The 46,250-nt window shown below is 36.5% G+C and carries 37 protein-coding genes and 1 tRNA gene; 15 read left to right on the top strand and 23 right to left on the bottom strand.

Annotation, left to right across the window (positions count from 1 at the left end):
- From ACIQ6Z_RS00860 to hpt, 11 genes are all read right to left on the bottom strand, one after another.
- The coding region (locus ACIQ6Z_RS00860) for an ABC transporter permease (protein WP_396209054.1) at positions 1-1,015 on the bottom strand (1,015 nt) is incomplete at its 3' end.
- Positions 1,012-1,641 carry an ABC transporter ATP-binding protein gene (locus ACIQ6Z_RS00855; RefSeq protein WP_396209053.1) on the bottom strand — a complete coding sequence of 210 codons (630 nt, stop codon included), beginning with the start codon at positions 1,639-1,641 and terminating at the stop codon, positions 1,012-1,014. The genes ACIQ6Z_RS00860 and ACIQ6Z_RS00855, both read right to left, overlap by 4 nt.
- Before the next feature lie 53 nt (positions 1,642-1,694).
- A complete protein-coding gene (locus ACIQ6Z_RS00850; protein WP_396209052.1) occupies positions 1,695-2,357 on the bottom strand; it encodes a superoxide dismutase in 663 nt (220 codons plus the stop codon).
- A 167-nt stretch (positions 2,358-2,524) separates the two neighbouring features.
- Entirely contained in the window at positions 2,525-3,208 is a 684-nt protein-coding gene (gene radC, locus ACIQ6Z_RS00845) for a DNA repair protein RadC (RefSeq protein WP_396209051.1), read from the bottom strand.
- A 97-nt stretch (positions 3,209-3,305) separates the two neighbouring features.
- Entirely contained in the window at positions 3,306-4,661 is a 1,356-nt protein-coding gene (murC, locus tag ACIQ6Z_RS00840; protein ID WP_396209050.1) for a UDP-N-acetylmuramate--L-alanine ligase, read from the bottom strand.
- A 67-nt stretch (positions 4,662-4,728) separates the two neighbouring features.
- Complete coding sequence (locus tag ACIQ6Z_RS00835; protein WP_396209049.1) at positions 4,729-5,418, bottom strand: tetratricopeptide repeat protein; 690 nt, start codon at positions 5,416-5,418, stop codon at positions 4,729-4,731.
- A gap of 90 nt (positions 5,419-5,508) precedes the next feature.
- The gene (locus tag ACIQ6Z_RS00830) at positions 5,509-7,656 is read right to left on the bottom strand and encodes a S46 family peptidase (protein ID WP_396209048.1); all 2,148 of its coding nucleotides are present in this window, start codon (positions 7,654-7,656) and stop codon (positions 5,509-5,511) included.
- 177 nt (positions 7,657-7,833) lie between these two features.
- Positions 7,834-8,844, bottom strand: coding sequence for a GTPase ObgE (gene obgE / locus ACIQ6Z_RS00825; RefSeq protein ID WP_396209047.1), 1,011 nt, complete (start codon positions 8,842-8,844; stop codon positions 7,834-7,836).
- A gap of 62 nt (positions 8,845-8,906) precedes the next feature.
- Positions 8,907-10,181 (bottom strand): hemolysin family protein, encoded by a 1,275-nt coding sequence (locus tag ACIQ6Z_RS00820; protein WP_396209046.1) that lies wholly within the window; start codon positions 10,179-10,181, stop codon positions 8,907-8,909.
- 112 nt (positions 10,182-10,293) lie between these two features.
- Positions 10,294-10,875, bottom strand: coding sequence for an adenylate kinase (locus ACIQ6Z_RS00815; RefSeq protein ID WP_396209045.1), 582 nt, complete (start codon positions 10,873-10,875; stop codon positions 10,294-10,296).
- Between the two features lie 30 nt (positions 10,876-10,905).
- Positions 10,906-11,436 (bottom strand): hypoxanthine phosphoribosyltransferase, encoded by a 531-nt coding sequence (gene hpt / locus ACIQ6Z_RS00810; protein ID WP_396209044.1) that lies wholly within the window; start codon positions 11,434-11,436, stop codon positions 10,906-10,908.
- A 96-nt stretch (positions 11,437-11,532) separates the two neighbouring features.
- Between hpt and ACIQ6Z_RS00805 the strand changes: the two genes are divergently transcribed.
- The 4 genes from ACIQ6Z_RS00805 (at position 11,533) to ACIQ6Z_RS00790 (ending at position 16,172) form a co-directional block, all read left to right on the top strand.
- Positions 11,533-12,081, top strand: a complete 549-nt coding sequence (locus ACIQ6Z_RS00805; protein WP_396209043.1) for a hypothetical protein — start codon at positions 11,533-11,535, stop codon at positions 12,079-12,081.
- Between the two features lie 75 nt (positions 12,082-12,156).
- Positions 12,157-13,311, top strand: coding sequence for a 5-(carboxyamino)imidazole ribonucleotide synthase (locus ACIQ6Z_RS00800; protein ID WP_396209042.1), 1,155 nt, complete (start codon positions 12,157-12,159; stop codon positions 13,309-13,311).
- A 208-nt stretch (positions 13,312-13,519) separates the two neighbouring features.
- Complete coding sequence (gene purE / locus ACIQ6Z_RS00795; protein WP_396209041.1) at positions 13,520-14,002, top strand: 5-(carboxyamino)imidazole ribonucleotide mutase; 483 nt, start codon at positions 13,520-13,522, stop codon at positions 14,000-14,002.
- Positions 14,003-14,147: 145 nt separating this feature from the next.
- Complete coding sequence (locus tag ACIQ6Z_RS00790; protein ID WP_396209040.1) at positions 14,148-16,172, top strand: M3 family metallopeptidase; 2,025 nt, start codon at positions 14,148-14,150, stop codon at positions 16,170-16,172.
- Between the two features lie 8 nt (positions 16,173-16,180).
- Here the strand turns inward: ACIQ6Z_RS00790 and ACIQ6Z_RS00785 are convergent, their stop codons facing one another.
- Positions 16,181-17,437: a 3-deoxy-D-manno-octulosonic acid transferase gene (locus ACIQ6Z_RS00785; RefSeq protein WP_396209039.1), complete on the bottom strand. Its 1,257-nt coding sequence runs from the start codon at positions 17,435-17,437 to the stop codon at positions 16,181-16,183.
- Positions 17,438-17,469: 32 nt separating this feature from the next.
- Here ACIQ6Z_RS00785 and ACIQ6Z_RS00780 point away from each other — a divergent pair, with 32 nt between their 5' ends.
- Genes ACIQ6Z_RS00780 through galE form a run of 3 tightly spaced genes read left to right on the top strand, consistent with a single transcriptional unit; the run spans position 17,470 to position 19,888 of the window.
- Entirely contained in the window at positions 17,470-17,661 is a 192-nt protein-coding gene (locus ACIQ6Z_RS00780; RefSeq protein ID WP_396209038.1) for a hypothetical protein, read from the top strand.
- Between the two features lie 27 nt (positions 17,662-17,688).
- Positions 17,689-18,816, top strand: a complete 1,128-nt coding sequence (locus tag ACIQ6Z_RS00775) for a DegT/DnrJ/EryC1/StrS family aminotransferase (protein WP_396209037.1) — start codon at positions 17,689-17,691, stop codon at positions 18,814-18,816.
- Between the two features lie 55 nt (positions 18,817-18,871).
- On the top strand, positions 18,872-19,888 hold the full coding sequence (gene galE, locus ACIQ6Z_RS00770; RefSeq protein ID WP_396209036.1) for a UDP-glucose 4-epimerase GalE: 1,017 nt from the start codon (positions 18,872-18,874) through the stop codon (positions 19,886-19,888).
- Here galE and ACIQ6Z_RS00765 read toward each other — a convergent pair.
- On the bottom strand, positions 19,875-20,687 hold the full coding sequence (locus ACIQ6Z_RS00765) for a hypothetical protein (protein ID WP_396209035.1): 813 nt from the start codon (positions 20,685-20,687) through the stop codon (positions 19,875-19,877). The genes galE and ACIQ6Z_RS00765 overlap by 14 nt on opposite strands.
- Before the next feature lie 151 nt (positions 20,688-20,838).
- Here ACIQ6Z_RS00765 and gcvP point away from each other — a divergent pair, with 151 nt between their 5' ends.
- From gcvP to ACIQ6Z_RS00735, 6 genes are all read left to right on the top strand, one after another.
- A complete protein-coding gene (gene gcvP / locus ACIQ6Z_RS00760; RefSeq protein WP_396209034.1) occupies positions 20,839-23,682 on the top strand; it encodes an aminomethyl-transferring glycine dehydrogenase in 2,844 nt (947 codons plus the stop codon).
- A 246-nt stretch (positions 23,683-23,928) separates the two neighbouring features.
- Positions 23,929-24,987, top strand: coding sequence for a 3-oxoacyl-ACP synthase III family protein (locus ACIQ6Z_RS00755; protein WP_396209033.1), 1,059 nt, complete (start codon positions 23,929-23,931; stop codon positions 24,985-24,987).
- A gap of 65 nt (positions 24,988-25,052) precedes the next feature.
- On the top strand, positions 25,053-25,598 hold the full coding sequence (locus tag ACIQ6Z_RS00750; RefSeq protein ID WP_396209032.1) for a methyltransferase: 546 nt from the start codon (positions 25,053-25,055) through the stop codon (positions 25,596-25,598).
- Positions 25,599-25,618: 20 nt separating this feature from the next.
- Positions 25,619-26,521, top strand: coding sequence for a glycosyltransferase (locus ACIQ6Z_RS00745; RefSeq protein WP_396209031.1), 903 nt, complete (start codon positions 25,619-25,621; stop codon positions 26,519-26,521).
- Between the two features lie 57 nt (positions 26,522-26,578).
- Entirely contained in the window at positions 26,579-27,325 is a 747-nt protein-coding gene (locus ACIQ6Z_RS00740) for an MlaE family ABC transporter permease (RefSeq protein WP_396209055.1), read from the top strand.
- Positions 27,325-28,095, top strand: a complete 771-nt coding sequence (locus tag ACIQ6Z_RS00735) for an ABC transporter ATP-binding protein (protein WP_396209030.1) — start codon at positions 27,325-27,327, stop codon at positions 28,093-28,095. Before ACIQ6Z_RS00740 ends, ACIQ6Z_RS00735 begins: the two co-directional genes overlap by 1 nt.
- 28 nt (positions 28,096-28,123) lie before the next feature.
- Here ACIQ6Z_RS00735 and ACIQ6Z_RS00730 read toward each other — a convergent pair whose 3' ends face one another.
- The 7 genes from ACIQ6Z_RS00730 to porU all read right to left on the bottom strand — a co-directional run bounded on the left by ACIQ6Z_RS00730 (position 28,124) and on the right by porU (position 37,899).
- Complete coding sequence (locus ACIQ6Z_RS00730; RefSeq protein ID WP_396209029.1) at positions 28,124-28,726, bottom strand: SprT-like domain-containing protein; 603 nt, start codon at positions 28,724-28,726, stop codon at positions 28,124-28,126.
- Between the two features lie 4 nt (positions 28,727-28,730).
- Positions 28,731-29,408 (bottom strand): SDR family NAD(P)-dependent oxidoreductase, encoded by a 678-nt coding sequence (locus tag ACIQ6Z_RS00725; RefSeq protein ID WP_396209028.1) that lies wholly within the window; start codon positions 29,406-29,408, stop codon positions 28,731-28,733.
- A gap of 81 nt (positions 29,409-29,489) precedes the next feature.
- The gene (locus tag ACIQ6Z_RS00720; RefSeq protein WP_396209027.1) at positions 29,490-31,085 is read right to left on the bottom strand and encodes a 2-oxo acid dehydrogenase subunit E2; all 1,596 of its coding nucleotides are present in this window, start codon (positions 31,083-31,085) and stop codon (positions 29,490-29,492) included.
- 5 nt (positions 31,086-31,090) lie between these two features.
- Entirely contained in the window at positions 31,091-32,089 is a 999-nt protein-coding gene (gene pdhA, locus ACIQ6Z_RS00715; protein ID WP_396209026.1) for a pyruvate dehydrogenase (acetyl-transferring) E1 component subunit alpha, read from the bottom strand.
- A gap of 154 nt (positions 32,090-32,243) precedes the next feature.
- Positions 32,244-32,723 (bottom strand): cytidine deaminase, encoded by a 480-nt coding sequence (locus tag ACIQ6Z_RS00710; protein ID WP_396209025.1) that lies wholly within the window; start codon positions 32,721-32,723, stop codon positions 32,244-32,246.
- Positions 32,724-32,784: 61 nt separating this feature from the next.
- The gene (gene porV / locus ACIQ6Z_RS00705; RefSeq protein ID WP_396209024.1) at positions 32,785-33,996 is read right to left on the bottom strand and encodes a type IX secretion system outer membrane channel protein PorV; all 1,212 of its coding nucleotides are present in this window, start codon (positions 33,994-33,996) and stop codon (positions 32,785-32,787) included.
- A gap of 39 nt (positions 33,997-34,035) precedes the next feature.
- A complete protein-coding gene (gene porU, locus ACIQ6Z_RS00700) occupies positions 34,036-37,899 on the bottom strand; it encodes a type IX secretion system sortase PorU (RefSeq protein ID WP_396209023.1) in 3,864 nt (1,287 codons plus the stop codon).
- A gap of 207 nt (positions 37,900-38,106) precedes the next feature.
- Here porU and gldJ point away from each other — a divergent pair, with 207 nt between their 5' ends.
- Together gldJ and murF are read left to right on the top strand one after the other, a co-directional pair.
- The gene (gene gldJ, locus ACIQ6Z_RS00695) at positions 38,107-39,822 is read left to right on the top strand and encodes a gliding motility lipoprotein GldJ (protein WP_396209022.1); all 1,716 of its coding nucleotides are present in this window, start codon (positions 38,107-38,109) and stop codon (positions 39,820-39,822) included.
- A 77-nt stretch (positions 39,823-39,899) separates the two neighbouring features.
- Entirely contained in the window at positions 39,900-41,183 is a 1,284-nt protein-coding gene (murF, locus tag ACIQ6Z_RS00690) for a UDP-N-acetylmuramoyl-tripeptide--D-alanyl-D-alanine ligase (RefSeq protein ID WP_396209021.1), read from the top strand.
- A gap of 31 nt (positions 41,184-41,214) precedes the next feature.
- Here murF and ACIQ6Z_RS00685 read toward each other — a convergent pair whose 3' ends face one another.
- The 3 genes from ACIQ6Z_RS00685 to ACIQ6Z_RS00675 form a co-directional block, all read right to left on the bottom strand.
- On the bottom strand, positions 41,215-41,409 hold the full coding sequence (locus tag ACIQ6Z_RS00685; protein WP_396209020.1) for a hypothetical protein: 195 nt from the start codon (positions 41,407-41,409) through the stop codon (positions 41,215-41,217).
- Positions 41,410-41,423: 14 nt separating this feature from the next.
- Positions 41,424-45,656 (bottom strand): GEVED domain-containing protein, encoded by a 4,233-nt coding sequence (locus ACIQ6Z_RS00680; protein ID WP_396209019.1) that lies wholly within the window; start codon positions 45,654-45,656, stop codon positions 41,424-41,426.
- A gap of 496 nt (positions 45,657-46,152) precedes the next feature.
- A tRNA-Lys gene (locus ACIQ6Z_RS00675) sits at positions 46,153-46,223 on the bottom strand.
- Between the last annotated feature and the right edge of the window lie 27 nt (positions 46,224-46,250).

Genomic DNA, 46,250 nt, shown 5'->3' with positions numbered 1-46,250 from the left:
TCAACAATTGAAATCTCCTCGCACCATTCACACGCAACAAGGCAAATTCTGATTCACGCTCTTTTAACGTAGTATAGAGCGCAATAAAAATTGAAATTCCCGAAATCAACATGATCCCATACGCTAAATATTGCAGCGCCGTTACTCCAATTCCAAACAAACCAAACAAACGATTGACTTCAAAAGCAGGAGATACGGCTTGCATTTTTGTATTTTGTGGAATCACGCGCTGCCACGTTAGTTTTGCCATTTGATTGCGAATTTTCAATAAAACTGCGGTAATTTCCATATTGGGTTCATCAATCGTTATGTCTGCTTCTTCATGTTCATGTTCATGTTCGTGTTCGTGTTCACCTTCGACATGAATATGCCCTTCTTCTCCATGGGCTGGATTTTCTTCATGCTCGTGGTGCATTTGCCAAACTGTTGGGATTGTACAAAGGATTAAATTATCTACAACTTTTCCCGTTTTTGATGCAATTCCAACGATTACATAGGCATAATCGTCATGGACTTCACCTTCTTCGGCATCGCCATGAGAACCATAAAATTCATCCCCCACTTTCAAATTTAATTTTTGTGCTATTTCGGCTCCAACAACTACTTCAAAATTCTTTTCAAAGAGAATACCATCCACAACTTTTGCATTATATTTTGCTAAGTAATCGGTGGTTGTACCTAAGATTTTATAGCCTCGATAATTATCACCAAAGGCAAGTGGGATTGCTTTTTCAACAAAGGGATGATTCATCCAAACTTTTGCCGAATCATAGCTAATATTTCCAGTAGGTGAATCCACTTGGTATACCGATGACAAAATTAATTGCAACGGACTTCCTTGAGCGCCCAAAACAAGATCTACATCTTCAATGTTACTTGAAAATTTTTCTTCAAACTGTTTTTCAACCAAGATTAAAGTAGTAATAATTGCGACACTCGATGTTAATAAAATAACACTTAAAACAGTATTCAATGGTTTAAACCAAATGTTTTTCCACGCTAATTTTGCAATCATACCAAAGTAATTTTATTAATGAATTTTTCTTTAATACGGTTATCGTGCGTTACAATAAGTAAAGCTGCATTGTATTCTTTTGATAAAGAAGTTAGCAAATCGATTACTTTTTCAGCATTTTTGTCATCTAAACTTGATGTCGGTTCGTCGGCCAAAAGGACTTTAGGTTCATTCATTAAAGCACGTGCAATAGAAACGCGTTGTTGTTGTCCAATACTCAATTGTGCGGGTAATTTAGTCGCTTGGTTTTCGATACCTAATTGTGTCAATAGTTTTTTGGCACGCTTGGAATGTTTTTTACCGGTGGCCAACCAACTGGACATTTCTAAATTTTCCAACACAGTCAATGCGGCAATGAAATATGATTTTTGAAAAACTAAACCAATATTTTTTCCTCGAAATGCATCGGTTGCCTTTTCTGACAATGAAACCAAATCAGTTTTATTAATTATAATTTGACCTGCTTTTGGTTGCAACAATCCTGCTAAAATATGCAAATAGGTTGTTTTCCCTTTACCCGAATCTCCAGTAATAAGCAAAGTGCTTCCTGCTTCGCAATACAAATCTGGAAAAATAAATTCTTTGTCTTTAGAATACGAAAATCGTAAATTTTTGGTACTTATCATACGTAAATATTCCGCTTAAATTGTGTCGAAAGTTACTAAAAAAATAAATAAAATTATAGTGCCGCTTTATATCTATTGCTTACTTCTGTCCAGTTAACTACATTCCATAAAGCAGCTAAATAATCGGCTCTTTTATTTTGGTATTTCAAATAGTATGCATGTTCCCAAACGTCTATTCCAAAAATGGGAGTTCCCTTAACGTCGGCAACATCCATTAACGGATTGTCTTGATTTGCAGTCGAACTAACCCCTAATTTACCGTCTTTAGTTACTATTAACCAAGCCCAACCCGAACCAAAACGACTTGCTCCAGCTGCGTTTAATTTCTCTTTTAATTTCTCTAAACTACCAAAAGTATCATTAATTGCTTTTTCTAATTCTGTTGACATCTTGGTGCTTTTTTCAGGTGTTAACACCGACCAAAACAACTCATGATTATAATGTCCTCCAGCATTATTCCTAACCACCGTTGGTAATTTTGATACTTTATCAAAAATTTCGTTTAAACTTAACTTTTCATCAGCAGTTCCGATTAAAGCTGCATTTAGATTTTTTACATAAGCCGCATGATGCTTACTGTAATGGATTTCCATTGTTTGAGCATCCACGAATGGCTCTAAAGCATTATAAGCATATGGCAACGCTTTTTGAGTAAACTGAGCAGAGGCTGTAAATGCGACTAAAAATAATGCGACTAAAAGTTTTATGTTTTTCATGATCTCTAAATTTTTTTATAAAATTACGGCTTATCACTTACATAAAAAATTATGCTGTCTTAAAATTTCCATAATTGTTAGTTTAAACGCAAATAATACTGAGATTTTTCGCAAAGTTCGCAACGGAAAATTTGTTGAAAAACTTTGTGACTATGTGTTTCAAAAAATCAAAAAATTCCAGTATCTTGAAAACTCAAATAACCATTTTCGGTAATGATAATATGATCCAATACTTGAATTTCTAGGGTTTGTCCGGCTTGTTTTATTTTTTTTGTAATTTGTATATCGGCATCACTAGCCATGAGTTTTCCCGATGGATGATTGTGTATTAGTAGCACTGCAGTAGCATTTTGTTCCAATGCCATTTTAAACAGCAAACGAAGGTCTACAACAGTTCCTGTAATGCCTCCTTTTGAAAGCTGGGCCTTATAGATGACTTTATTGGAATTATTGAGATACAACACCCAAAACTCTTCGTGAGGCAATTCGCCGATGATGGGTTGCATGATCTCAAAAACGGCTTTGCTTGAGGTAATTTTCTTAAGCTCGATAGCCTCTTCTGCCCTTCGTCTTCTGCCTAATTCTAGTGCAGCGGCGATAGAAATAGCTTTGGCTTCTCCAATTCCTTTGAATTGCGTGAGTTGAGCAACTGACATTTTACCTAAGGTATTCAAATTGTTTTCGGAAGAAGCTAAAATGCGTTGACACAATTGCACCGCACTTTCGTTCCGAGAACCGGAACCAATTAAAATAGCAAGTAATTCGGAATCGGATAAGGCGGCTTTGCCTTTGAGTAGAAATTTTTCACGGGGTCGATCGTCTTCGGCCCACTGATGGATTGGCGTGTACATAACATTAATTTTGGCGTTTATTTGATAAAAATAGAAAAAAATGAGTCAATTTGAAGATTTGAAACAAAATAAATGCTCAAATCTTCAAATTGAATAATTATGAAATTAAGTCTTTCACCTCATCAAAATTTAATCCGCCGTAATTACCTGAACTCATTAATAGTAATGTGGAATTATCTAAATTTTGACTGAATAAAAAGGCTGCAAATTCAGCTGGATTGGTGTAAATAATTAAATCTTCTCTTTGGAACGATTGTGCAATTTGTTCATACGTTACTTCTTCCAAACGTTTGATTTTTACGGCATCGGGTGAATAAAAAACAACCGCAACGTCGGCAGCATCTAAAGCGCCTTCATACTCTTTTAGAAACTCTGCATTCAAACTACTGTAGGTATGCAACTCCAGACAAGCTACTAATTTTCTATCAGGATATTGTGCCTTTACGGCTTTTGTGGTAGCCGAAACTTTACTAGGCGAATGTGCAAAATCTTTATAAGCCACCTTATTTGCGCTTTCGGCAATTTTTTCTAATCGTTTAGAAGCGCCTTTGAAACTGGCGATGGCTTCATAAAATTGGGCTTCGTCTACCCCCATGCATTGGCAGATCCATTTGGCACCCGCTAAATTGCTCAGATTATGTGCTCCAAAAACTTCGATCGGCATCGGACCTTCGGGAGTATCCAACAATGTGGTTCCGTTATCAACGGTATAACTTGGCGTTTGATATGCAATTTTTCGAATGGGATTTTCTGTTCTTTCTGCTACCGATTTTACAGATTCATCTTCTTCGTTGTAGATTAGAATGCCACCTCTTGTAATTTGATTCGCAAAAATTCTAAATTGCTCCACATAATTATCAAACGTTGGAAACACATTGATATGATCCCACGCAATTCCAGATAACAAGGCTATATTGGGTTGATACAAATGGAATTTAGGACGCAAATCGATTGGGGACGTCAAATATTCATCACCTTCCAATACAATAAAATCGTTGCTTTCAGTCAAATGTACCATGGTGTCAAAACCTTCCAATTGGGCACCAACCATGTAATCTACTTCAATAGTATGATAATGCATTACGTGTAAAATCATGGAAGTAATGGTTGTTTTACCGTGCGAACCTCCAATAACTACTCGGGTTTTATTTTTTGATTGTTCGTACAAAAATTCGGGATACGAATAAATTTTCAATCCCAATTCTTGTGCTTTCAATAATTCGGGATTATCGGCTTTGGCATGCATTCCTAAAATAATAGCTTCAATATCAGTTGTGATTTTTTCAGGAAACCAACCTTCTTCTTTTGGCAACAATCCTTTTTTCTCCAAACGCGATCTAGAAGGTTCAAAAATGGCATCATCACTACCCGTTACATGATATCCTTTGTTGTGAAGCGCTAGGGCTAAATTGTGCATGGCTGCTCCGCCGATTGCAATGAAATGTGTTCTCATTTTTTAGGTTGAAGGTTAAATTGTTAATTTGTGGTATCGTTTAAACGATGAAACATTTCACAATCCACTATTTTCTTTCAAATTCGGTTTTTAATTTAGAGGCTTTCACTCTATCTTTTAGTTTGTTCAAATATAAGTCATATAATTTTTCAAAGATAATTTTTGAAGCATCAATTTCAAAGGCTTTTCTATACTGTAATTCTGCTTTCCCATATCGTTTGAAATGCGAATCGATATAACCTTTAGCTAAATATCCTTGCGCATTTGAAATTCGCTGGAGCTCATCGGCATATTTTTGTGCTTTATTTTCGCTGCCTCCAATAATGGAAGGTAATTCGAGGTACAATACAACAAGTGCCCATCGAGATTCAAGGTGTTTTGCATCCAATTTTGCTGCTGTTAAAAAAGCATTTTCAACATCATCTAGCATTCCTAGTGCTTTAAATTTGTTGGACTCTTTAGCCTTCATTCCAAGAGCTCCACCGTACTTGAAACAGTAATTAGCATCTTTTGGATAGCTGTTTTTTAATTTTTTATAATATTCCAAGGCTTGATCCCATTGCTTTTGACTTCCTGCTATATCCCCCAAATATTCTAATGACTTTGCATGATTTGGATGAGACTTGAGGTAGTCTTGAAAAACTTGTTTGGCTTCATTCGATTTTTTTTGCATCCATAGTTTTTCACCTTTCTCAAAACTGGTTTGAGAAAATGCAAAAAGCGAAAAAAAGAATAAGAAAAAAAAGGTGTACTTCATAATTCAAAAATAGTGAAATGAATTGGGATTTTTCATAAAAAAAACGACTTGATAGCTCAAGTCGTTTTTAATCTTATTGTATTTAAACAATTACTTCACAATTGTCATTTCGTCAACAATATGTTTAGCGCCTGAGAAATTCTCTATAACCCACAATACATAACGAATATCAACATTTATTGTTCTTTGTAATTTATTGTCAAAAATAACATCGCCCGCCATGGCTTCAATGTTACCGTCGAATGCTAATCCGATTAATTCTCCTTTTCCATTTAATACTGGAGAACCTGAGTTACCACCGGTAATATCATTATCCGTTAAGAAACAAACGTGTAAAGAACCATCTTTATCGGCATAACGACCGTATTCTTTTTTAGCATTCATTTCCAACACTTTTACTGGTAAATCAAACTCTAAATCACCTTTTTTGTACTTCTTAACTTGACCTGATAATGTAGTGTAGTTGTTAATTTTTGCATCGTTACGTTTGTCTGCTGGTAAAGAACGAACTTTTCCATAGGTTAAACGCAATGTAGAATTGGCATCTGGATACATGATTTCTCCAATTTTAGACTCTCTTAATCCTTCTACTAACAAACGAAAAGACGCTCCAAAATCGTTTTGTGCCTTCATTAACTCTTCGCTTCTTTTACCAAAATGATTGACTAAGTCAGTAGATAATATCTGTAGCGGATCGTTTGCTAATGCCGCTTCGTTTGGAACACCTAAAAATGCTTTGATTTTGTCTTTAGAAGTAAAAATACTTTTATCAAATGCTTCTTTTACAAATTGAGTAAAATCACCCCCATTTGACGCTGCTAATTTTTCAACCATTGGCGCCAATGCATAACCCGCTTTTTTAGCATACAAACTCAATTGAGCCGCTAAAATATCGTTTTCTGCAGGAATATGAAGTTCTCTATACATTTCATCAACCATTTCCATTATAGCCGGTGCCATCTCGGAACGTTTTTGTGCATCTGCTTTGTAATAGGCTTCTAATTGTCTTCCAAGGGATCTATTAATTGTCCCAAAAGCAGAAGTTCTAAATAACTGCTGTAAATAATTATCGTGACGCGATTTTTCATTCGTCATGGCATAATAATTATTGATAGTAGCCACAACATTACCATATTTGGCTTTGTTTTCCGGTTTATTAGCCCATTCATTAAACTTTGCTTCTTGTGCCGCTTTTGTTTTTGCGGTACCAAATTTTGACAAGGCATCAATCATACCTTGACGATTTTTCCAGTAGTTAGCTACTCCTGCAAATTTTGAAGCGTATACAAGATTTAAGGCTTCGCTTTGTACCATGTATTTTTTCATGTTATCCATACCGGTTTTTGAACCTTCAACCCAAGCAGGATAAGCATATTTTACATTTTGTTCAATCCCACCTGCAGGCATCCAACGGTTGGTTCTACCTGGGTAACCTAAGATCATTGCAAAGTCATTCTCATTTACACCGCCTAAATTTACTGGCAAATGGTGTTTTGGTTGAAATGGAACATTGTTTGGGGAATAGTCTGCTGGGTTACCATTAGCATCAGCATATACTCTAAACATAGAGAAGTCAGCGGTGTGACGTGGCCATTCCCAGTTGTCTGTATCTCCTCCAAATTTTCCTAAACTTTCTGGAGGTGTACCAACCAAACGAACGTCTTTATAATCTTGGTAAACGAAATAATAATATTCATTCCCTTGAAAAAACGGACGAACAGAAACCGTATATTTTCCACCTTCGTTGTTTTCTTTTTCAATTTTAGCAATTTCTTGATTGATCGCTTTTTCTCTTTCTGCTTCGCTCATTCCTGGCGTTACAACAGATAAAATTCTTTTTGAACAATCGTCCATACGCACAAAGAAACGCACGAATAAGCTAGATGGTTTTAATTCTTCTTTTCTATTGGCTGCCCAATAACCATCTTTTAAGTAATTTTTTTCGGCAGAAGATAATTCAGCAATAGCGTCATATCCACAGTGGTGATTGGTTAACACTAATCCTTCTTTAGAAATCATTTCAGCGGTACATCCGCCATTAAACTGCACAATAGCGTCTTTTAAACTGTGGTTGTTGATGCTGTAAATTTCTTCGGCTGTTAACTGTAAGCCCATTTTTTGCATGTCGCGATGATTCAAACGTTCAATAAACATTAAAAACCACATTCCTTCATCTGCTTTTACAGATGCAGGAATCAGCATAATAGCTGATACGACAAATAATAATACTTTTTTCATAATAAACAGGTGTCTTTTGATTTGAGTTGCGAATATACTTAAAAATACGATTTTGATAAAATTAACATGAAAAAATCATGTATGATTGTGTCAATTTTAACTTTATTTTAGAAGAACTGGATTAAAAACAAAAAAGCACCTTCAGTAGAAAGTGCTTTTTTATAAACTATTTTGTATTTATTTTTCTTCAACATTTAACATGTGCCACAATTTGTCTTTCAACTCTTGCAAACCTTGTTGCGCAACAGACGAAATAAATAAATACGGTGTTCCTTTGAATGCTGCGTCCAATTGTTTTTTCAGTTCTGCGCGTAATTCATCGTCTAACATATCGCATTTTGAAATCACAATCAAACGGTCTTTGTCTAACATTTCGGGATTGTAACGATGCAATTCGTCCAACAAAATTTCGTATTCTTTCTTGATATCATCGGCATCAGCTGGAACTAAAAACAATAAAGTTGAATTACGTTCAATATGGCGTAAAAAATAATGTCCTAATCCTTTTCCTTCGGCAGCTCCTTCTATAATTCCAGGAATATCTGCCATGACAAACGATTGAAAATCTCGGTAGGCTACTATTCCCAAGTTGGGTTTTAATGTAGTAAACGGATAATCGGCAATTTTTGGTTTAGCCGATGTAAGCACCGAAAGCAAGGTTGATTTTCCAGCATTTGGAAATCCTACCAACCCAACATCTGCCAATACTTTCAATTCTAAAGTAACATCCACTTCTTTGACAGGCATTCCTGGTTGCGCATACCGAGGAGTTTGATTGGTTGCACTTCTAAAATGCCAGTTTCCTAGACCGCCTTTTCCACCTTCGGCTAAAATTTTAACCTCATCATGTTCTGTAATTTCAAATAAAACATCACCAGTTTCTTGATCTTTTACAACAGTTCCCAAAGGGACTTCAATGATTTTATCTTCTCCGTCGTGACCTGTACTTCTTGAACTCCCACCATCACCACCATGACCCGCACGCATGTGTTTCAAAAATTTTAAATGAAATAAAGTCCATAGGTTTTTATTTCCTTTTATATAAACATGACCTCCACGACCTCCATCTCCTCCATCGGGGCCCCCTTTTTCAATAAATTTTTCACGGTGCAAATGCGAAGAGCCTTTCCCTCCTTTGCCGGAAGAAACATATATTTTTACGTAGTCTACGAAATTACCCTCTGTCATTTGAAAGTTAGAAGTTAGAAGTTAGAAGTTAGAAAATTCTAACTATAACTTTATTAATTATTTTATTCTTTGTATTGTTTGATTAAGACTTTGTCGATCTTAGCGCCGTCCATAGCTAAGGCCTCAAGCTCTAATTTATTCCAAATTATTTTCTCACCTTGCGTGGGAATATTCCCAAGTTCGGTGATGAAAAAGCCGCTTACGGTAGTTACTTCATAATCGTTGATCAATTCGTCTAAGTCGAAAAAAGTTAGAAAGTCGTGTAATGAATATTGCCCATCCACCAACCAAGTACCGTCTTCATTGGATACTAATTTGTATTCGTCTTCATCAAAATCAGACGCGTCGCCAACCAAGGCTTCCAAAATATCATTTAAGGTAATTACCCCTTGAAAAATAGCATGTTCATCAACCACAAAAGCATAATGCAATTTTGAAGTTTTGAAATTTTCTAAGGCTTTATAAGCCGATGTTTGTTCGATCAAATAAACAGGTTCTCTCGTAATGGCTTTTAAATCAAATTGCCCCGATTCAAAACTCACAAACAGGTCTTTTAATAAAACCAATCCGATGACATTGTCTAAATTATCTTCACATACCGGGTAAACCGAATGCAGCTCATCAATGACTTTTGCTTTGATTTCTTCTTTAGTATCCTCCAGAGACAAATACACAATATCACTTCGGTGCGTCATTAAGGAATTCACTTTACGATCGCCAATATGAAACACTCGCTCAACTATATCTTGTTCAATTTCTTGTACTTCTCCTACTTCAGTTCCTTCTTTAATGATGGCTTTGATTTCCTCTTCGGTTACTTTTCCATCTGCTGTAGGCTTTATTTGCAACATTTTCAATAAGAAATCGGTAGATGTAGTCAGCAACCAAATAAAAGGCATCGTAACTGTTGAAACAATTTTCATAGGGAAAGCGACTGCTTTTGCAATGCCTTCTGGATAATTAAGTCCGATGCGTTTTGGCAATAATTCACCAATCACCAAAGAGAAAAATGTTAAAACAATTACAACAATTCCTACTGCAATTGAATTTGAATACGGACTTAGTGCTTCAAATGTTGCCACAAAATTTTGAACATCGGTTGTGATTTTATCTCCCGAATAAATACCAGTTAAAATTCCGATTAAGGTTATTCCGATTTGAACTGTAGATAAAAATTCATTGGGAGAATTTGCTAAATCTAATGCCGCTTTAGCATTTTTATTTCCTTTTTTCGCTGCTGTTTCTAAACGATTTTTTCGAGCTGAAATCAGAGCGATTTCAGACATTGAGAAGACACCATTTAAAAGGATTAAAAAAAGTATTATTAAAAGTTCCATAGTGTAAAATTACAAAAAAAGAGCATACGTCCCGAATTTCGGAAATAGCTCCTTTTCTGTTTGCAAATATCTAAAAAAAAATCGAATGCCCGAAATTTATATTTATACCAGTTTATTTGATATGTAATTGATCTAAAACCGCACTTAATCGTTCGGTTACTTCTGCTATAGAACCAATTCCGTCTACCGCATAAAACTTATTTTGAGCCGCATAATAATGCATTAATGGCGCTGTTTTATGATTGTACTCATAATATCGATTACGGATTTTTTCTTCGTCTTGATCGTCGGGTCTGCCCGAAGTTTTTCCTCGTTCTAACAATCGAGCAACTAAAATATTGTCGTCAGCTTCCAAAGCCACAGTCGCGGTAATTTCTTCATTTTTAGTAGCTAAAAAAGCATCTAAAGCTTCGGCTTGAGCTAGCGTTCTTGGAAAACCATCAAATAAAAAACCGGCAGCTTGTGGGTTTTTATCTACTTCACTTTGTAACATTTGGATGGTAACAGCATCGGGCACTAAATCACCTTTATCCATAAAGGTTTGTGCCAATCTGCCTAGTTCTGTATCATTTTTAATATTGTATCTGAAAATATCTCCAGTTGATAAATGCACTAAATTGTATTTCCCTTTTAAAAATTCGGCTTGTGTTCCTTTTCCTGCTCCTGGTTTCCCAAATAATACGATGTTAATCATTGCTATTTTGTTTGTTGTTGTTGTTAAAATTTATTCTGATAATTGATATACGTCTTTTAAATTGCGACCTAATCCATCGTAATCTAACCCATACCCTACAATGAATTTATCTGGAATACGTATCCCTACATAATCCAATTTAATATCTTTTGTATAGGCGTCGGGTTTTAAAAACAAAGTTGCAATTTTAAAATGTTTTACATTATATGATTTAAATATTGCTTTTAATTCTTCAATAGTATGACCCGTATCTACAATATCTTCAACGATAATTACAGAACGACCTTCTAAATTTTGATTGATTCCAATTAATTGTTTTACCGCATTAGTGGTTTGTGTTCCTTCGTAAGAAGCCATTTTTACAAAAGAAACTTCACACGGTTGGTTGTATTTTTTTAGTAAATCGGAAACCACCATAAATGAACCATTTAAAACACCTATAAAAACAGGTACATCATCAAAAAAATCAGCTTCTATTTGTTGTGCCATGGTTTCAATAGCAAAGTTAATTTCTTCCTCAGCGATGAAAATCTCAAATTTTTTATCGTGTAATTGTATCACTTTTGATTCCTTTAAATGAAAGAACAAAATTAATGAAGTGCGAAGGATTTTAAACCAACTATTTTAACTTTTTTGCAAATTTGGTATATTTACAAAATGAAAAACGAGTTGGTCTCAAAAATTGATCAAAGCACCGCGCATCGAAAAAGTCGCGAGCAACTGAGCAATTATGTGCTGCGTCGTTTAGAGCTACTGCTAGAATTTATCCAAATTGCTTTCGATACTTCACATAAAAATCATGTAAAAGCATTTTGGAGTTTAGAATTAGTTTGTGAAAAAAAATTAAAACTATTTGTGCCCTACCTCGATCAATTTTGCGAAGTATTGCCAAAATTGAAAGATGATTCTGCGATTCGACCCGCCACAAAAATTTGCCTGTTTCTGGCAAAAAGCAACCATCGAAAAAACGGTATTTCCTTAACTCACGAACAAGAACATTCCTTAATTGAAGCCCTATTGGATCGTTTGATTCAAGACGAAAAAGTAGCCGCAAAAGTGTATGCCATGCGAGCGCTTTTTGTGCTTGGAAGAAAATACAATTGGGTACATGATGAATTAAAAACCATCATTGAACAAGATTATGCAAATCATTCGGCTGCCTATCAAGCCGCCACTCGAAATTTATTAAAAAAACTCCATAAGTAACAAATTACAATTATCAATTGTTAATTATCAATTGTCTGAGTATCTTTGCGAAAACAACTGCAACGCAACAACATAATGAATTATTTTTCTTCTGATTTTAAATTAGGCATATTAGGTGGAGGACAATTAGGCAAAATGCTTTTGACCGAAACCCGAAAATTTGACATTCAAACATTCGTATTGGAACCGAGTGATGAAGCACCTTCCCGATTGAGCTGTAACGAATTTATCAAAGGGAGTTTGATGGATTTTGATACGGTGTACCAATTTGGCAAAAGGGTCGATTTACTCACTATCGAAATTGAAAATGTAAATTTAGACGCTTTAGATCAATTAGAAGCAGAAGGATTACCCATTTATCCTTCACCAAAAACCTTACGTTTGATTCAAAACAAAGGAAAACAAAAAGATTATTACGTAGCAAATAAAATTCCCACTTCGCCACACCTTCGATTTGTGGATTTAAACGATTTGAGAGCAACTATTGCAAAAGACGAATTAGAATTTCCATTCGTTTGGAAATGTGCGCAATTTGGCTATGATGGAAATGGCGTAAAAATTTGTCGTTCAACATTAGACTTGGTAAATTTACCCGACGTAGAATGTATTGCTGAAGCAATGGTTCCGTTCAAAAATGAATTGGCAGTTATTGTAGCGCGTTCGGTTACCGGTGAAGTTAAAACCTATCCGGTCGTAGAAATGGAATTCCACCCAGAAGCCAATCAAGTGGAATATGTGATTTGTCCCGCTCGTATCGATGAAAAGGTAGCTCAAAAAGCTACTGAAATAGCTTTGAAAGTTTCGGAAGCTTTTCATCACGTGGGTTTGTTAGCTGTAGAAATGTTTCAAACCGAAGACGATAAAATATTAGTGAATGAAGTTGCTCCAAGACCTCATAATTCGGGACATTATTCAATTGAAGCGAGTTATACTTCCCAATTTGAAAACCATTTGCGTGCAATTTTAAATCTACCTTTGGGTAATACCAATAGCAAAGTTGCTGGAATCATGGTAAATTTGGTAGGTTCAGCAGGGTATTCTGGACAAGTAGTTTACGAAAACATAGAGAGAATCATGGCAATCAACGGAGTAACACCACATATTTACGGAAAAAGAGAAACAAGACCTTTCCGAAAAATGGGACACGTTACCATCGTTAATGAAGATATGACAGCAGCCAGAAGAATTGCGGAGGAAGTGAAGAATTCAATTAGAGTAATTAGTCAATAAGACAATGTGTCAATTTGAAAATGATTAAACAATATTTTAAAATAAGTTTATATTCGTTTGTCACATTTTGTGCATTTAACTTTTCTATACTATTAACTTGGATTTTAGTATTTTTATATTTCATTTTCAAAAATTTTTAACATAAAAACAACCAAAACCCTACTCACCCCTAGTAGGAATTCCCCCTTCGGGGGTTAGGGGCTGATTTATGAGTAAAGTAGCCATCATCATGGGAAGCATCTCCGATATGCCGGTAATGCAAGAAGCCATTGATATTTTAAAAGGATTTGATATTGAAACCGAAGTAGATATTGTTTCGGCACACCGAACACCTGAAAAATTATTTGATTTCAGTAAAAATGCACACGAAAGAGGTATTTCAGTAATTATTGCTGGTGCGGGTGGTGCAGCTCATTTACCTGGAATGGTTGCGTCTATGTCGCCACTTCCTGTTATTGGAGTTCCTGTAAAATCAAGCAATTCTATAGATGGATGGGATTCGGTTTTATCGATCTTACAAATGCCAGGCGGTGTTCCTGTTGCAACTGTTGCATTAAACGGTGCAAAAAATGCAGGGATCTTAGCGGCACAAATTATTGGAAGTTCTGATAAATGTGTTTTAGATAAAATTATCGCCTACAAAGAAGGATTAAAACAAACCGTTTTAAATGCCTCTGAAGGATTGAAATAAAAAAATCCCAAAGATCACTTTGGGATTTTATTCACAAAAATCTAACTAATATAATAAATTTAATCTCTTTTGATTTGGGGAAAAAAGGGATTTAATCAACATTTCATCGACAAATTTAAACACTTTATCGATAAAAACAAATTTTATGACACTTTTTTTAGCACCATTTACCACAAAATATACTACGGCACCTTTTAACAAGATTACACTATCTGATTACCAACCGGCATTCGAAAAAACAATTGGAATTGCACAAAAAGAAATCGACGCCATAGCCAACAACCCCGAAATACCAAGTTTTCATAACACCATTGTGGCCTTAGATTTTGCTGGTGAAGCTCTGGACCGTTTGTCTTCTGTTTTTTTTAATTTGAATTCAGCGGAAACGTGCGATGAAATGCAAAAAATTGCACAAAAAGTATCACCCTTGTTGACTGAATTTAGCAATGATGTGGCTTTGAATGAAAAGTTGTTCCAACGCATCAAAACCATTTACGATCAAAAAGACCGTTTAACACTTACACCAGAACAAATCACATTACTCGACAAGAAATTCAAAGGTTTTTCTAGAAATGGCGCCCTACTTAACGAAGACGAAAAATTAATACTACGCGAGATTGATACCGAGTTGGCCAAACTAAAATTAACCTATGGAGAAAATGTCTTGGCAGAAACCAATAACTATCAATTACACATTACCAATGAAGCCGATTTAAAAGGTTTGCCCGAGGATGCTAAAGAAATGGCGGCTGGATTGGCCAAATCTAAAAATGCAGAAGGTTGGATTTTTACCCTAGATTTTCCGAGTTATTTACCTTTTGTAACGTATGTAGACAATCGTGAATTACGAAAAGAAATCGCCATTGCTGCTGGTAAAAAATCGTTTCAAGACAATGAATTTGACAATAAAGAAAACGTAAAAAAAATAGTCGCATTGCGTCACAAGCGCGCAAATTTATTGGGTTATGAATCGCATTCCCATTTTGTTTTGGAAGAGCGCATGGCACAAAATCCTGAAACCGTACGTTCCTTTTTGAATGATTTATTGGAAAAAGCAAAACCTGCCGCTATAAAAGAATTTGCTCAATTAACCGCTTTTGCAAAAGAATTGGATGGAATTGACCATCTTGAAAAATGGGATGGTGCTTACTATTCGGAGAAATTGAAACAAAAATTATTCCGTTTGGATGTTGAAGTATTGAAACCGTATTTCCAATTGGAAAATGTATTAAACGGTGCTTTTATCATAGCAGAAAAATTATTTGATATTACGTTTAAAGAAGTTTTTGATATTGATACATACCACAAAGATGTTCAAACTTTTGAAGTCTTGGATTTTGAAGGAAATTTAGTCGCTGTTTTCTATGCGGATTTCTTTCCAAGAAAAGGAAAACGCAACGGCGCTTGGATGACATCCTTTAAACCGCAATACATAAAAGACGGAATTAACGAACGACCTCATGTTTCTATCGTTTGTAATTTCACGCCAACAACGGAAACAAAACCATCGTTGTTAACTTTTAATGAAGTAACGACATTGTTTCACGAATTTGGACACGCATTGCACGGCATGTTGGCCAATACAACTTATCCAAGCCTATCAGGAACTTCGGTGTATTGGGATTTTGTGGAATTACCAAGTCAAGTTATGGAAAACTGGTGTTACGAACCCGAAGCCTTAGCTTTATTTGCCAAGCATTATGAAACAGGTGAAATTATCCCACAAGAATATGTTGAAAAAATCAAAGATAGTGCGAGTTTCTTAGAAGGAATGGCCACATTTCGCCAATTGAGTTTTGGGATTTTAGACATGGCCTATCATGCTAAATATCAAATAATTGACGATGTAAAATTGTTTGAAAAACAAGCAATGGCTACAACTAGTTTGTATCCAGATGTAGCTGAAAATTGTATGAGCACGTCGTTTTCACATATTTTTCAAGGCGGTTATTCTTCAGGGTATTACAGCTACAAATGGGCAGAAGTTTTAGATGCCGATACCTTTGCGTATTTCCAAGAAAAGGGCATTTTCAACAAAGAAGTAGCCACCAAATTCAAAGACAACGTACTTTCAAAAGGCGGCACCGAATTACCCATGGAATTGTATAAAAAATTCAGAGGTCAGGAACCAAAAGTGGAAGCATTGTTAAAAAGAGCTGGGTTAGTTTAATTTTAAAATTACGAACCAATATGCGCCATAACAGTTTGTGTCGCTCCTTTATTCATTTGAACAAATGTGCTGCAAATATGACCTTTTTCGAGTCGTTCGTCTTGGTTTTGAAGCAACAGATCAAACGCCTCATTCAATTGAATTTGATTTTGAACAACCAAACAACCATTTAGTGTAACTAAGGCTGTAACTTCGGCAAAATGTGAATAATTTGGTCCAATAACTATGGGGATTCCAAAAGTAGCGGGTTCTAAAATATTGTGCACGCCTGGATTTCCGAAACCTCCACCTACATAAGCAATATCTGCATAGGAATAAATTTTGGTTAAAATTCCGATGGTATCAATTATAAAAACTTGAAAATCCTCTAGTTTCGGCAACTCTTTTTTAGAATCTGAATACAAAATTGTTTTCTTCTTGATGGAAGACTGAAGCGAAACTATATTTTCTTGCAAAATATTATGTGGCGCAATAATAAATTTGATATCCTCCGAACACTGATTAATGTAATGGATTAGTAGTTCTTCATCTTTTGGCCAAGAACTACCAATTACTATGGTCGTTTTATTATTTATAAACTGTTCCATAAAATCTAACGAATTATCGCGTTCTAAAATAGAAACCACCCGATCAAAACGGGTATCGCCAGATACTTTTACATTGGTAAAACCGAGTTGATTCAAAAGTGTTTTTGAACCTTCATTCTGAACAAAAAAGTAATCAAAAGTGTGCAATGCTTTTCTGTAAAATCCGCCATACCATTTAAAAAAAGCCTGATTTTCTCTAAAAATTCCGGATATTAAATAGGTTTTTATATTTTGTTTCTTCAGTTCGTTTAAATAATTCGGCCAATATTCATACTTGATTAAAAAGACCTTTTCAGGATGCACGAGTTGCACAAATTGCTTTGCATTGGAAATCGTATCCAAAGGCAAATAAACCGTAACATCTGCAACCGAATTGTTTTTTCGCACCTCATACCCCGAAGGCGAAAAAAAAGTGAGGATGATTTTGTGATTTGGATAGCGTTGCTTAACCGCTTCCATCACAGGCAATCCTTGTTCGAATTCCCCTAATGAAGCAGCATGAAACCAAATGGTTTTATCGATTGGTCTTATCCCGTCTTTGAGCGTTGAAAAGACTGTTTTTCGTCCCGTCACAAAAAGTTTTAATTTCGGACTAAATAGCGCAAAAATTTTAAGGCATTGTGATGCAAGGAGTACAATTAAATTATATATTTGATTCATGCTCTTAAATAAGTTCATAAAAGTACAATTGTTTCCTCAAATTAAAAAATATGAAATTTTTTTCTCAAAAGATGTTGGTCTTTGCTAGCGTATTTTTCCTAGTGAATATTGCCATCAAAAAACTAATGTTTCAAGAACAAACGAATAGTGAATTAATCGTTTCGTCATTAGTAGTTACAGTAATTGTTAGTTTGTTCTATTATTTTTTAAACAGAAAGAAAACGACTTCAAAAGATAATTAGTAATTTTACCCACAGAAAAATACAATCATGAAAAAATTACAAATGGTTGACTTAAAAAGTCAATACGAAAAAATAAAAGACGAAGTAAATGCTTCCATTCAAGAAGTATTAGATACCAACACCTATATCAACGGCCCATTGGTGCACCAATTCCAAGCTGATTTAGAAAAATATTTGGGTGTAAAACACGTAATTCCATGTGCTAATGGAACCGATGCCTTACAAATTGCCATGATGGGATTGGATCTTAAACCAGGTGATGAAGTCATTACGGCCGATTTTACGTTTGCCGCTACAGTTGAAGTAATTGCTTTATTGCAATTGACTCCCGTTCTAGTCGATGTAGATATGAATAATATGAATATTTCTATTGAAGGTATTCGGAAAGCAATCACACCTAAAACCAAAGCTATTGTTCCCGTTCATTTGTTTGGACGTTCTGTTAATATGGATGCCATTATGGAAATTGCGCACGAACATAACTTATACGTTATTGAAGACAATGCCCAAGCAATTGGTGCAAATTATAGTTCGAAAGACGGTTCTAAAAAGAAAGTTGGTACTATAGGACATGTAGCTGCCACATCCTTTTTTCCTTCAAAAAATTTAGGCTGTTATGGCGATGGTGGTGCCATTTTTACCAACGATGATGCATTAGCACATCAGATCAGAGGAATTGTAAATCACGGTATGTATGAACGATACCATCATGATGTAGTGGGTGTAAATTCGCGTTTAGACAGCATACAAGCAGGTGTTTTGAAAGCAAAATTACCTCATCTTGACACGTATAACAAAGCACGCCAAGAAGCAGCCAGAAAATACAGTTTGGCCTTAAGTCAAAACCCAAACATTTGGGCACCGTTTATCTGTGACTCGTGCGATTGTCATGTGTTTCACCAATATGTAATACGCATATTAAATGGCAAGCGAGATGGATTATTAGCTCATTTACAAGAAAAAGGAATTCCTTGTGCTATTTATTATCCGATACCTTTGCACAGTCAAAAAGCCTATGCAGATGCACGATACAACGAAGCCGATTTTCCGGTAACCAATCAATTGGTAAAAGAAGTAATTGCGCTACCCATGCACACAGAATTGGATGACGATCAAATCCAATTTATAACCGAAGCGGTTTTAGAATACGTTTAATAGTCTTCAGTTACAGTTTGTGTAAACTGCGACTGCGACTACCTACTAAAATAATATGAAAATACTTGTAACAGGGGGTTTAGGATTTATCGGTTCGCACACCGTTGTAGCATTACAAACTGAGGGTTTTGAGGTTATTGCAGTTGATAATTTGTCCAATTCTTCACTTGAAGTTTTGGAGGGTATCGAACGAATTACTGGAAAAAAACCAGCATTCGAAAACATTGATTTGCGCGATAAAAGTGCGGTTCAAAACCTCTTCAAAAAATACGAAGACATTTCGGGTGTCATTCATTTTGCAGCTTCAAAAGCCGTGGGTGAAAGTGTCGAAAATCCGTTGTTGTATTATGAAAACAACCTCAATTCGTTGATCTACTTATTGCAAGAATTACAACAAAAACCTGCGGCACATTTTATTTTTAGTTCATCGTGTACGGTATACGGTCAGGCCGAAAAAATGCCTATTACAGAAGATGCTCCCATACAACTTGCTTTATCACCTTACGGAAACACCAAGCAAATTGGTGAAGAAATTATAACGGATGTGGCAAAAGTTAGTGCCATTAACGCCATATTATTGCGTTATTTTAATCCAATTGGCGCTCATGAATCGGCTGAAATTGGCGAATTGCCCTTGGGAGTTCCTCAAAATTTAGTCCCATTTATTACTCAAACCGCCATTGGAATGCGTGAAAAATTATCGGTGTTTGGAAACGACTATCCCACAACCGATGGAACCGCTGTAAGAGATTACATTCATGTAGTCGATTTAGCCAAAGCGCATGTTGTAGCACTCCAGCGATTGCTTCACCATCAAAATCTTGAAAACGTAGAGGTTTTTAATTTAGGAACTGGAAAGGGAAGTTCGGTATTGGAGGTCATTCAAGCGTTTGAAAAAGTAACGAATCAAAAACTAAATTACCAAATTGTGGGCCGTCGTGAAGGCGATATTACAGAAGCCTATGCGCATACAGAAAAAGCCAACACCATTTTGGGTTGGAAAACCGAATTGTCGCTAGAAGAGGCCTTATCCTCAGCCTGGAAATGGGAAAAAAAGATTAGAAATAAGTAAACATTTTTTGGGCTAACCACCAAAATATTGGAATACTTTCAACCCAAAAACTAGTATAATATTTGGATTTTTTTTCGTGTGAAAAATATAAAAAAACGGCTATAATTACTATAAAAAAGAAGTCGAGGAAGATCCATTGGCTTTGAATTATTGCATCGATTCCTAGATATAGCAACAAAAGAAAATAGCCCAATTGTTTTGTTTTTTGTACCCCAATTCGCTGGGGTAATGTTTTCAAGTTAAGCGTATCAAATTGGACATCAATAATTTCAAAGACACACATCAAAGCATAAACCAATACAAAACGTTGGAAAGCCAAAAGAAGTGTTTTAACTGAAATAGTAACCTCTTTAGCCACGACCGGCATCATAAAAGTAATGAGCATCCAACTCAATGCTACCAAAAAGATTTTATATCCTACCCAATTTCTACCGGAGTGACCGCGTCCAAAAAAAGAAAAACTATAAAATAAGGTAAGTAGTAAGGCTATAATTGCCACAATTTGTGAAGCAGTTTGCCATAGCATAAAACAATAAATAGCCACTCCAAATGCGCTCAAACTAAGGATTCCGATTAAACGGTTCCTCGGGGAAAGAAAGTACTTTTTTGAACTAATTAAAGGAGCATATTTTATGATATTATACGCAGCAATCGTTCCAAAAAAACCAAACGCAACTACCGACGCATCATAAGAAGTGTTTAACCCTGAAAATGTAAGTAAAATTAAAGCACAAGCCGCAAGCGCAACATGTATGCTGCTCTCGATATAAAAGTCAACTATTTGCTTTCCGATGGCCATTCAACAAAAATAATCAATCTGTTAATAAGATCCCTATTTAGTTGATAAAATCACAAAAAATCACCTTTTAAAAACAAAGAATTACAAGATTAATAATTACTTTTGTTGCTCAAACAACACATAAAAAAACACTTATACATTTTATCAATAAATGAGAACAGATGCATTCGCTTTGAGACATTTAGGTCCCCGTGAAACCGACTTAAATCACATGTTTAAAACAATTGGTGTAGCAAATTTAGAGCAATTGATTTTTGAAACGATTCCAAATGACATTCGTCTAAAAAATGATTTGGATTTGGATGCTCCAATGACCGAATATGAGTATTTATTACACATTCAAGAATTAGGAAAGAAAAATAAAATTTTCAAATCCTATATTGGACTAGGCTATCACCCGGCCATTGTACCAGCCGTTATTCAACGTAACATTTTTGAAAATCCAGGATGGTATACTGCTTATACGCCGTATCAAGCTGAAATTGCCCAAGGTCGTTTAGAGGCTATATTGAATTTTCAAACTACTGTTATTGAATTAACCGGAATGGAAATTGCCAATGCCTCGTTACTAGATGAGGGAACAGCTGCTGCGGAAGCAATGGCCTTACTTTTTGATGTACGATCACGCGATCAAAAGAAAAATAATGTAACTAAATTCTTTGTTTCTGAAGAAATATTACCCCAAACACTTTCAGTATTACAAACCCGATCTACGCCTTTGCGAATTGAATTGGTTGTAGGAAACCATGAAACTTTTGATTTTTCAACTGAGTTTTTTGGTGCAATGTTACAGTATCCAGGAAAATATGGCCAAGTATATGACTATGCTGGATTTATTGCAAAAGCTACTGAAAAAGAAATCAAAGTCGCTGTAGCTGCAGATATTTTATCATTAGCAAAATTAACTCCTCCAGGAGAAATGGGTGCCGCTGTAGTTGTAGGAACTACCCAACGCTTTGGAATTCCTATGGGTTATGGTGGTCCTCATGCCGGCTATTTTGCAACGAAAGAAGAATACAAACGTTCGATGCCAGGTAGAATTATTGGCGTTTCTATTGACACTGATGGAAACCGCGCACTACGAATGGCATTAGGAACACGAGAGCAACACATCAAACGTGAAAAAGCCACTTCAAATATTTGTACCGCTCAAGTATTATTGGCTGTAATGGCAGGAATGTATGCCGTATTTCACGGACCAAAAGGCTTACAATATATTGCCAATAAAGTACACGCTTCTGCAGTTACTACTGTTGATGCTTTAAATAAATTAGGCGTTTACCAAACCAATTCTGCTTTCTTTGATACGATTTTAGTAAAAGCAGATGCAGTAAAAGTTAAAGCAATTGCTGAAAAACACGAAGTGAATTTCTTCTACCCTGATGCAGAAACGATTTCGATTTCCTTCAACGAAACCACTTCTATTCAAGACATCAATCAAATCATTGCGATTTTTGCAACAGCTACCGGAAAAGAACCTTTTACAATAAGTGAATTGTCTTCAGAGGCAATGGTTCCAACTAACTTAGAACGTAAATCAGCTTTCTTACAGTATGATGTTTTCAACAACCATCATTCTGAAAGTCAATTGATGCGTTACATAAAAAAATTAGAACGTAAAGATTTATCGTTAAATCACTCCATGATTTCTTTGGGATCGTGTACCATGAAATTAAATGCTGCTGCCGAAATGTTGCCCTTATCAATGGCAAACTGGAACAGTATTCACCCTTTTGCACCTGTTGAACAAGCAGAAGGTTACCAAATCATGTTGAAAAAATTAGAGCACCAACTGAATGTAGTAACAGGCTTTAAAGGCACCACCTTACAACCCAACTCGGGCGCACAAGGTGAATATGCTGGATTAATGGCCATTCGTGCGTATCATTTATCCAGAGGCGACCATCACAGAAATGTTTGTATTATTCCAGCTTCGGCACACGGAACAAATCCAGCTTCAGCTGCAATGGCAGGGATGGAAATCATCGTAACAAAAACCATGGATAACGGAAATATTGATGTGGAAGATTTAAGAGAAAAAGCCATTCTCCACAAAGATAATTTATCGGCATTAATGGTAACCTATCCATCAACACATGGTGTTTTTGAAAGTGCCATTATTGAAATTACCAATATTATTCATGAAAACGGAGGTTTGGTATACATGGATGGTGCTAATATGAATGCGCAGGTTGGATTGACCAATCCGGCTACCATTGGTGCCGATGTGTGTCACTTGAACTTGCACAAAACCTTTGCTATTCCTCACGGAGGAGGTGGACCCGGTGTTGGGCCTATCTGCGTCAACGAAAAATTAGTGCCGTTTTTACCAACAAATCCTATTATTCCTGTGGGTGGTGATCAAGCGATTACAGCCATTTCCTCAGCCCCTTATGGATCGGCATTAGTTTGTTTGATTTCGTATGGTTATATTACAATGTTAGGTGCCGAAGGTCTTACCAATGCTACAAAATATGCCATTTTAAATGCCAACTACATGAAAGTGCGTTTGGAGGCACATTACCCTGTATTATATTCTGGAGAAATGGGAAGAGCCGCTCACGAAATGATCTTAGACTGTAGGGCTTTTGAAGAAAAAGGAATCAAAGTGACGGATATTGCAAAACGTTTGATGGATTATGGATTCCATGCCCCAACCGTTTCGTTCCCAGTTGCCGGAACCTTAATGATTGAACCAACTGAATCAGAGGATGTAGCCGAATTGGATCGTTTTTGCGAAGCCATGATAGCAATTCGAAAAGAGATTGACGCCTCTCACAAAGATGATGTAAATAATATATTAAGAAATGCACCGCATACATTAACTAAAGTAACAGCGAACGAATGGGTGTATCCATACACAAGAGAACAAGCTGCATATCCATTAGCCTATGTCGCTGAAAACAAATTTTGGCCAACCGTGAGACGTATTGACGAAGCTTATGGCGATAGAAATTTAGTATGTTCTTGCGCTCCTATTGAAGCCTATATGTAAAATTTGATTCAGGATTCAAATTTAAAAGTTCAAGATTACCCATAATCTTGAACTTTTTCATTTATGCTTATATCCTAAAAGTAAAATAGTTACAAATAAATGCAACATAATTCTATTCTAAAAGAAATCATTTTCTCAGTTTTTTGTCCATATATTAACAATATGACAATAACATTAAATTAAACAAAAGTTTTTAAGTTATGTTAAAGAAAAATTAATATTTTCGTTACATCAAAACCAAAATTTATGAACATCAAAATAACAGGTTCTGGAAGCTATATTCCCACAGAAAGAGTCACCAATATTGATTTTGCAAAACATTCCTTTTTAAACGAAGATGGTTCTCCTTTTCCCTACCCAAATGATGTTGTGGCTGAAAAATTTTTAGAAATTACAGGTATTCAGGAGAGAAGATATGTAACGGATGATTTATGCACTTCAGATATTGCTCTATTAGCTGCTGAAAAAGCTATTTCAGACGCAAAAATAGATCCAGAAACCTTAGACTATATAATTTTAGCTCATAATTTTGGAGATGTTAAAAAAGGAGCCATTCAGTCTGATATTTTGCCCAGTTTGGCCACTCGTGTAAAACACGGATTAAAAATAAAAAATCCAAAATGTGTGGCCTATGACATTTTGTTTGGATGTCCGGGGTGGATAGAAGGCGTCATTCAAGCCTATGCATTCATAAAAGCTGGTATGGCTAAAAAATGTTTGGTAATTGGTTCAGAAACTTTATCACGAGTTGTAGATATTCATGACAGAGACTCTATGATTTATTCCGATGGTGCTGGTGCCACCATCATTGAATCGACAGATGAAACAGGTGGAATCCTATCCTATGAATCGGCTTCATTTACACATGATGAAGCGTATTATTTATTTTTTGGAAATTCATTCAATACCACTCACGATCCAGATATTCGTTATATTAAAATGTATGGCAGAAAAATATATGAATTTGCCTTGAGCAATGTTCCAAAAGCGATGGCAGCTTGTTTGGAAAAAAGCGGACTTCCCATCGAAAAAGTTAAAAAGATTTTGATCCATCAAGCCAATGAAAAAATGGACGAGGCCATCATTCATCGCTTCTTTAAACACTACAAACAATCACCTCCCGATGGTGTTATGCCAATGAGCATTCACAAACTAGGAAACTCTAGTGTAGCGACAGTTCCCACTCTTTATGATTTATTAATCAAAGGCGCCATCGAAAATCAATCCTTAGCAAAAGGAGATGTTGTTTTGTTTGCATCGGTTGGCGCAGGTATGAATATTAACGCATTCGTTTATCAAATGTAATTTTTTTATGTGTTGTTAATGGTTTATCGTTAATTTTGCAACATCACAAACCGAAAACCGTAAGCATGTACGAAAAAACATATCCAAGCAAACGATTCAATATCACTTTAGATTTTCTAAAAAACCACATCAAAACTTCAGAAACTATTTTTGACTTAGGCGTTCCTAATCCCTTTTCAAAAATCATGACTCAAAATGGATATAGTGTAATCAATACAAAAGGAGAAGACTTGGACACCGATCAAAGTGCACTTCAAAATGAGAAATATGAAGTATTTACTGCTTTTGAAATTTTTGAACATTTGCTCAATCCGTTCACCATTCTTGAAAACGTTACGGCCGATAAAATAGTCATATCGATTCCTTTGCGCTTGTGGTTTTCTCCTGCGTATCGCAGCAAAACTGATATGTGGGACCGTCATTACCATGAATTTGAGGACTGGCAACTCGATTGGTTGCTTGAAAAAACGGGATTTAAAATTGTTGATCGCATAAAATTTACACATCCTGTAAAAAAGGTAGGTTTTAGACCCTTGTTAAGATGGTTTACGCCACGTTACTATTTGGTGTATGCGGAAAGAAGCCCCCTAACCCCCAAAGGGGGAATATAAAACGCAAATTAAGTTTTATAATGAACAATACAAATTCAACACAAAATACTTCCAACTCACCCTTCGGGGGCTGGGGGGCTTACTACATAATTATTCCCACCTATAACGAAGAAAAATGTATTGCATTAACCCTGCAATCTTTAGTAGAACAAACTGTTTTACCAACAAAAATCGTGGTGGTAAATGACAATTCAACGGATAATACTCCAGCAATAGTTTCTGAATTTGCTGCAAAATTTCCGTTTATCACTTTGGTAAATAAAAAATCAGATGCCATTCATTTACCTGGGAGCAAAGTTATTCAGGCATTTCATGAAGGTGAAAAACATATTGATGAAGCATACGACATCCTTGTAAAAGTTGATGCCGATTTAATTTTTCCGAGCAACTATTTTGAAACCATTATAGGCCATTTTCAATCGGATGCAACGGTAGCGATGGTTGGCGGATTCTGCTACATTGAAAAGAATGGCGATTGGGTTTTAGAAAACCTAACCGATAAAGACCATATTCGCGGTGCATTAAAAGCATATCGTGCGGCAGCCTATAAACAAATAGGCGGACTAAAACCGGCTATGGGTTGGGACACCGTAGATGAATTACTTTGTAAATTTTACGGATGGAATATTGTGACCGATTCCCGTTTACAGGTAAAGCACTTAAAACCAACCGGTGCAAGTTATAACAAAGCGGCACGTTACAAACAAGGTGAAGCTTTTTATAGTTTGGGATACGGTTTCCTTATTACAGCAATTTCTTCTTTGAAATTAGCCATGAGAAAAGGAAAACCTTTTTTGTTTGTAGATTATCTCATGGGCTTTTGGAAAGCTAAATCAGCAGGAAAACCAATATTTGTTACATCAGAACAAGCCCGATTTTTTAGAAACTACCGCTGGAAGAAAATGAAAGAGAAGTTGTTTTAACTAATCCAAAAAAATATAGTAATTTTACTGCAATTCTAGACATTGAACCCAGATAAAATGATGCTCGTTCGCTACTTATCGGAAATAGGAAAGTATTTCATCATGTTGAAAGAAATCTTCAACAAGCCTACCAAATGGTCGGTGATGAAACAATTAATCTTGAAAGAAATTGACGACCTTATTGTAGGTTCGTTAGGTATTGTAGCCTTTATATCCTTTTTTGTGGGAGGGGTAGTTTCCATACAAACGGCTTTAAATTTAACCAATCCATTGATCCCTAAATATTTAGTAGGTTTTGCTACCCGACAATCGGTTATCTTAGAATTTGCCCCTACTTTTATCTCCATCATTATGGCGGGTAAAATGGGCTCGTTTATTACTTCAAGTATAGGAACCATGCGGGTAACCGAACAAATCGATGCTTTAGAAGTAATGGGTGTAAATTCATTAAACTATTTGGTATTTCCAAAAATAATTGCCCTACTCCTTTATCCATTCGTCATAGGACTGAGTATGTTTTTAGGAGTATTAGGGGGTTGGATGGCTGCTGTTTATGGAGGTTTTACGAGTAGTGCCGAATTTGTATCCGGTTTGCAAACTGAATTCATACCCTTTCACATCACCTATGCGTTTATAAAAACCGCCACATTTGCCTTACTTCTTGCTACCATTCCTTCTTATCATGGCTATTACATGAAAGGTGGCGCTTTGGAAGTTGGACAAGCGAGTACGGTTTCCTTTGTTTGGACTTCCGTAGCAATTATTTTGATGAATTTTATTTTAACACAACTTTTATTGAGCTAATGATTGAAGTAAAAAACATCGTAAAAAAATTTGGAGATCAAACCGTCTTAAAAGGAATTTCGACGCGATTTGAAGCAGGCATGACCAATTTAATAATCGGACAGAGTGGCTCGGGTAAAACTGTTTTCTTAAAAAGTTTATTGGGCATTCACACACCCGATGGTGGTACTATTTCATTTAACGGCAGAATTTATTCCGAATTGTCAAATGATGAGAAAAGAACTTTACGAACAGAAATTGGAATGGTTTTCCAAGGAAGTGCGCTGTTTGACAGCATGACTGTGGAAGAAAATGTAGGATTTCCATTAAAAATGTTTACTAATAATACACCCAAACAAATTAAAGAGCGCGTGGATTTTGTCATTGATCGTGTCAATTTAACCAATGCCCATGAAAAACGACCATCTGAAATTTCAGGAGGTATGCAAAAAAGGGTTGCAATAGCTCGTGCAATTGTAAATAACCCCAAATATCTTTTTTGCGACGAACCAAATTCGGGATTAGATCCTAAAACTGCCATTGTCATTGATAATTTGATTCAGGAAATCACGCAAGAATACAACATTACAACCGTAATTAATACACACGACATGAATTCGGTTATGGAAATCGGGGAAAAAATTGTCTTCCTAAAAAATGGGTTATTGGAATGGGAAGGTTCTAACAAAGAGATTTTTAAAACCGATAACGAAGCAGTTACCGACTTTGTATATTCTTCTGAATTGTTCAAACGCGTAAGAAAAATGTATTTAGAAGATGATGTAAAATAGTCAAATTGATATTTGACACTATTTACAGCTAATTTGGCAACAACTCAACCTCAGCATTAGGCTGAAAAAGATACAAGCGTCCAGAACTAATCTCTAAACACTCATACCGCTTTACGCGCAAGGCAATTTTCTTGAAAATTTTACCATTCGAAATCCGAAAATGACTTCCCATCGGAATTTCAAAAATATAATTTTTATCCGTTTCTTTTTGGTCAAACTGTTTTAAGGCTAATGCTAATTTTGCATCCGTATCACTACTCGCTTTTGGGTTTCTAAAATGCTTTGCCAATAAAGACAACAATTGATGGGGAAAAATTTCGGGACGAATGAAAGGCACCATCAAACGCTGAAAAGTAAGTTTCCATTCTTCGCCGTGAGGTTTGATATTACGACCAAATTTTTCAAACGCCACCAAATGTGCAATTTCATGAATTAAAGTGATTAAAAATCGGTATTTATTCAAACTAGCATTTACTGTAATCAAATGAAACCCTTGGGCATCTTTTCGGTAATCGCCATGACGTGTTTGACGCTCATTGACAATTTTTAAATGCACATGATTGTCTTTGATTAACTCAAAACAATGAGTAACCGCGTGTTCGGGAAGGTATTTTTGTAAAACTTCGCTCAATTATTTATGGAGTTGACGATGAAACTTGGAGTACTTTTCCGTTGTAAAATGTATTTCCGGTTAAGGCAAAATTAAAAATATAATCGGCCATTTCTTTGGCAGAAATTGGCGCTTCATATCCTGGAAAAGCTTCTTGTAGCATTTCTGTATTTACAGCTCCAAGTGCTAAAACATTGAAAGCAATTCCTTGTTCTTTGTACTCTTCAGCCAATAATTCAGAAAGCGTTATAACCGCTCCTTTACTGGAAGAATAAGCCGCTAATCCAGCGAATTTCATACTGCCTTGAATACCGCCCATCGAACTAATGGTTACCACATGACTTCCCTTTTGCATAAATGGAATGCAAATTTTGGTAAGTTCCGCTACTGCAAAAACATTCACTTTATAAACATTTTGAAATTCATCTGCAGTAATTTGACCAAAAGGCTTATGCAATAAATGCCCAGCGTTATGGAGTAAAACATCCACTTTTTTCCAGGTTTGCGCAATGAATTTCTCCACTTGTAGCAAATCTTTAGCTACCGAAATATCGAGTGACAAACACGAAATATTTGGGTGTTCCATTAAAGCTTGAGGTGTTTTACGCGAGATTGCTAAAACTTGGTGACCGGCATTCGCAAATTGTAACGCCAATTCATAACCTATTCCTCTCGAGGTCCCTGTGATGATAATATTTTTCAAAATAGTTGTTATTTTTAAGTAAAAATAAGAAATAAAAAAATCCCGAAGAAATTTCGGGATTCTAATATAGTAAATATAATGTTAAGCCAACATCGTAACCGGATTTTCCATAAACGCTTTAAACGTTTGAAGAAATTGAGCTCCTGTTGCGCCGTCAACTGTTCTGTGATCGCAAGCTAAAGTTACCACCATTGTGTTTCCAACAACGATTTGTCCGTTTTTAACCACTGGTTTTTCAATGATAGCCCCTACCGATAAAATAGCAGAGTTGGGCTGATTGATAATAGAAGTAAACGATTGGATGCCGAACATGCCTAAATTTGAAATGGTAAAAGTACTTCCTTCCATTTCGGCAGGTTGAATTTTTTTAGCTTTTGCTTTTCCGGCTAAATCTTTCACGCTGGCACCAATTTGTGTTAAACTCATTTGGTCTGTGAATTTCAAAACAGGAACCATTAATCCGTCTTCAACGGCTACCGCAACCCCAATGTTCACGTGGTGATTAATCACCATAGCATCTTCTCTCCACTGAGAATTTACTTGTGGATGTTTTTTCAATGCCATCGCACTAGCTTTAATAACCATATCATTGAAAGAAACTTTTGTTTCTGGTAATCCATTAATCATGTTTCGAGAAGCAATTGCATTGTCCATATCCAACTCAATAGTTAAATAATAATGCGGTGCCGTAAATTTAGATTCTGATAATCGTCGTGCAATGGTTTTACGCATTTGCGAATTGGTAATTTCTTCTTTGAAAACTTCACCTGCAGGAACAAATGGTTTCACCGCTGATACTGTTGCTGTTGCTTCTAAAACAGCAGTAACTGGTGATGCAGCAGATGATGGTGAGAAATTCTCAATATCATTTTTAACAATTCGACCGTTTTCGCCCGAACCTTTTACTTGTGCTAAATTGATTCCTTTATCTTGGGCAATTTTTTTTGCCAGGGGCGAAGCAAAAATTCTATCGCTAGTGTTTGTAGATTGTTGCGTACTGTTTGCAGTTGCCTGTTGAGCAAGAGTATTTTCTTCGGCTTTTGGCGCTTCAGCTACCGCACCTACTTTATAATTTGCAGCTATTTCGGATACATCCGTACCAGCAGGTCCTAAAATAGCTAAAATAGTATCCACTGGAGCCGAATCACCTTCTTGAATGCCAATATATAAAAGTGTACCCGCATTAAACGATTCAAATTCCATAGTCGCCTTATCGGTTTCTATTTCTGCTAAAATATCGCCTTCTTTAACGGTATCACCTACTTTTTTCAACCAAGTCGCTACCGTTCCTGTAGTCATCGTATCTGACAAACGCGGCATGGTAATTACTTTAACATTTGCAGGAATCGTTACTTCGCTTAAAGCAGTTTCTTTCGTGTCTGTCACGACTTTCGCTTCTGTAGCAGTACCACTTACTAAAAGCGCCGAAATATCTTCACCACTTTTCCCAATAACTGCTAATAAGGAATCAACCGGAGCCGATTGACCTTCTTGAATTCCAATATGCAATAAAACACCATCGTGAAATGATTCAAATTCCATAGTCGCTTTATCGGTTTCAATTTCTGCAAGTATATCCCCGGTTTTAATGGTATCTCCCACTTTTTTCAACCAAGTGGCTACAACTCCTTCAGTCATTGTATCACTTAAACGCGGCATTGTGATTATTTGTGCCATACTCTTTATAGTTTATGAGGAATAAATGGATAATTTGGCTCTTCGTACACCACATCGTATAACTGATTCACTTCTGGGAAAGGAGATTCCTCAGCAAATTTTTCACATTCCGATACTAAATCAGCAACTCTTTGATCAATGGCTTCGATTTCTGCTTCGGTTGCATATTTTTTCTCTTTTATTATATCTAAAACCTGAGTGATTGGATCAATTTTTCTATATTCTTCCACTTCTTCTTTGGTTCTGTACAATTGTGCATCAGACATAGAATGTCCTCTGTAACGGTATGTTTTCATTTCTAAGAATGTAGGTCCGTCACCACGACGTGCTCTTTCTATGGCTTCGTGCATGGCTTCCGCCACTTTTATTGGATTCATTCCATCCACAGGTCCACATGGCATTTCATACCCTAAACCTAATTTCCAAATATCGGTATGATTTGCGGTACGTTCTACAGAAGTCCCCATGGCATACCCATTATTTTCAACAATAAATACAACTGGCAATTTCCATAACATTGCCATGTTAAAGGCCTCATGTAAAGAACCCTGACGCGCAGCTCCGTCTCCAAAATAGGTTAATGTTACCCCGCCAGTTTCAAAATATTTATCTGCAAAAGCAATTCCAGCTCCTACAGGAATTTGAGCCCCAACAATTCCATGTCCACCATAAAACCCATGTTCTTTAGAAAAAATATGCATCGATCCTCCCATACCTTTAGATGTACCTGTTACTTTTCCATACAATTCAGCCATTACTTTTTTAGGATCTACTCCCATTGCAATAGGTTGCACGTGATTTCTATAAGCTGTAATCATTTTATCTTTAGACAAATCCATCGCGTGAATGGCTCCAGCAAGTACTGCTTCTTGTCCGTTATATAAGTGCAAAAATCCTCTAACTTTTTGTTGGATATAAACAGCAGCTAATTTGTCTTCAAATTTTCTCCAAAACTGCATGTCTTCATACCACTTAAGGTAAACTTCTTTGGTTATTGGCTTCATGATTGTTTGTTTTTTATTTCTATTGGTTGTCAATTGCTATGTACTAGCAATTTTACGAAAAGCAAAAATACTACATAGAATCGTACTGAAAAAATTAAATTCTATGATTTTTACGATTTTTTGTATTAAATCGTTAAAAAAATCTACGAAATCGTTATAGATGATTCTTGTCAAAAACCAAGGGTAAAATATTTTTCAAAGAATCCGATTTATAAATGGGTCCTTCAGCACCCATAAATAATATTTCGATAGGAATATCTTGCTTCATTTCATATTCTGCAATCGCTTGTCTACAACTGCCACAAGGCGGAATAGGCTCTTGTAAATTTCGATCATGTGGCGATGCCGTAATAAACATCTTCACCATTTTTGACGTTGGATAATTGGCCCCCGCATAGTAAATGGCAACACGTTCGGCGCACAAACCCGATGGGTAAGCTGCGTTTTCTTGATTTGACCCTTGTACAACAACCCCATTATCGAGTAAAATGGCTACTCCCACGGTAAATTTAGAATACGGCGCATAGGCTTTACTTCTGGCTTCAAAGGCTTGCTGCATCAATTCTTTTTCTTGTAAAGTCAAATCTTGTTTTGACAATATTGAAAGGATCGATTGGATGATAATTTGCTTCATACGTGTGGAAAAAAAATCCAAATTCTGTTGGAATTTGGATTGTGATTATTTTTATTTCAAATTATAATTCTTCGTATTCATCACCAAAATTAAAGGTCAATGAAAAACGCAAGGTATTTTCCAGCGGATTTCTAACCTTAGAAGCAGAAAACAAATAGGACACATCAATTTTGACTATATTATATTTGAACCCAGCTCCCATTGAAAAGAATTTTCGGGCACCTTTTAACTCGTGTTCGTTAAAATAGCCTAAGCGAAGTGCGAATGAATCTTGATACGAATATTCGGCGCCTAAAGCCCACGTAAATTCTCTCAACTCTTCTGAAAAACCATCTGGGGCATCATTAAAAGATTTAGAAATTCCTTGTGTCCATCCCATTTTTCTATAATCGCTTAAAGCCTGGGTATAGGCATCATCTGCTACATCTTGTTCGGCTTGATCAATAGAGCCATTATTGTTTGCGTCTACCGCCGCAACCAAAGCTGGTGGTGTTGGAACCAATAATTTTGTTACTTCAGCCGTTACACCTACTTTATTGTATTCATCAAAAATAAAATCAAATCCCATACCTAAACGCATATTTGCTGGTAAGAAATTATTATTAATTTCGTCGTTATCATAGCTGATTTTTGGTCCCATATTTTGGAAATTAAACCCGGCTCTCCATCGTCCGTTAAATTCATCGTATACAATTTCTTCAGACTGATAATATCCTGCCACATCTACGGCAAAAGTAGACGCTGCAGTTGCATCTGTAGCACCATCGGCAATTTTTAAACTGGAACGAATGTATCTACCGCCTACTGACATGGCAAAACGTTCGCTCAATTTTAAAGAATACGAACCATCCAAGGCCAATTCGTTTGGATTGACTACTCTTGGAATTTCATTAGGATCTCCCGTTTCTCTCAATTCAATATCTCCTAAACCAAAAAAACGTAACGAACCTGCAAAAGCACTTTGTTCGTTAATTCTATTGTAATAGGACAATTGCCCCAAGGCAATATCATTTGCAATACTTGTCAAATAAGGGGTATAACTTACCGAAAAACCTTGCTTTTGCAAAGAAAAAGCATATTTTGCCGGATTGTATTGTTGCGAAAAAGCATCTGCAGAAGTAGCAACACCCATATCGGCCAAACCGGCAGAACGTGCATCAGCAGCTATGAGTAAAAAAGGAACTCCCGTAGTGATCACTCGGCTATTATCTTCTTGCGCTTTCATCAATTGGCCCATCACCAAAAATGACGCTAAAAAAGCAATTTTTTTCATTTTTTAAAAAGATATTAATTTCACAAATATAACATTTTATTATAGGATTACAAGTTTCTCGTATTTATCAACCGATTTCCCCGTAGTCAGCGATTTGACGGTTAATTTATACATATAAACCCCTTTTCCTATTTTATCACCAAAATCGTCTTTTCCGTCCCAAGTTACAGACCGACTCAAAAAGCCATCGGTAAGCACTTGTTGCTGAATGGTTTTGACCAATTTACCAGAAACGGTTAAAATTTGTACCTGCACTTCTAAAGGTTCAAAAGGCATGTTGTGATTGAACCAAAACTCCGTATAACTTACAAACGGATTCGGATAATTCAATACTTTCTCAATACGCAAGCCTTCCTCAGAACAAATAGCATTGAATTGAATTTCAGTCGTTATTAAATTGTTATACACATCCCAAGCCTTGACCACTAAAGTGTGCAATCCAGGTGTTAAATCCCTAAATGGAAAACGAATAATGCCTTTTGTAAAATCGTTATTTTCAGTTTCATAGTATTCATTCAACACATACGGATTGGACTCATTACCATCTAAAATTGCTACTAAATCATGTCCTATTCCACTGGCTGTATTGATACCATTTGCATCGGACAAAAACGCCAACAAAACGGGCGAACAATTTGTAATTCCTCCTGAAATAAAAGACTCATCATTCATATGTAAACGAAGCGTTGGTGGGGTTGTGTCAAGAGGTGCATTATTGTTCACACCACCCACCTGAACCGACAAATCTACTCCGGTTTGATCTTCTAGTGGCGTTCCTTCTGTTTTTGCATAAAAACTAATTTTTCCAGTTCCAACCGGAATTCGAATGTCTTGCGGGACTACAAAACTGAATTCAAATTGCCCATTTTCTACAGTTGCATTACCTCTAAATAATGTTTCGCCCAAGGTCACAAAATTCATTATGATTAAACCGTTAGAATCCGTTATTCCATCATTTCCCAAAGTACTTCTGTTAATCGGTTTGTCAAAAAATTGAACGGCTAAATCTCCCGAATAATTGGAAAGTAATTGATCGTTTTCATTTCGCACCTCTCCTGCTATTTTTACGATACTCAATGCTTGTAACACAGGTAATGGTTGGTTCACTGGTACATCATTTACTTTGGTCAGTACAATTTTAGACTTGGGAATGGCTAATTTCAATGCGGGATCACCTATGTAAAAAACAACTCTTCGGTTATCAGATCCGGTAGCAATTTTTGTCAAACGCAAGGCTTCAGCAATCGTAGGATAATTGGTAGATCCATAAGCATATAAGGCTTCCGTTAATAGATTATTCATGGTAAAACCAGTAGAAACCCCAATTTGTCTTGTAGTCGCAATTAAACCAATAGCACCTCCAGCTTTATTCCAATACATATACTCGCCACCAGTAGGTCGGTTGGGATCATCAAAACGGGTAAACTCACACGTGATGGTTACAAATAAAGGATAGCGGTAGCGATTCGTTAAATTTTGAGCTTCTAACTTTTCAAATAAACGTTCACGAGCCAAAAATTCTTCATTACCATGCCCAAAATAATTAAACACCAAGGCGCCCAATTGCAACGCATCTAAAAAATCTTTTTTGGCTTCGGGATAGCGTTCTCCCCCAGCGGCCACTTCTTGCACATAGGCGTCCGTATGTATTTTTTTAACGTTAACGAAAGGCTTTTGTGTGGTTAATTCATCGGCTAAATCATTCAAACCCACTTGTAGCGTAGCATCGGTGCTATTATCGGCATCATCTGAATAAATTACAAAATTATTACGCCATCTTCCATAAGATTTCTCGTCATGGTATTCCATCACTTTTTGAACCATTTCGGTCGCTTGTGTCGCAGTAGAAACGAGCATTCTGCCCACAGCAATATCTATTCCATCGAAACTATTGGTCATCGTACCTTCTGCATCATCCATTAATCCAAAAAAATCATCCGACATAAAGGAAGAATACAATGAGAAATTTGAAGCATTATTCGTTTCATTTGCCGCTGGATTAAATCCGTGAAAAACAGGCACTATATTAGTATTGTTGAAAATTCGATCTTTATAATCGTAAGACGCGTCCCCAAATAAATTTACATATTTCACTCGTTTATCGGGTGCAGAGGCATTCCAATAAACATATTTTATGCAATTGCGAATGGCCGCAATATCTTGTTTTCCGGAGGCAAACTCGTGGTAAATTTTTTCTAAGGCAACCACTCGCACACTCATTCCTGATTTGTTTCTATGAAAATTAGCTAGCGTTTCTGCTTGGTTGATTAGAAATTGTGGGGCGATGATTAAATAATCAATATCCTGAAAAACACCATTGGCATCGTTAAAAAGGCTTCCTTTAATGTTTTGGTTTTCAACGCGTGCATTAGATTCCTTCATGGGCAAATAAACATCCGCTTGATCCAGTGCTACATATTTTTTTGCCGTTCCCAAATTCACTTTAAATGAAAAAGAAGCCCCCGAAGTATTTGTATAGCTTGCAACATTATACAAATCGCTTACATCCCAAACTTGTGAAATTCCGGCTGCGTTGGTTATGGAATATTGCCCTACGCCAATATTAGTTTCGGCAGTATCATTAGAAAATTGAAATTGTTTGCCATAACCTATTAAATTCCGCTTGGCTTTCAAACGGATAAAATCGAGATACCCATTCGAATTGGGTACCCCGCCATTTGCAAAAGAAATCGCAAAAGAAATCGTAGGACTTGTAACTGAAAAAGTAGCATTTAATGCCGATTCAAATCCTTCAATTCCGCCATTGGGAACAATTTGAGGAAAGGTAACCGTCCCGATATCTTGACCATTTGCTTTAAAGTTAAATGATGAATTACCGAAAGACCTAGAAGCCGTGTTGATTTTTACTTCTACGGGAACCGTAATATCTATATTGGGAACCGTAAATGAAAAAGTTTGGGTATTATCTATATTGAATTGTTCCCCAAACCAGCGTCTGCCAACTTTTCCGGCATTGACCAAATCTTTTTCGTAACAAATTCGATCATCAAACTGAGCAAAGGTAAACATTGGGATTCCCGAAGGCTCAACAGCTGTAGTTATTCGTTTTCCTGTTCCTCCAGAAGTCGTAACATAATAATACGACTTGTCTGCAAAAAGATTCACATTCGTTAAACTTTCAGTATTCCATGTATCTATACCTTCTGCATAAAATAAGATATAATCAGATGGATCAAAAACACCGTCATCCTCCCCTATAAATTGTATGGCGTTTTCTTCTAAATCTATGGGGTATGGCGTTGCATTCGATAAAGGCAACATGCGTCCACCGTTACCATATATTTTAAGTGTCCTCGGATCCAAATTTACATCCATCCCCAAACTTTGAAGAAATATCTTTGAGATTTTATAAATGCCCGATTTTTCAACATAAAAACGATACCATTTGCCAGAAGCCAACACAGAATTTGAAAGTGCTTGTGGTGCAGCTGCTTCTCTATTAGTCAATGCAGTATTGTTTGTAGTATACCTAAAAGAAACTACTTTTTTATACGTCCCGGCTTCTTTGATAATAGGTGAAAATCTAAAGTGTCCTTTATAATTATCACGAGCTTTTACAATTTCGTATGAAAACTGAACCGAAGTAGGAATTGATTTTAAATCGATATCATACAATTCTGCTGCAGTAATAGTTTGGTAATTGACGGCAGATAGAGAAATGGAAAAATTGGACTGATCGAGAGGAATTACTTTTGAAAAAGTGACTTTTCTCAAAGTGGGATCCCACTCAAAATAATCCGATTGAAATTGAGGAACTTTAAACGAATAATTATCATACTGATAGGCAACATCTTTAGACCATTGCAAAGCTATAGTTTCGCTTTTTTGCGCAAAAAGGGCCGAAGAAAGTAATACAAACAGGATTAAAAATAACTTTTTCATTGGTTAAAAAACGTAAGTTTTGTAAATATAGTACAAAGAGAGAAAAATATTTTATGGAATACTAATGAATCACAATAAAATATTAATTGTTTCGTTAATGCTGTATGGATTTCCAGTAAAATATTTTTTTTTACAAATTTTAAAAAACATGTTGCATATTAATACATAATTATTATCTTGCGACACTAAATTTATTACCTACTAAGTATGAAAATTAAGAAAACTATGGCTTTAAAATTGTTAGTCGTATTGGCGCTAACAATTGGTTTTACTGGCTGCAGCAAGAAAGGTAGCTCAAAAGGCGGCTCTTCTGCTACGGGTTGGAAAATCAACGATAAGAAAGGCGGTTTCCAGTTTAACGACAAGTTTAAGAAGCAAGAAACTCCCCCAGGGATGATTCCGATTGAAGGTGGGACATTCACAATGGGTAAAGTACAAGACGATGTAATGCACGATTGGAATAATACCCCAAACCAACAACACGTGCAATCTTTTTACATGGATGAAACTGAGGTTACCAACAAATCCTATGCTGAATATTTATATTGGGTAAAAGCAGTTTTTCCTCCAACCGAAGAAAATTATAAGAACATCTATAACGGAGCCATTCCAGATACTTTAGTTTGGAGAAACCGTTTAGGATATAATGAAACCATGACCAATAATTACCTAAGACACCCTGCATATGCAAATTATCCAGTGGTAGGTGTAAATTGGATTCAGGCTACTGAATTTTGTAAATGGAGAACCAATCGTGTGAACGAAAACATCTTAGAACGTTCTGGATATCTTAAAAAAGACAATAAAGTTAGTTTAGGTACAGATGTTAAAGGTGAATCTTCTTTTGACACAGAAGCTTATGTGAATTCGCCTTCTAAATCATTAGGTGGAAATGATGCGGTTGTATTGAAAAAAGGAGTTAATGGAAAAAAACAAGTTGCCCCTGATGCTAAAAACGTATACGCACAAAGAAGTTCTGGGTTAATTTTACCAGAATACCGTCTTCCTACAGAAGCGGAATGGGAATATGCAGCTGTAGCACTTGTTGGAAATAGAGAATACAACATTTACAAAGGACAAAAGAAATATCCTTGGAATGGACAATATACCCGTTCTTCAAAAAGAACAAGTAAAGGAGACCAGTTGGCCAACTTTAAACAAGGTAAAGGAGATTACGGAGGAATTGCAGGATGGTCTGATGACGGTGCTGATATTACCAACGAAGTAAAACGTTATGCGCCAAATGATTTTGGTTTGTATGATATGGCAGGAAATGTTGCCGAGTGGGTACAAGACGTTTACCGCCCTATGGTAGATGATGAAGCAAATGACTTCAACTACTTTAGAGGTAACGTGTACACTAAAAACAAATTAGATGCTGAAGGGAATGCTGAATTAGTAACTTCTGACAACATCAAATATGATACCTTAAGTAATGGTAAAATTATTGCCAGAAACTTCCCAGGTCAAATTGCACAAGTTCCAGTGGATGAAAACGAAACCTATTTAAGAACACAGTTTTCAACGTCAGATAATAGAAATTTCAGAGATGGTGATCGTCAATCGACACGTTTCTTTAAATTTGGTGCTACTGATGAAGAAAATGCTGAAGGAGCATCCGAAAAATACAAAATGTATGATGCACCGAAACATAAGATTTCTACCGTAGTAGACTCTACAAATAATTCTAAAAAATTATTGAAACAATACGATAAATCAGACAAGAGAACTACGCTTGTAAATGATGATGTAAGAGTATACAAAGGAGGTTCTTGGAGAGATAGAGCGTACTGGTTAGATCCAGCTTCTAGAAGATACTTCCCACAAGATATGGCAACCGATTATATTGGATTCCGTTGTGCGATGTCTAAAGTAGGTCCTAAAACCGATAAAAAGACTCCGAGAGGAAATCCTAGACAATAATATTTTCAAATTACTATAAAAAGCCCTTTTGTTTAAAAGGGCTTTTTTTTATCTTCGTTGCTGATAAAACGTATTTCATGACACTAGATACCCTTCATTCACTTTTCCTTAGTTGTACGGGCGTAGCCACTGATACGCGAAAAATAGAAGATGGAAGTTTATTTGTAGCCCTCAAAGGCGATCATTTTGATGCCAACACATTTGCTAAAGAAGCCCTTGCTAAAGGCGCAAAATATGTCGTGATTGACAATCCCGATTATTACATTGACGAGCGCACTATCTTAGTTGATAACACGCTAAGCACACTACAAGAACTGGCTAAATTCCACAGGAACTATTTGGGTTTACCCATTATTGCCTTAACGGGAAGCAACGGAAAAACAACTACTAAAGAATTGATTCATGCAGTTCTCTCACAAAAATACAATACCCTTGCCACTATTGGCAATCTAAACAATCATATTGGTGTACCCTTAACCCTATTACGTTTTACTAAAGAAACCGAAATAGGCATTGTAGAAATGGGTGCCAATCATCAAAAAGAAATTGCCTTTTTGTGTTCCATTGCCCAACCCGATTATGGCTATATTACAAATTTTGGAAAAGCCCACCTCGAAGGTTTTGGGGGCGTTGAAGGTGTTATCAAAGGCAAAAGCGAAATGTATGATTACCTTATGGAGCATCAAAAAACGCTTTTTGTGAATCTTGACGATGCCTTACAAGATCAAAAAACGCGTTCGGCACAACGTTATACGTTTTCAACAACGGATAAAAACAGTGCTGTTTATATAGAAAATGTGGTGGCCGATCCGATGGTTTGCGTAACCTATAATGGGCTTTCCATCCATTCGCATCTCATTGGCATTTACAATGCTCACAATATTAATGCCGCTATTACTATTGGGCATTACTTTAAAGTCGACGATGCCGCCATTAAAACTGCTTTAGAAAATTACATCCCCGAAAACAACCGTTCGCAACTGATTCAAAAGAATGGCAACGAAATTATATTGGACGCCTATAATGCCAATCCGAGTAGCATGCAAGCAGCAATTGTCAACTTTCTTCAGCTCCAACAATTCCCTAAAATAGCAGTTTTAGGTGACATGTTTGAATTGGGTACGGAAAGCCCTTCCGAACACGCCAAAATAGTGGCCCAATTGGAAAACGAAACCGAGATTACCGTTTATTTTGTGGGCAAAGACTTTTATGCCCAACACATCGCCAAACCGCATCTGCATTTTTTTGAGACGTATGCAGCTTTTGCCGAAGCACTGCAAACAAAACTACCCGAGAACAGCCTCCTATTGATCAAAGGTTCGAGAGGTATGGCATTAGAAAAAACACTCGACTTGTTCTAAATAAAAAAGCACCCAAAAGGGTGCTTTTTTATTATACTAAAGATTGTCTCTTCTTTTTTATGAAGAAGTACATCAGTGCTACTCCTAGGATGGCCATCGGAATCACCCAGTTGTCTACCGGTACATCTTGTACATCGTCGACAAAATCTGGGGTTTGTGCTGCTATAAATTGTACTTGAGATAAGGCTACTAGTACGGCTAATTGTATTTTTCTACTTGTTTTCATCGCGCTTTTCTTTATTATTCTACAATCCATTTTACGTGTTGGGTTTTGCCTTCGGTGGTTACCGTAACCAAATAGATGCCTTGCGACAACGTTTGTGTAGGCGTAACCTGTAGGGCATTCCCTTGCGATTTTACCTGTACCGGTATGTTTTGACCCATTACATTGTACACCGTTACTTGTGCTGCTGTAATTCCTTGTACATAGAAATTAGCTCCTGCTTTCGCTGGATTAGGATATACAACCAAACCATTAGCAAAATCATCCGCACTTAGAGCACTCGGTTGGAATACAATTTTGAAACGGTTGGCCGCTGCTGTCGTTGCAGTGAAAGGAACAACAACTCCGTTTGTAATTTCGGTGTAGGTATTGTTTTGTGCATCGTATAAAAACGGTCTTTCTCCTTGGTAGTTGGTCAATTCAAACTGCCATTGGTAATTCGACTGACGCAAGTTGTTCAACTGTATAGGCAACTCCGAGTTTGCACTTGGCACAGATACACAAGCAATAGCCAAAGACGTATTGTTTTGAACAAAACTTACTTCCTCATCTAAATTGCTCATTTTTGTAGCATCTTCTGAAGTAACGTTCCAACTAAAGTTGTCGTTAAACAAAGCTAGTGTTCCTTCAATGTTTTGCCATTGGTTGTTGGTATTGGCTTGCAGGTTTACACGTAACAATCCATAATCGTTTGGTGAAGTTGTTCTGAATACCCCTGCTGAAGCATTAGCTACAGCTTTGTGACTTTCTGTAAATGTCATTGTAGCTGTTGGTGCTGTGTTTGCTTTTTTTACAAACACCGCTTGTCCTGGTTGAAGGTATTGGTTGAAATCAGACATTGGAGTATTATTATTAGATGACAAATCACGCGTTACATACCCGCCTCTTGCGTTTAATGTAGGGTCCCAATAGTAAACCACTCCGGTATTCATATTAGTTGCCGCGTCTAAAACTGTTTTTATATTTACTGGTGCTTGGTAAGGATTGCCTACAAAACTAAATCCTTCTGCAGCTTGATTTAAAGTTGGTGAAAAGTTTCCAGTATGTAGAGTACCTGTAGCTCGTAAAGTTGTTGCAGTGGCATTAGGGGTATTTGTAGATAAACTTATGGTTCTATCCCCACGTACCATCAAACGATACGGGGTTCCTGCGGTAAAATTGGTAAGTGTACTCATCACTGCCTCCCAAGCTCCTGAGGTATTGTTGAAAGTATATAAAGACGGATTATTAGTAGCTGTGGTATCAAAACCATTGTCGGCACCACCCGTTCCGGTGATGTGCGTACCAAAACCAGCTGTATTTACACCATCTTCTTGCCAGTTTTGTCTAATGGTTGTTGTTAAAGTATTCACACTAGAACTCAAGAAACGATACGCTCTTTTTGCAGGGATGTAACGTTCAACTTTCACATTAGTTGCGTTTGTAAGTGTTCCGGTTAACGGACCAAACATACCCGAACCTGTAGCGTCTGATTTAAAGGTTACGGCTTTGCCCCCAAAATCGGCTGTACCGGCAATCGTTAACGTTTTACCAGGGGCAATCGTTAAAGTACCCGTACCGCTAATCGTTAAACTTTTTCCAGCTGGAATTGTCATATCGGCATCTAATACAGGGGCATTCGTGCCATTTGAAGAAATAACAACATTATCACCAGTAGTTGGTACCGTATTTAACGACCAGTTACCTGCTGTGCTCCAAGAATTACTTGTGTTACCTATCCATGTATTAGGAGTTTGCTCAATTGTAAAATTATCAATAAAAAAATCTATATCTGCACTTCCATTACTTGTTCCTTCAAAGGCCCTAAAAGCAAATCGAACAGTTTGACCATTGTATGCTGATATGTCAACATTATCTACTTGACCTAAATTCGAAGGTACATTTGATGCATTATAAGTTTTTAAAACTGTCCAGTTAGTGTTTGAAGTAGAAACTAATAACTCTACTAAATCATCTGCTTCCCAATTAGTTACTGCAGTAGTTACATTCCAGTTAGTTGCCCCTACACTATATTTAACTCTAAATCCTGTTGCAGGAATTGTATAAAAAGAAGATAGTAACCACTCTGATCCGTTTGCTGCATCAATATTCATTTTGGCAGATCCTGTAGAACCTGAATTTAAAAAACCATCCTCAACCCAATCACTTGTACTTGAACTTCCTATGGTTGAAGGGCCTGCAGTTAAATCACCTAAATCACCTTCTTGCCAACAAATAGGTAAATAAGTGGCAAAATCAAAAATACTTGGGAAAACAGTAATATTACCACATTGTGTAGCTAATGTTGCAGCACTCGTCCAAGAGCTATTAAATCCACTGTAACAATTTGTTCTGACATATACAGAATAGCTTGTAGAAGCTGAAAGTCCAGTTAAACTAGCAGAAACTGTTGGCGCAGTTGTTGTCCCTGTTGCAATTAAACCTGCTGCTCCAGAACCAGCAGCTCCTGAAGTTCTTACTTCATATTCATATCCCGAAGGTGAACCAGATGGAGCGGTCCATGATATAGTTGCAGTGGTTGTAGTAATTGAAGAACTTGTAACTGCTGTAGGTACATTACAACTTAATGTAGTAAAAGTGGCGCTCGCCCAAGACGAATAATCTCCACCACCACAATTAGAACGCACATAGTAAGTATAGGCAGTTCCGCCTGTTAATCCTGTTAAACTTTCCGAAACTGTTGGTGCAGTTGTTGAACCTGATGTAACTAAGCCCGTAGCTCCTGACCCAGCAGCTCCTGAGGTTCTAATTTCGTAATAATAACCTGCAGGTGACGTACCACTTGTAGGTGCTGTCCAACCAATTGTTGCTGTTTGATAAGTAATTAAAGATGAAGTTAATGTAGTTGGTATATAACAAGTTGGAGCAACGACTATAAAAGTGTAATCTTCGGTTTCACTATTTGCTATAGCTGTATTACAGCTAAGTACGGATCCAGTAGCGTCTTTAACAACAATTCTCATTCTAGTATTTCCTATCAATGCATCTGATGGCACTGCAAAAATCCCAGATGGATTAGTAGTAGGTTGTGTAATTGTCAATAAAGGGGATTCATTTGTGTCAAGAAAATCTCCGTCTTGGTTCCAATCAACAAAAATACCAAAACTCGAGCCATCGCTAACTCCTGGAGAAGTCATAGAGAAATTTACAGTACTTCCAATATATTGACTTGTATTTTGTGAAGTAAAATCACCATATCCGTTAGTTGAGTATGTAGATGAATTATTTAAATTCGTTATTCCTCCAGTTATTGTAAAATTTGTGAAATAATCAGACCCTTGAGTTGATGGGCCTGTACTTGCACAATAAGTTACATTTACTAATAATGAATTTGAAGTACCAGTATTTCCAGAACAAATAACGTTACATCTATAATAAGTATTTGCAGTTGGTGTTGCAGTATAGGTAGCTGAGGTCCCCGAAGAAGCTACATTAGTCCACGTACTATTATTTGGTGAAGACTGCCATTGGTAGGTAACTCCAGTACCCGCGGTTGCATTTTGTAGAGAAAGAACAGTTGATGAACCACTAACAACAGGATTTACTGAAGCAATTGTGTTACCTGGCACAGGTGTACCTGAGCAAGCTGGCATTGAAGAAGATGAAATAGTTATGTCGTCTAAGCCCAAAGTTGGTCTTGTTCCAGATGTTATTGTTGATTCATTATAACAATACCACATAATTTGAACTGTCTCTGAATTATTAACTGCTGAAGGTAAAGTTATTGTTGGCATTACAGTCGAACTAATGGATGCATTGGCAGAATAAAAAATATTTGATGCTGTCGTACTAGCGTCAATAAAACTACCTGATGTCCCTATTCTATACATCAATCTTATACCATAAGTTCTAGCACCAATTGCAATAGTCCGTCCAGTCCAAGACACTTGAACATCCTGTCTCCCAATTGTATTGATAGATAATACTGCAGATCCTATACCAGCACCACCTGTATTATTAAAGCCAATCCCATTTGTCCCATTTCCGTATATAGTTCCGCTAGCAAAAGAATATGCCGAGGTATAATTTGCAGATGGAAGAGTTGCAATTAATGGATCAGTAGACCCATGTTTCCAAAAACGCATATTAGATGTAGTTGAAGAAGTTGACACTCCAGTTGTTGCATTGGAGCCAGTTGCACCATTTGTAGGATATTTATCTGATGCAACAGAAGAACTCCAGCCTGATAAAGTCCAATTTCCAGAAGACAAATCAAAAACAACCCCAGGATTTGTCTGCCCCCACCCCATACTTGAAAAAATCAGGATGAATAAACAAGTCAGGTATTTGATTTGGTTGGCGCAACTTAAAAGGTAGTTGTTTAAGTTGATAACTGGTTTTGTGAATGATTTTGTCATAAATGCAATAAAATAGGTTAATATGTAAGGTCTTGTTAGTTTTGAATTACTATAATTAACAATTTTACAAAAAATCAAACTTAATATTACATTATTTTCGATAAAACACTTAAAAAGTCGATAAAATACATTAGTTTGGTTTTATGATAACACGTTCAAAATGAGGAGTTTTTTGAGGCGGGAATCAATTTACTAGTTACGAATTACGATTTACGAATTACGAGTTACGGATTACGAGTTACGAGTTACGAATTTTCTTTGCGCTACGTTAGCCCTACAGCCCCTGTAAAAATTGTTATAATCAGCACGATAAAAATGTAACTAATAAATGCCCTGTAGTATCGTTTTGGCATAAAAAAAACTCCAACATTTCTGTTGAAGTTTTTTGTGGGCGATGAGGGGTTCGAACCCCCGACTCTCCCGATAAAATCGGGATGCTTTGAACCAGCTGAGCTAATCTTTACTATTTATTAATTGTTGAATTTT

The sequence above is a fragment of the Flavobacterium sp. genome, from assembly GCF_044376915.1.
Classification (GTDB): domain Bacteria; phylum Bacteroidota; class Bacteroidia; order Flavobacteriales; family Flavobacteriaceae; genus Flavobacterium.
This window is presented reverse-complemented; position numbering and strand designations above follow the sequence as displayed.

What these genes read in the sequence shown, in the direction of transcription:
- ACIQ6Z_RS00855 (WP_396209053.1), bottom strand. Translation starts at nt 1,641, where the DNA reads ATGATAAGTACCAAAAATTTACGATTTTCGTATTCTAAAGACAAAGAA.
- ACIQ6Z_RS00850 (WP_396209052.1), bottom strand. Translation starts at nt 2,357, where the DNA reads ATGAAAAACATAAAACTTTTAGTCGCATTATTTTTAGTCGCATTTACA.
- radC (WP_396209051.1), bottom strand. Translation starts at nt 3,208, where the DNA reads ATGTACACGCCAATCCATCAGTGGGCCGAAGACGATCGACCCCGTGAA.
- murC (WP_396209050.1), bottom strand. Translation starts at nt 4,661, where the DNA reads ATGAGAACACATTTCATTGCAATCGGCGGAGCAGCCATGCACAATTTA.
- ACIQ6Z_RS00835 (WP_396209049.1), bottom strand. Translation starts at nt 5,418, where the DNA reads ATGAAGTACACCTTTTTTTTCTTATTCTTTTTTTCGCTTTTTGCATTT.
- ACIQ6Z_RS00830 (WP_396209048.1), bottom strand. Translation starts at nt 7,656, where the DNA reads ATGAAAAAAGTATTATTATTTGTCGTATCAGCTATTATGCTGATTCCT.
- obgE (WP_396209047.1), bottom strand. Translation starts at nt 8,844, where the DNA reads ATGACAGAGGGTAATTTCGTAGACTACGTAAAAATATATGTTTCTTCC.
- ACIQ6Z_RS00820 (WP_396209046.1), bottom strand. Translation starts at nt 10,181, where the DNA reads ATGGAACTTTTAATAATACTTTTTTTAATCCTTTTAAATGGTGTCTTC.
- ACIQ6Z_RS00815 (WP_396209045.1), bottom strand. Translation starts at nt 10,875, where the DNA reads ATGATTAACATCGTATTATTTGGGAAACCAGGAGCAGGAAAAGGAACA.
- ACIQ6Z_RS00805 (WP_396209043.1), top strand. Translation starts at nt 11,533, where the DNA reads ATGAAAAACGAGTTGGTCTCAAAAATTGATCAAAGCACCGCGCATCGA.
- ACIQ6Z_RS00800 (WP_396209042.1), top strand. Translation starts at nt 12,157, where the DNA reads ATGAATTATTTTTCTTCTGATTTTAAATTAGGCATATTAGGTGGAGGA.
- purE (WP_396209041.1), top strand. Translation starts at nt 13,520, where the DNA reads ATGAGTAAAGTAGCCATCATCATGGGAAGCATCTCCGATATGCCGGTA.
- ACIQ6Z_RS00790 (WP_396209040.1), top strand. Translation starts at nt 14,148, where the DNA reads ATGACACTTTTTTTAGCACCATTTACCACAAAATATACTACGGCACCT.
- ACIQ6Z_RS00785 (WP_396209039.1), bottom strand. Translation starts at nt 17,437, where the DNA reads ATGAACTTATTTAAGAGCATGAATCAAATATATAATTTAATTGTACTC.
- ACIQ6Z_RS00780 (WP_396209038.1), top strand. Translation starts at nt 17,470, where the DNA reads ATGAAATTTTTTTCTCAAAAGATGTTGGTCTTTGCTAGCGTATTTTTC.
- ACIQ6Z_RS00775 (WP_396209037.1), top strand. Translation starts at nt 17,689, where the DNA reads ATGAAAAAATTACAAATGGTTGACTTAAAAAGTCAATACGAAAAAATA.
- galE (WP_396209036.1), top strand. Translation starts at nt 18,872, where the DNA reads ATGAAAATACTTGTAACAGGGGGTTTAGGATTTATCGGTTCGCACACC.
- ACIQ6Z_RS00765 (WP_396209035.1), bottom strand. Translation starts at nt 20,687, where the DNA reads ATGGCCATCGGAAAGCAAATAGTTGACTTTTATATCGAGAGCAGCATA.
- gcvP (WP_396209034.1), top strand. Translation starts at nt 20,839, where the DNA reads ATGAGAACAGATGCATTCGCTTTGAGACATTTAGGTCCCCGTGAAACC.
- ACIQ6Z_RS00755 (WP_396209033.1), top strand. Translation starts at nt 23,929, where the DNA reads ATGAACATCAAAATAACAGGTTCTGGAAGCTATATTCCCACAGAAAGA.
- ACIQ6Z_RS00750 (WP_396209032.1), top strand. Translation starts at nt 25,053, where the DNA reads ATGTACGAAAAAACATATCCAAGCAAACGATTCAATATCACTTTAGAT.
- ACIQ6Z_RS00745 (WP_396209031.1), top strand. Translation starts at nt 25,619, where the DNA reads ATGAACAATACAAATTCAACACAAAATACTTCCAACTCACCCTTCGGG.
- ACIQ6Z_RS00740 (WP_396209055.1), top strand. Translation starts at nt 26,579, where the DNA reads ATGATGCTCGTTCGCTACTTATCGGAAATAGGAAAGTATTTCATCATG.
- ACIQ6Z_RS00735 (WP_396209030.1), top strand. Translation starts at nt 27,325, where the DNA reads ATGATTGAAGTAAAAAACATCGTAAAAAAATTTGGAGATCAAACCGTC.
- ACIQ6Z_RS00720 (WP_396209027.1), bottom strand. Translation starts at nt 31,085, where the DNA reads ATGGCACAAATAATCACAATGCCGCGTTTAAGTGATACAATGACTGAA.
- pdhA (WP_396209026.1), bottom strand. Translation starts at nt 32,089, where the DNA reads ATGAAGCCAATAACCAAAGAAGTTTACCTTAAGTGGTATGAAGACATG.
- ACIQ6Z_RS00710 (WP_396209025.1), bottom strand. Translation starts at nt 32,723, where the DNA reads ATGAAGCAAATTATCATCCAATCGATCCTTTCAATATTGTCAAAACAA.
- porV (WP_396209024.1), bottom strand. Translation starts at nt 33,996, where the DNA reads ATGAAAAAAATTGCTTTTTTAGCGTCATTTTTGGTGATGGGCCAATTG.
- porU (WP_396209023.1), bottom strand. Translation starts at nt 37,899, where the DNA reads ATGAAAAAGTTATTTTTAATCCTGTTTGTATTACTTTCTTCGGCCCTT.
- gldJ (WP_396209022.1), top strand. Translation starts at nt 38,107, where the DNA reads ATGAAAATTAAGAAAACTATGGCTTTAAAATTGTTAGTCGTATTGGCG.
- murF (WP_396209021.1), top strand. Translation starts at nt 39,900, where the DNA reads ATGACACTAGATACCCTTCATTCACTTTTCCTTAGTTGTACGGGCGTA.
- ACIQ6Z_RS00685 (WP_396209020.1), bottom strand. Translation starts at nt 41,409, where the DNA reads ATGAAAACAAGTAGAAAAATACAATTAGCCGTACTAGTAGCCTTATCT.
- ACIQ6Z_RS00680 (WP_396209019.1), bottom strand. Translation starts at nt 45,656, where the DNA reads ATGGGGTGGGGGCAGACAAATCCTGGGGTTGTTTTTGATTTGTCTTCT.